The 57,671-nt window shown below is 44.4% G+C and carries 42 protein-coding genes and 1 pseudogene (2 of these 43 cut by a window edge); 39 read left to right on the top strand and 4 right to left on the bottom strand.

The annotated features are described in order from the left end of the window. From PGW42_RS00470 to PGW42_RS00390, 17 genes and pseudogenes are all read left to right on the top strand, one after another. Positions 1-613, top strand: the 3' portion of a protein-coding gene (locus PGW42_RS00470; protein ID WP_270203076.1) for a nitrogenase iron protein NifH. 155 nt of this gene lie to the left of the window's left edge; the window shows 613 of its 768 coding nt (coding positions 156-768); its start codon lies off the left edge, out of view; the stop codon is at positions 611-613. Beyond that, entirely contained in the window at positions 607-1,947 is a 1,341-nt protein-coding gene (locus PGW42_RS00465; RefSeq protein ID WP_270203077.1) for a nitrogenase component 1, read from the top strand. The genes PGW42_RS00470 and PGW42_RS00465 overlap by 7 nt, the downstream gene beginning before the upstream one ends. Then, entirely contained in the window at positions 1,944-3,059 is a 1,116-nt protein-coding gene (locus PGW42_RS00460; RefSeq protein ID WP_270203078.1) for a nitrogenase component 1, read from the top strand. The genes PGW42_RS00465 and PGW42_RS00460 overlap by 4 nt, the downstream gene beginning before the upstream one ends. A gap of 191 nt (positions 3,060-3,250) precedes the next feature. Further along, positions 3,251-3,370: pseudogene (locus tag PGW42_RS00455) on the top strand (transposase); the annotation flags it as partial. Beyond that, on the top strand, positions 3,367-4,470 hold the full coding sequence (locus tag PGW42_RS00450) for an RNA-guided endonuclease TnpB family protein (protein ID WP_270203079.1): 1,104 nt from the start codon (positions 3,367-3,369) through the stop codon (positions 4,468-4,470). The pseudogene PGW42_RS00455 and the gene PGW42_RS00450, both read left to right, overlap by 4 nt. Positions 4,471-4,944: 474 nt before the next feature. Beyond that, positions 4,945-14,751, top strand: a complete 9,807-nt coding sequence (locus PGW42_RS00445) for a type II secretion system protein (protein WP_270203081.1) — start codon at positions 4,945-4,947, stop codon at positions 14,749-14,751. Positions 14,752-14,765: 14 nt separating this feature from the next. After that, positions 14,766-15,605, top strand: coding sequence for a hypothetical protein (locus tag PGW42_RS00440; protein WP_270203082.1), 840 nt, complete (start codon positions 14,766-14,768; stop codon positions 15,603-15,605). Continuing rightward, entirely contained in the window at positions 15,592-16,005 is a 414-nt protein-coding gene (locus PGW42_RS00435; protein ID WP_270203084.1) for a type IV pilus modification PilV family protein, read from the top strand. Before PGW42_RS00440 ends, PGW42_RS00435 begins: the two co-directional genes overlap by 14 nt. A 2-nt stretch (positions 16,006-16,007) precedes the next feature. Next, positions 16,008-16,763 (top strand): hypothetical protein, encoded by a 756-nt coding sequence (locus PGW42_RS00430; RefSeq protein WP_270203086.1) that lies wholly within the window; start codon positions 16,008-16,010, stop codon positions 16,761-16,763. Positions 16,764-16,847: 84 nt separating this feature from the next. Next, on the top strand, positions 16,848-17,309 hold the full coding sequence (locus PGW42_RS00425) for a prepilin-type N-terminal cleavage/methylation domain-containing protein (RefSeq protein WP_270203087.1): 462 nt from the start codon (positions 16,848-16,850) through the stop codon (positions 17,307-17,309). Positions 17,310-17,380: 71 nt separating this feature from the next. Then, positions 17,381-17,827 carry a hypothetical protein gene (locus PGW42_RS00420; protein ID WP_270203089.1) on the top strand — a complete coding sequence of 149 codons (447 nt, stop codon included), beginning with the start codon at positions 17,381-17,383 and terminating at the stop codon, positions 17,825-17,827. Between the two features lies 1 nt (position 17,828). Beyond that, positions 17,829-18,611: a prepilin peptidase gene (locus tag PGW42_RS00415; RefSeq protein WP_270203090.1), complete on the top strand. Its 783-nt coding sequence runs from the start codon at positions 17,829-17,831 to the stop codon at positions 18,609-18,611. Between the two features lie 85 nt (positions 18,612-18,696). Then, positions 18,697-19,890 carry a type II secretion system F family protein gene (locus tag PGW42_RS00410; protein WP_270203091.1) on the top strand — a complete coding sequence of 398 codons (1,194 nt, stop codon included), beginning with the start codon at positions 18,697-18,699 and terminating at the stop codon, positions 19,888-19,890. A gap of 45 nt (positions 19,891-19,935) precedes the next feature. Beyond that, positions 19,936-21,363 (top strand): hypothetical protein, encoded by a 1,428-nt coding sequence (locus tag PGW42_RS00405; protein ID WP_270203092.1) that lies wholly within the window; start codon positions 19,936-19,938, stop codon positions 21,361-21,363. Continuing rightward, positions 21,360-22,037 carry a hypothetical protein gene (locus PGW42_RS00400; protein WP_270203094.1) on the top strand — a complete coding sequence of 226 codons (678 nt, stop codon included), beginning with the start codon at positions 21,360-21,362 and terminating at the stop codon, positions 22,035-22,037. Before PGW42_RS00405 ends, PGW42_RS00400 begins: the two co-directional genes overlap by 4 nt. Before the next feature lie 6 nt (positions 22,038-22,043). Further along, positions 22,044-23,714 carry a GspE/PulE family protein gene (locus PGW42_RS00395; RefSeq protein WP_270203095.1) on the top strand — a complete coding sequence of 557 codons (1,671 nt, stop codon included), beginning with the start codon at positions 22,044-22,046 and terminating at the stop codon, positions 23,712-23,714. A gap of 47 nt (positions 23,715-23,761) precedes the next feature. Further along, positions 23,762-24,832 carry a type IV pilus twitching motility protein PilT gene (locus tag PGW42_RS00390; RefSeq protein ID WP_270203096.1) on the top strand — a complete coding sequence of 357 codons (1,071 nt, stop codon included), beginning with the start codon at positions 23,762-23,764 and terminating at the stop codon, positions 24,830-24,832. 88 nt (positions 24,833-24,920) lie between these two features. On the opposite strand, the gene PGW42_RS00385 is transcribed toward PGW42_RS00390, so the two are convergent. Beyond that, entirely contained in the window at positions 24,921-25,730 is an 810-nt protein-coding gene (locus tag PGW42_RS00385; protein WP_270203098.1) for an ABC transporter permease, read from the bottom strand. Continuing rightward, a complete protein-coding gene (locus PGW42_RS00380) occupies positions 25,723-26,490 on the bottom strand; it encodes an ABC transporter ATP-binding protein (protein WP_055156588.1) in 768 nt (255 codons plus the stop codon). The genes PGW42_RS00385 and PGW42_RS00380 overlap by 8 nt, the downstream gene beginning before the upstream one ends. A gap of 188 nt (positions 26,491-26,678) precedes the next feature. Here PGW42_RS00380 and PGW42_RS00375 point away from each other — a divergent pair, with 188 nt between their 5' ends. From PGW42_RS00375 to PGW42_RS00320, 12 genes are all read left to right on the top strand, one after another. After that, positions 26,679-27,341, top strand: a complete 663-nt coding sequence (locus PGW42_RS00375; protein WP_243273116.1) for an epoxyqueuosine reductase QueH — start codon at positions 26,679-26,681, stop codon at positions 27,339-27,341. 76 nt (positions 27,342-27,417) lie between these two features. Beyond that, a complete protein-coding gene (argH, locus tag PGW42_RS00370; protein WP_117823909.1) occupies positions 27,418-28,797 on the top strand; it encodes an argininosuccinate lyase in 1,380 nt (459 codons plus the stop codon). Positions 28,798-28,980: 183 nt separating this feature from the next. Next, positions 28,981-30,066 (top strand): aspartate-semialdehyde dehydrogenase, encoded by a 1,086-nt coding sequence (gene asd, locus PGW42_RS00365; protein WP_008372310.1) that lies wholly within the window; start codon positions 28,981-28,983, stop codon positions 30,064-30,066. 99 nt (positions 30,067-30,165) lie between these two features. Continuing rightward, positions 30,166-32,271, top strand: a complete 2,106-nt coding sequence (ppk1, locus tag PGW42_RS00360; RefSeq protein WP_118199531.1) for a polyphosphate kinase 1 — start codon at positions 30,166-30,168, stop codon at positions 32,269-32,271. Positions 32,272-32,386: 115 nt separating this feature from the next. Next, positions 32,387-34,438 carry a DNA topoisomerase gene (locus tag PGW42_RS00355; protein WP_270203099.1) on the top strand — a complete coding sequence of 684 codons (2,052 nt, stop codon included), beginning with the start codon at positions 32,387-32,389 and terminating at the stop codon, positions 34,436-34,438. Then, positions 34,435-35,106: an acyltransferase gene (locus PGW42_RS00350; protein ID WP_270203101.1), complete on the top strand. Its 672-nt coding sequence runs from the start codon at positions 34,435-34,437 to the stop codon at positions 35,104-35,106. The genes PGW42_RS00355 and PGW42_RS00350 overlap by 4 nt, the downstream gene beginning before the upstream one ends. 6 nt (positions 35,107-35,112) lie before the next feature. Further along, complete coding sequence (locus tag PGW42_RS00345; RefSeq protein WP_117823905.1) at positions 35,113-35,916, top strand: MBL fold metallo-hydrolase; 804 nt, start codon at positions 35,113-35,115, stop codon at positions 35,914-35,916. A 393-nt stretch (positions 35,917-36,309) separates the two neighbouring features. After that, a complete protein-coding gene (gene recA / locus PGW42_RS00340; protein ID WP_044999002.1) occupies positions 36,310-37,380 on the top strand; it encodes a recombinase RecA in 1,071 nt (356 codons plus the stop codon). Between the two features lie 8 nt (positions 37,381-37,388). Beyond that, positions 37,389-38,000 (top strand): regulatory protein RecX, encoded by a 612-nt coding sequence (locus PGW42_RS00335; RefSeq protein WP_055156726.1) that lies wholly within the window; start codon positions 37,389-37,391, stop codon positions 37,998-38,000. A 72-nt stretch (positions 38,001-38,072) separates the two neighbouring features. Beyond that, a complete protein-coding gene (gene rny, locus PGW42_RS00330) occupies positions 38,073-39,623 on the top strand; it encodes a ribonuclease Y (RefSeq protein WP_008372294.1) in 1,551 nt (516 codons plus the stop codon). A 180-nt stretch (positions 39,624-39,803) separates the two neighbouring features. After that, on the top strand, positions 39,804-40,343 hold the full coding sequence (locus PGW42_RS00325; RefSeq protein WP_008372292.1) for an NUDIX hydrolase: 540 nt from the start codon (positions 39,804-39,806) through the stop codon (positions 40,341-40,343). A 65-nt stretch (positions 40,344-40,408) separates the two neighbouring features. Next, positions 40,409-40,951 (top strand): stage II sporulation protein M, encoded by a 543-nt coding sequence (locus PGW42_RS00320; protein WP_243002775.1) that lies wholly within the window; start codon positions 40,409-40,411, stop codon positions 40,949-40,951. A gap of 97 nt (positions 40,952-41,048) precedes the next feature. On the opposite strand, the gene PGW42_RS00315 is transcribed toward PGW42_RS00320, so the two are convergent. Next, complete coding sequence (locus PGW42_RS00315; RefSeq protein WP_270203103.1) at positions 41,049-42,356, bottom strand: oligosaccharide flippase family protein; 1,308 nt, start codon at positions 42,354-42,356, stop codon at positions 41,049-41,051. A 136-nt stretch (positions 42,357-42,492) separates the two neighbouring features. Between PGW42_RS00315 and PGW42_RS00310 the strand changes: the two genes are divergently transcribed. From PGW42_RS00310 to PGW42_RS00265, 10 genes are all read left to right on the top strand, one after another. Continuing rightward, complete coding sequence (locus PGW42_RS00310; protein WP_055260503.1) at positions 42,493-42,936, top strand: RrF2 family transcriptional regulator; 444 nt, start codon at positions 42,493-42,495, stop codon at positions 42,934-42,936. Beyond that, on the top strand, positions 42,929-44,113 hold the full coding sequence (gene nifS / locus PGW42_RS00305) for a cysteine desulfurase NifS (RefSeq protein WP_270203104.1): 1,185 nt from the start codon (positions 42,929-42,931) through the stop codon (positions 44,111-44,113). Before PGW42_RS00310 ends, nifS begins: the two co-directional genes overlap by 8 nt. Before the next feature lie 35 nt (positions 44,114-44,148). Then, positions 44,149-44,592 carry a Fe-S cluster assembly scaffold protein NifU gene (gene nifU, locus PGW42_RS00300; protein WP_008372281.1) on the top strand — a complete coding sequence of 148 codons (444 nt, stop codon included), beginning with the start codon at positions 44,149-44,151 and terminating at the stop codon, positions 44,590-44,592. Between the two features lie 23 nt (positions 44,593-44,615). After that, positions 44,616-45,695: a tRNA 2-thiouridine(34) synthase MnmA gene (mnmA, locus tag PGW42_RS00295; RefSeq protein ID WP_270203105.1), complete on the top strand. Its 1,080-nt coding sequence runs from the start codon at positions 44,616-44,618 to the stop codon at positions 45,693-45,695. A gap of 109 nt (positions 45,696-45,804) precedes the next feature. Further along, positions 45,805-46,608, top strand: coding sequence for a histidinol-phosphatase HisJ family protein (locus tag PGW42_RS00290; protein ID WP_055248292.1), 804 nt, complete (start codon positions 45,805-45,807; stop codon positions 46,606-46,608). Between the two features lie 137 nt (positions 46,609-46,745). Beyond that, the gene (gene gap, locus PGW42_RS00285; protein WP_008372277.1) at positions 46,746-47,759 is read left to right on the top strand and encodes a type I glyceraldehyde-3-phosphate dehydrogenase; all 1,014 of its coding nucleotides are present in this window, start codon (positions 46,746-46,748) and stop codon (positions 47,757-47,759) included. Between the two features lie 262 nt (positions 47,760-48,021). After that, positions 48,022-49,215 (top strand): phosphoglycerate kinase, encoded by a 1,194-nt coding sequence (locus PGW42_RS00280; RefSeq protein ID WP_022220114.1) that lies wholly within the window; start codon positions 48,022-48,024, stop codon positions 49,213-49,215. A gap of 41 nt (positions 49,216-49,256) precedes the next feature. After that, positions 49,257-50,006, top strand: a complete 750-nt coding sequence (tpiA, locus tag PGW42_RS00275; protein WP_008372272.1) for a triose-phosphate isomerase — start codon at positions 49,257-49,259, stop codon at positions 50,004-50,006. Between the two features lie 149 nt (positions 50,007-50,155). Then, positions 50,156-51,694, top strand: a complete 1,539-nt coding sequence (gene gpmI / locus PGW42_RS00270; RefSeq protein ID WP_117556684.1) for a 2,3-bisphosphoglycerate-independent phosphoglycerate mutase — start codon at positions 50,156-50,158, stop codon at positions 51,692-51,694. 507 nt (positions 51,695-52,201) lie between these two features. After that, on the top strand, positions 52,202-53,506 hold the full coding sequence (locus PGW42_RS00265; protein ID WP_055248298.1) for an aminotransferase: 1,305 nt from the start codon (positions 52,202-52,204) through the stop codon (positions 53,504-53,506). A 585-nt stretch (positions 53,507-54,091) separates the two neighbouring features. Here PGW42_RS00265 and PGW42_RS00260 read toward each other — a convergent pair. Next, on the bottom strand, positions 54,092-57,671 hold the 3' portion of the coding sequence (locus PGW42_RS00260) for a 2-hydroxyacyl-CoA dehydratase (RefSeq protein ID WP_270203106.1). Its footprint extends 662 nt past the window's final position; the window shows 3,580 of its 4,242 coding nt (coding positions 663-4,242); its start codon lies off the right edge, out of view — the gene reads right to left on this strand; it ends in the stop codon at positions 54,092-54,094.

The following is a 57,671-nucleotide window of genomic DNA, read 5'->3' as shown; positions in this document are numbered from 1 at the left end:
GATTCCAACCGTACTGGAAATGTTCCAACAGAAGCAACAGAATCTAAAACTGGAAGATATGGTTACGGTTGGCTATGCAGGTGTGGTCTGTGTAGAAGCAGGTGGACCGACACCGGGACTTGGATGTGCAGGACGCGGGATTATCACCGCCCTTGAGAAGCTGGAAGAAACCGGTGCTTATGAGACCTACCAGCCGGATATCGTGTTATATGATGTACTTGGTGATGTAGTCTGCGGTGGCTTTTCCATGCCCATGCGAAAAGGCTATGCGGATCAGGTATTCATCATCACATCCGGTGAAAATATGGCGATCCATGCCGGGGCCAATATTGCAATGGCAGTAGAGAATTTCAGGAACCGGGGATATGCTTCCCTTGGCGGTATTATTTTAAATAAAAGAGAGGTTCCGAGAGAGGAAGAAAAGGTGCGGGAGCTTGCAGGGGATTTTCACACGCAGATCATTGGACAGCTTGACCGGAGCGAACTTGTGATGGAAGCAGAAGAAGCCGGCAAGGTTCTGCTGGAATATGCACCGGATTCTCAGATGGCAGAGGAATACCGGAAGCTGGCAGATCAGATCCTTGCAGTGTGCGGAGAGGAGAGACCATGTTAAAACGGGTAGGACATCCGGTGGATGAAAAAGGCGCGGCAGTAGCCATCAAGGATGCCACATTTCCGGTTCCATTTGCACAGGGACTTGAATTTAACTCGCCGGTTCACGGCAACTGGAACATCGTACATACCGGAATGCTGATGCCGGAGGCAAGACAGATCTATGTCTGTGCAGATAACTGCATGCGAGGTGTGGTGCTGACAGCGGCGGAAATGAATGCGGCTGACCGGTTTTCCTTTGTGATCGTAAAAGAAGAGAATCTGTTAAATGGAAATCTGGAGGACATCACCATCGAAGGCGTGACGGATGTGCTGAATAAGTTGGAAGAAAAACCGAAAGCAGTTCTTTTATTTACCGTCTGTCTGCATCATTTTCTGGGATGCGATCTGGAACGGGTGTATCAGGAACTGGAAGAGAGGTTCCCAAAGATTACATTTATCCGCTGTTATATGGATCCGATCATGCAGAAGCATGGACCGACACCGGATCAGAAGCTGAGAAAAGCGATTTATGAACCACTTCCAAAGCGAAAAGCAGATGAAAAAGCCGTGAGTTTTCTCGGCAGTGATTTCGTACTGGAAAAAAATGCAGATCTGAAACGAATCGTCCGGGCACATCAGGGAATCTTCCGGGAACTGCCGGGATGTAAAAGCTGGGAAGACTATCTGGCACTTTCCGAAGGAAAACTTTTTATATCTTCTTATCCACCATCTAAGTATGGTGCGGAAGTGATTTCGGAGCGTCTGAAACGGCCATACCTGTATCTGCCGGGCAGCTTTGATTATAAAGAGATCACAGCACAGCTGGAAAATTTCTGCCAGGCAATGGGCTATGGAAAGCTGGAGAAAACGATTTCAGTAGAAGAGGAAATTGCTGCCTGTGAAAAGGCACTGGAAAAGGCGCATGAGGTGATCAGAGACACTGCGGTTGTCATTGATTATCTGTACCATCCGCGTCCGCTGGGACTTGCAAAGCTTCTGCTTACTCATGGTTTCCGGGTAATACGGATCTATCTGGATTCCATCAGTCCGGAAGAAAAAGCGGAATTTGAGTGGCTGAAGGAGCATGCACCGGATCTGCAGTTGATTGCAACGATCCAGGTGAAAATGCGTGTGCTTCCGAGAACATCGGATGAAAAAATACTGGCGATCGGACAGAAGGCAGCGTGGTTTACAGGAAGTCCGTATTTTGTCAATATGGTACAGGGCGGCGGTCTTTACGGATTTGACGGGATCCGCAGGACGGCAGAGCTTATGGCCGAAGCATTTACCGAAGAAAAAGACACGGAAGATCTGGTTGTGCGAAAAGGATGGGGGTGTGAAAGCTGTATATGAGACAATCTTATCGAATCATACCAATTTATACAGCGGATGTATCCGGTGTGTGTTCTGCACTTTATGAGCTTGGCGGCATGACAGTCATGCACGACCCGTCCGGATGCAATTCGACCTACAACACTCACGATGAGATCCGCTGGTGCGATCAGGACAGTCTGATCTATATTTCCGGTCTGACAGAAATTGATGCGATCATGGGAAATGATGAAAAATTTCTGGATGATATCAAAGAGGCAGCAAGGGAGCTGCATCCGAAATTTATTGCCCTTGCAGGATCCCCAATTCCGTATATGAATGGAACCGATTTTCCGGCACTGGCACAGGTACTAGAAGAAGAAACCGGGATTCCTGCATTTGCAGTACCGACGAACGGAATGCATGATTATGTGTATGGGGCAGGAATTGCATTAGAGGAGATCGCGAAAAGATTTACCGGGGAAAAGACAGGACGGATTCAGGCACGCACCGTCAATCTGCTTGGTGTGACACCACTGGACTTTGGACCGGTATCTCATGTAGAGGTGCTGAAAGAGAACCTGAAAGCCTGTGGATGGAAGGTGCTGTCTACTTGGGCAATGGGAGATGAACTGGATGCATTTTTGCAGGCAGGAGAAGCAGAGGTGAATCTGGTGGTATCTTCGGTCGGGCTTCGTGCGGCGAAAGTACTGGAAGAAAAGTTCGGAACCCCATATGTGGTTGGAACGCCGATTGGCTCTTATACAGAGCGGATTGCGAAAGCACTGGAAGAAAAAGAGCAGATGCCATATCGAAAGGATCGGATGCAGGGAAGAAAAGATCGGAAGGTGACTTTGGTCGGGGAACCTGTGATCATGGAATCCCTGGCGGCGGGAATCGAAGAAAAGTATGACTGTCGTGTGGAAGTGCTTTGTCCACTGGAAGAAACAGATGGCTTACTGGCAGATGGGGACAGATGGGCTTGCGGAGAAGAAGAGATGGAAGAGGCATTAAAAGATGCAGAGATCATTGTGGCAGATCCGTTATATAAACCGATCTGTCCGAAGAACTGTGAATTTTGTGAGCTGCCGCATATTGCATTTTCCGGAAGAATTTATCTGAAAAAGCTTCCGGTGCTGGGAAAACTGGTTTAACATAATATAGCAAGAATTCTCCTTCCTCTGCAGGTGGGAGATGAATTGCACAAAAATAAAAAAAGAACACTTGTTCGATAACGAATTCCGTGGTACAATAGAGTCAGTCGAAAACATAGATTATTAGAGAGAGGACTGATTTGCATGAAAAAAATAGATCATAATGCACATTCAGTGTATCTGATGTATTCAGAGAGAAACTTTGGAAAGAAGCCTTTTGGAGTCAGAGCTTTTGTCTGTTGACAGCTGGAGGCGCCCCAGTAGAAGTAATCCGTCAATACATTGAAACCCAGGGAGAGAAGAAGTATTGAACATAGCATATCGTTTCCGAATTTATCCGACAGAAGAACAGAAGATAGTTCTTGGCAAAACATTTGGCTGTTGTCGTTTTCTGTATAATCAGATGCTTAATGATAAGATCCAGGAGTATGAAAAGACGAAGAAAATGTTAAAACATACACCGGCCATGTATAAAAAAGAATATCCATTTCTGAAAGAAGTAGATTCGCTGGCACTGGCAAATGTCCAGCTTCATCTGGAAAAGGCATATAAGAATTTTTTTCGGGATCCCAAGATTGGATTTCCAAGGTTCAAGTCAAAACATCATTCCAGAAACAGCTATACAACGAATGTGGTCAATGGAAATATCCTGGTGGAAAGTAAGCGGATCCGGCTTCCCAAATTAAAATGGATTGCCATGAAAAAACACAGGAAGCCAGCAGAAGGCTTTTGCCTAAAATCAGTGACAGTCAGTATGGAACCATCCGGCAAATACTTTGCAAGCCTGCTGTATGAAGGGTACAGTTGTGAAAACCAAGCAACTGAACCAGATTATAGTACCGCAAGGATACTTGGAATAGATTACGCAATGCAGGGTATGGCAGTATTTTCAGAAAAGATTGAGACAGAAGAAGCAGGATTTTTTAGAAAAAACGAAAAAAGACTGGCGAGGGAGCAACGAAAGTTGTCAAGATGCGTACGAGGAAGTCATAATTATGAGCTGCAGAAAAAGAAAGTTGCCAGATGTCATGAAAAGATACGAAATCAGAGAAGAGATTATCTGCACAAACTAAGCCGAAAGATTGCAGACGGTTATGATGCAGTTGCAGTGGAAGACATCGATATGAAAGCAATGGGGCAATGTCTGCATTTCGGAAAAAGCGTACATGATAATGGATACGGAATGTTCAGGGAAATGATAGACTATAAACTGGCGTGGAGAGGAAAGAAAATGGTAAAGGTAGACCGTTTCTTTCCTTCCAGTAAAAAATGCTGTCAATGTGGAAGGATAAAGAAAGAGCTGAAATTATCCGAAAGAGTTTATCACTGTGCGTGCGGAAATGAGATGGACAGAGACCGTAATGCAGCAATCAACATCCGTGAAGAGGCAAGAAGGATGTTGACAGCATAAACTGTCCGTATCCGGACAATTGGATCATAAGAAAACATGCCCGTGTCCGGGCAAAAGAATCGCGGGGCACGCGAGGATAGCTTGTAGATACTTGGCTCAGTAGAGCCATTGAGCAAGAAGCCCCCACTTCAAAATCAGTGATTTAAGTGGTGCGAGCATGTCACGGACCGGATATGCGTGCCGAAGCAGCGGTTATGAAAAAAGAATATCTGTAAAAAGAGAAAATGCTTTTTGGAGAAAGATCTGAGAAGGATTTTCTTTTTTTATTCCATAGGAAATTGGCGGACCGTTTTTTTGAAGGTTAAAATAGCAGAAGAACGTGACAAATGGCGGAGAAATGCAGAGTAACGAGGAAAAAGGTGAGAAAAATTACAAATAACATTAAAAATGATGCTGTTTTTTTGTAAAAGAACTGCTATAATTTACTATGTATAATTAGAGTTTGATGAATGAATATATAGCAGGTGTACGAATATGAGAAAAAACAGAAAAAAAGGATTTACAATGGTAGAACTGATGGTAGTACTCATCATCCTTTCGATCATTGCAGCAGTCGCAGTTCCGTTTTTTATCAATTACTGGCGGAAAGCGGAATTTAGAAAGAATGAGGAGAATGCCAAGACAGTCTATCTGGCGGCAGAGTCGAAGCTTACTTATTACCGGTCATCCGGTCAATGGGACAGTTTTAAAAAGCAGATTGAGAAAAAAGGGATCCAATATACGGGATCAGATTTGAACCTGAATGGAAAAATTTACGCGATCACGCTGAATGCAGATTCTTATGACAGCAAGAACTCAAAGAAGAATCCGGTGCTTACGCTGATCGATGATTATACCTATGATAAAGATATATACAAAGGTGCGATCGCAATTGAAATTGATATCGAATCCGGTGAAGTGTATTCTGCATTTTATGCAACAAAATGCGACAGTCTGAATTATGCCGAGAAAGATGAAAAACATTCGCTTACCATGCTTGACAGAGAATACGAAAGCAGAAGCAAGCGTCTGCTTGGTTATTATTCCGCAGATGATACGGTAAATGCAGTCAATCTTGGTACAACGAAGCTTCGTATTGCAACGATCAGTCTTCAGAACAGTGAACGGTTGTCGTTGAACTGGTCAAGTAATGTGGGCAGCAGTCTGGATGTAAGCTATGAGATTACTTTCTATTTAAAAGGAAGTGACAAAAAGCTTTTCAGTATGGTTGTATCGCCATATGATCTTCGGAAAAACGGATGGTCCATTGATCAGAATAAGTCGGACAGTGGACAGATGGCATCGGTTACTTTGAAGGATGGAAAGAATAAAGAAAGTGAAGGATGGGAGTTCCCGCTGACTTACAGCGATAATAAGTACTCTCTGGTTCTTGATGCCATGATGTCTGCGAAGACACAGGCAACGTTGGCATCGGATTCATCTGCTTATGAGAAAACGTTGAGCACAAGTATCTGTCGCCTTGCGTCTATGACAAAAGATCTTGCAAAGGCACAGAATATTTATGCAACAGTAAAAGCGACTTCTTATGCCGGAAAAGATTCAGCCAACTTGATCCAGAAGGAATATAAAGACAGCGAGTCGGTATCATCTAATACAGCGAATACCATGTATGCGGACAACACATCCCCAAATGATGTAAAGATTGCTGCGTACCGTCATCTTTCAAATATCAGGTATTACGAGGGAGAAAAGAATCCGGCTTTCATACTTACCAATAAAAATATGGACTGGACTTCAGCCGGTACCGGTGTGTATCAGCTGACACAGCAGACTTCGGGTAATGTTTCCGGACAGAAGAATGTCCTGAAGCTGGCCTGGAAAGAGAACAGCAAAACTTCGGTCATTGATTTTCCGGCAATTGCGGAGCTTCCTGCAGACTATACGTTAAAAGGAAAGGGTGGAAGTACGCTGCTCTCGAATCTGAAGCTGGGTGAGGACTCGATTATTGATGATACAACAGCAAACGAACTTCAGACTGCTGCAGCAGTACAGAAAACCGGAAGAACCGAAACGAAGACAGCAGGTCAGGTGAGCAGACCAGAGTATCTGGGACTGTTCTGTGAAGTAAAGGGAACGATCGAACAGGTGACGCTCCAGAATCCGAAACTGACCTTTGGAACGGAAAAGGCAGATACCAGAAAGTATTCGTCACTGAAAGGAATCGGAATCCTTGCCGGACGAAGCGAGGGAAACATATCAGATACGGCAGTGACCGGAAAAGATACAGCAGTCAATGTATCGCTTGAACAGACTGGTGCAGGGGAATCTGATGGATTTGCTATGGCAGCGGTCGGTGGAGTGATCGGAAGTATGGCAAATGCAGACGGCACCAGGGTAGCAGCAGGGCAGGCAACAAAGCTTTCTATGTCGGGGTCTATGAATGTCAAGATCCCGGATACTAATTCCCAAAGTACAGCAAGAGGAATCGGTGGTATCGTGGGATATGCAAGCCTGCCAACCGAAAAGAATGGTGCCAAAATTGCGGAATGCGAAAACCATGCGAACATCAACGGTAATTACTGTACAGGTGGAATTGCAGGAAAGGTAACTGGTACATTAGAGGATACGAACTATCGGGATGATGTGCTAAAAGAAATGTCGGACCTGACAGACTGTAGCAATGACGGACTTGTACTTTGCAATATTTCTTCCGTTGCAGACGATTATGAAGAAGGAAAATATTTCGGCGGAGTTGTCGGATATGGTGAGAATACGCTTCTTTATGGAGCTTCAAGTGCTGCTGGACAGACCGGGTATGTGTATGATCAGACGAAAAAGGATGAATTACTCCGTGGAGAATATGTTGGTGGTATCATCGGATATGGAAATGTTTCCCTGCTTGCCAACTGTTCAACAAAGAGCGGTGGATATGTGCTTGGATCAAAATATGTCGGTGGTATTGCCGGTGGTCTTGGCGGTATTAGTCAGGCAATCCGGGCACATGGAGGAGTTTCTGTCACGACAAATGGAAACTATGTGATTGGTAACAGTTATGTTGGTGGAATCGTTGGTGAAAATGCAGGTTCAGTCGAACTTACAGATTGTATCAATAATGGTGTGACGGCTGGTTATGAAAAATACATTGGTGGAATTGTCGGATATAATGCCAACGGAGCTACGATCTCAAACTGCGCAAGCTACTTATCCGATTATGATAATTCTATTTACAATACGATTGTAAATAACTGGGAAGCAAAAGCGGATTATGCAGGTGGAATTGCAGGATATAATGATGGTAATATTCTGTTTTCCGAAGAAAGCCAGAATATTACGGTCAAATCTGTTTCCAGTATCGTGGTTGGAGAAGATTATGTCGGTGGCGTAGTTGGATTCAATGATGTGAATGCCAGGATCAGTGTCAACTACACCCTGATCGGTGGACGTATCTATGCATTTGGAAAATGTGCAGGTGGTGCGTTTGGATTAAATGCATCTGCGTCTGTGACGGAATCAGACTTAAAGATCCGTCCACGAAGCGTGGAAGGTCAGCTTTTTGTCGGAGGATGTATTGGAGCGAATCTGATAAATACAAATAACGATCTTGTGATGGATGGAATCCATACAGATAACATCCTTGGTACGATCAAAGGAAAGGCATTCTGTGGTGGTGTGGTTGGATATATCAGCACCTATTCTACAACAGAAGGAGAGTTGCGGGAAAATGCAGATAAACTGCTGCCGGAACTGAGTGCGGATAATATCCCGGTATATGCGAGTGGATATACCAATACCAATATGACAAGGATCACGGTCACAACGACGAATAATCTTCCGATCACTGCCAGTCTGTATACAGGAGGGATTCTTGGATACAGTGAAAAGAACAGCAGGATTGTAGTGAAAGAATGTACCAATTCGGGAAATATTTCTCTGACATCTGCTGCGTTTGGTGAAGCGGTCGGAACGGTGAAATTGGGGACATTTGCAAAAAATGAGATTGGCTCGGGAATCAATCTGCCAGATGAGGCAGAAAAGCTGGAGCTGCACCTGGCAGGTGGAATTGTCGGAGTCAATCTTAAGAATCAGATCATCGACAACTGTACCAACAAGGGAAGTTTATCCGGTTTCACAGGAATCGGCGGAGTGGTCGGACTGAATGCGGGGCTCATTTACCAGTGTACTCTCAGTGAGCATTTTGGAAATGCAGCGCTTAGTTATGTCGGTGGAATTGCCGGACTGAATATCGGAAGCGATACGACATTTACAGATGGAACAAGAAGCTACACAGCAGGAACCATTGAAAAATGCAGTACCATGTCAGGAAAGACAATTTCCGGTAATCAGAATCTGGGTGGAATCGTCGGCTGGAATCTGACCAAAGGTGTGATAAGAGAGAACACCAGCTATGCAAATATTTCTGCTGCCAGTGATAATGTTGGTGGAATCGCAGGTAGAAACAGCGGTACGATCCAGGTTGCTGAAGACGAGAATATCAGCCGCAGCATTATGAGCAGTCACGGAACGAATGTGGGCGGTATTATTGGTATTAATGAAAAAACAGGAACTCTGAGTGTTACCGGAGATGGCGGAACAAACGGAGAAATTGTAGCTGTCGGAAGCGGAGCGAGGATCACCGGTTATGAAAATGTCGGTGGAATTGTTGGAAACTATCTGGGACAGGATTCTCTTGGCCAGTCTGGAACACAGTATCTGGTATGCAAGGCGAGTCAGGTACGGGCAACCCACGGAATGGTTGGAGGAATTGTCGGTACAACCAGTGGAAATGTGACCAATACAATCAACCGGGCAGGAAAAGTAACTGCGGATTCCGGATATGCGGGAGGAATTACGGCAGTTAATGTGGCAAAGATTTCGAACAGTAAAGATTACGGAAGTGTGAGCAGCAGTTCCGGATATGCCGGAGGAATCGCGGCACAAAATGAAGCGGATGGAATTATTGAGAACTGCAACGTTCAGGGAACAAAAACGACAAAGGCAGAGATTTACAGTCTGGGCGTCATGGACGCAGGAGCAATCTGTGCAGTGAATAACGGAACGATACTGGGAAGTGCACCGAAAGAAAACGTGGTCCTTAAGGGAAGTGCGGTCATTATCGGAGGAATTACCGGATTAAATAACGGAACCGTAGGAGATTCCCAGGCGACAGGAAGTGTGACAAAGATTACGACCATGCCGGAAATCAATGTACAGCAGACTGCGCTGGTTGTCGGAGGCGCTGTCGGCATGAACCAGGGGACGGTGGTAAAGGTTGTGGCAGAAGGTGTGAATTTTAATGATTTCAGTGGATATAAGTATCTTGGTGGAATTGTTGGAAGTAATGGTAATGCCACGATTTTGCAGAATGGAATAGATGGTATTTCCGTCATAAGCTGTGCTTATTCCGGAGAAATGACAGAAGCAAGCAGTGAAGCCGGAAACTGTTATGGCGGAATTGCCGGAATCAATTATGTGCTGCTGAAAGACGATAAGGTTCCTTATATCAAAATGAATATTCAGGGAGTCTATAGTGCGACAAGTTCAAGCACAGCAGAACAAAAAGAAGCACTGTCCAGCCATGTCGGCGGAATTGCCGGAAAAAATGAGACAGATGGTTCTATTGATGGCTGTATGCTTGAGGATAATGCATCCAGCAGTCTGTCAGCAGAAGCAGGTATGCTTGGTGGTGTGACCGGATTTAATAAGGGTGCAATCGAAATGTCCGGAAGTGGTGAAACCTCGGATATCATATTAGATGATATACAGGAAGATACGCTTGATAAAATGAACCAGAGAGCACGTAAATCCGGACTGCGCGAAGATGGAAACAAATATGTCAATTATAGCAGCTGGTCTGGTGGCAAAAAGTATTCAGACAATACAAATATTACATCTGGAAAGATGTTGATGTATATGAATGCAAACGGAAATCTGGGAGGTATTACTGCCTTTAACGGGACAACCGGTTCGGTTAATAAGTGTGTGTCAGGTAACTGGTTTATACTGAATAAATCACAGGCACTCAGTGTAGGTACCGGTGGAATTATCGGAATGAATGAGTCTGAAAATGATTCGACTTACTTGATCAATGGAGCGTTTGTCGGACGTGAGCTGTCGACCGGAATTACCAACCGATTTGCCGGTGGAATTATCGGAAATCAGAACAATTCAACTTCAAGTGACTGGAATATCAAAAACTGTATCAATTACGGAACGATTTATTGCTATAATACTCATTATTCCGGCGGAATTATGGGACAGTGGACAGGAACTGGCGGAACCATTGAAAAATGCAGAAATTATGGTAACTTGCAGACTACATACAGTGCCGGATGGATTGGTGCGTCCAGTGGTATTGTTGCACAGCTCTATCATCCATATGAAAAAGATACTTATAATATTGTAAGCTGTAACAATTATGGAAGTATTTACAGACAGAATGGTACATCTGGAAGCGGAGCAAATGACAGTGCCGGAATCCTTGGAAATATTACAACCTATCGAACTGGAAATATCAGTCGGGGACAGAGTTTTACTGTACAGATATTAGATTGTGTGAATGAGGCAGGAGTACAGATTTACTCTTCATCCATGGCATCTGGAATTTTTGGTTTCCTGTCGTGTGATGAAGCAGATGGATATGCAATACAGACATCAACACAGAATGTTGTTATCCGGATTGAGAGATGCCGGAATTTTGGTAATAAGTTAAATGGTGATAATTTTGCGAGTGGCATTTTTGGAGACCGGTATGGTGAAAGCGATAAAGCAGGTGCTTCATGGTCGGAAAACACGATTGTAAAAGAATGTTATTCATTGAATTTAGGTGACAGCAATTATAATAAAACAAATTATCCGGTTTATTCGGCAGCAAGTGATTATACAAAAAATGGAAGACCGGAAATGATGTCGGCAGAAAATCGGAAAAATAATTTTTATTTGGATGGATCAAAGGAGAGTACTCCATGGGCATTTACCAATGTCCGGATTTCCAGAAGCAAAACAGGAAGTGGAAAAGCAAAAAACGGTTTGGATGCAGGCGGGTTGAAGTCATATGGAAGAGGGGATAATAAAAAATTTAGTACCTATACCTGTGATTATTTCTTCCTGTATGATATGGATAATGAGCAGTATTTTGCAGCGTATATTTATGCACAGCAAACGGTGGACGGAGCATCGTGTAGATTGGATGGACGTTATATAAAATATAACAATAACGTAATAGGAGAAGTGTTGTTCTATTTGGAAAAAGGTGAGGTACCAGCATGGGATAAGTTATATGGATCCTATATTACCAATCCAGATAATGTACTGATAGAAGATACTCGAACCAGTTATCGCCGTATCGAAGGAATTGTTTCAGATTCCGGAAGTGAAAAGATTCTGGCGCCAGCTGCAGCAAAAGCAACAGTTGCGGATGGACAGATTACGATGGTTGTTATACCAAAAGATCTTGAAGATTCTTTAACACAGGAAAAATGTGATCCATTTGCTTATGTTGTATCAATTGCAGATGATCAGGGCGTGACAGAAGAACATGTGATGTATACAGAGAAAGAGAGTTTTGATATTCCGGCAGGAATGTCCGGAGTATTAAAGATCACAGTTCGCTCAAAGAGTATGTATGACGATATAGAAGAGTCAGAAGCAATAAATGCAGAAGTAACACAGGGAGAAGGAATATTGCCTGAGCCAGATGTGAAAGTAGAACTGATCGAAACAGGAACGGAATCGGGTCAGTATACCTATCGTTATAGTTTAAATAATCTGGATGTTTATAACAAGAAGTATCCGGGATGGCAGGTGAAAATCAGTCTGTTTGGACGATATGAATCATTGACTCTGAATGCGAAAAATCCGACAGGAAGGCTTTACATTGCTTATGATGAAAAATGGTATCAGATTAATGCACAGGCAACAGGAGATGGTTATCAGTCATCAATACTTACTTCTGTGCCGGTATATCTTCCGAATTATCAGCCACAAATTAAAGTGGGAACTTATAACAGCAATGACCGGGTGAAGGCAACGACATCGATCAGCGGAAGCAGTCTGGATGATCTGAAGATTAACGTCACACTTGAGGGAGCAAATACAAACATTGTAGAAACACCTACCATTTATCGTGCAGAACTGATTGGAACATGGAAGAGCGGAACTTCAGAAAAACAGAATGTTGTGTTTGCAAAAACCGATATGATGTCAGTATCCAAAGGAAATGCAGTAGCGACATTTGCAAATCTTCCAGATTATCTGCGGGATGCATCGAACCTGAAGATTCGTCTCTGGTATTCACAGTCTGGTCTTGGACCAGTCTACACATATTATGATGTAGATACAGAAAATGCTGCAAATATAATTGAGCTGGCTGATGTTGAGGAGCAGACCGACGGAACAGAAAAATGTGAATGGAAGTATAGTTTCAGTACGGTTTTGAAGAATAACAGAGGATATTTTAATGATTATAACTATACTTCGGGCAGACTGTTCACCTGGCTGGCAGCCCCGGTACTTGATCAGAAAGACGGATCCAACCTGGAACCGACCTATGATGATGAGAACCGGATGCAGTACACCTTCTCGTGGGACAAGAATCTGGCTGCGACATCCGATCCGAAGTATAAGATCGAGATGACCGGTATTGATGCAGACGGCAAGGAAGTTACGATTGATACAAGCGCATATAAAGAGAGCGGGCGAAGCTTTACCGCAGACGGAGATGACTGGAATTACACCCAGATCCGTCTGAAAGTAACCCGTATCGGAGATGCATCAAAAAGTCAGATCGGACTTTCTTCCACAGCGATCTACAATGTATCACAGCGTCTGGAAAAGCCGGGACAGCCATCGGTAGTGAATGTGGATGAAAATGAACTGAATTACAATGTCAGCTGGGCAAAAATCTCAGATGAGACTTATTGTATGGGATACCAGATCTATGTTCGCGAGTACAGCAATTCTGGCGAGCTCGGAAAAGAAACAGCCATGGGAGATGTGATCTCGAAGCGTGAAGCAAAAGATGGCAGCTATTCAAAGACGATCAATCTGGAAGCTTATGCGGGCAAACGAATCATTGTCTATCTGGTAGCCAAAACGAGTGATAAGAATGTCTATGTAGACAGTGCTCCGGGTGTGACCTATGAACTGGAAATTCCGAGCAGACTTGCAGCTCCGGTACTGGATGGATGGAAAGTCAGCTGGACACATGATAAGGAGAAGCCGGTAGATGCGGAAGATTTTAAAAACGGAACGGCAGAAGGTCTGAGAATCAACATTGCCGCATCGAAAGAAAGCATTCCACCTGGAGGAAGCGCATACCTTCTGAAAGCCTATGTTTATAATTCCAAGGAGGATGCAGAAGCTTCTACCGTAGAGAATCCGGGGAATCGTATGATAAAGATTTATCCGCAGACTTATGAGGATAATTTTGTTCCGGTTCAGATGAACATGGAAAATGCACAGGATTATTACCACTTTATGAATAATTTCTCAATTCGCTATGCCGGTAAATGGATCGCGTACTACACCAGAATTTCTTCCGGTAACAGCAGTGTCAGCTCACGGTGGGTGAAAGTCGGAACGGTACAGCTTCCGTATGCAAAACTGACAGCACCGGAAGTAGAAGCAGATACCGTGGAAGAAGAAGAGAAGGTAAAAGTAACCGATACGCCGGAAGTGCCTTCCCATGAAGAACAGTGGAATGCAGAGCGTACGGTGCTGAAATGGAGCAGTATCGACTGTGCAGAAGTCTATTCGATCAATCTGAAAGGAAAACTGACAGAGACAGAAGCCGGACAGGATAATAAGCTGGAAGGAAAACTCCGGGTTATCGAAACGACAGAAACGGTGGATGGAGAAGAACAGAAGAAAGTAGAACTTCAGCAGTATGTATACCGCAAGATAAAAGAGAAGACAGAGACTTCTGAGGAAGAATGGAAATGGATCTGGGAGAATGTGAAGGAAAAAGAGGATGATTCACAGGAAGGTTTACCAGATGAGGAAAAAATCCATACTTTTGAACCGGAAGTATACAATGTGACGATTGAGTCAAATTATGTTTCAGACAGTGGAGCTTATAATTATTACACGATTACGCTGAAACCGGTGATTATCGCCGAGCCAGACGGAAAAGGCGGCTTCCGTTACGCTTTGAAACTTCCGGATCTGGAATCTGTGAAAGATACGAATGAAGTTTCTGTGGAACATGGTAATTTTATCGTGACAGAAACGGCAATGTTTAAAGCAGATGTACTTGCAAATGTAAAAGCAGAAGACGCTGGAAGTGGCAACGGAAGTGATGCTTATGTGGCATCAAAGGAAACTGAGATCAAATGGAGTCGGTAAATATGGAGGAAGCTATGAAACATACAGGCTGGCAGCAGCTGAAAGCAAATGAAAAAAAAGGTGTATCCATGACAGTGGTGCTTTGTGTATCCGCGTTCTTTATCGCTTTTGCGGCTGCCATCCTGTATACGGCGGGACTCATGACGGCGCAGTCGAATATGCGCCTGAAGGAGGAGCGCTGTTACCAGCTGGCAAAAAGCTACGCAAAAGTACTGAACAAAGAACTAAAAGCCGGAAATACCTCATCGGGTACGAATTTCTATACCTTTGCAAACAGCTTTTTGGAAAATTCCCAGTACGCGATTTATAACGATGAAACAGCGTCCAGTGCAGAGGCGACGAAATACAAATTTGTTACAGATGGAACGAGTACGGATGATCTGTCAGCAGGACAGATTGGTGAAGGATATGGAAATCTCTGCATTTCCCTTGCGAAAGAGAAAGTTGGAAGTTCATCAGGGGATCTGAAAAATGGAGAACTTGATGTCAGTACGGCAACCGATTATACGGCACAGATCGAGGCATTGCAGAATACAGTCGTCAGACAGTATGTGCTGATGGTCGGAGTGACAGCTTATTATGAAGATGCATCTTATACTTATACCGCAGAATATACAAGAGAAGAGACTTATGATGTGAAGTTTACCTATAAGGGACAGAATATCATATGGGTACCAGTTGAGACCGGAGGGGGCGTCTGGAGGGTCGGAAGTACGGTCGGAAATAAGTGTGATTTTTCAGATGGTGGCAAAATCGAATATACATACCAGACCGATGAACCGCTTTCACGGAAATTTGTGGAAGACACGGGAGAGATTACGATAACAGGAGGCGATGGCGATGCACAGAATTAAAAGAATAAAAGCGAAAGCCGGAGAAACCCTGGTAGAAGTCATGGCGAGTATGTTCATTTTCCTGATCATGTTCGGAGTGCTGGAGGGAGCCATTTCCTACAGCAATTCGGTATTAAAAAAGAATAAAGAAATCCGTGCAGACAATGCGGCTGTCCTTGAGGAACTGCAGTCTTCGAAAGAAACGGTAACGGGAAGCCAGAAGACGATCTGGTTCCGTGCGGCGGATTCTGGCCTGACACAGATTGGAAATGTAGTATTTTCCGTAGATGCAACTCTGGATAGCAAACAGATCACCTATACAGATGCCGAGAAGCGGCAGCAGAATACAACCTTTTATCTTTATGGACCGGTGGCAGCTTCATCAGAGTCCGGACAGACAGATACCGAAGGAGGAGACTGATCATGAAACGACTGAGAAGCCTGCTTCAAAAAAAAGAAGGAACGACGCTGGTTGAGACTATGGTATGTCTGCTTCTGATCAGTATTATGCTGGCGATGGCAGCATCCGCTTTAAGTGCGGCATCCCGCATTTTTGTCCGGGTGCAGAGGACGCAGTATGCACAGTCTATACTGGATACCGCAATGACGGAGTTGAGAACAATTACCCAAAATGCGAGTGGGTATGTGAAAATCTATGATATTCCGGCAGTTTCAGCAGAAAAAAGCGAAAACATTACAGAAAACATTACGGAAAGTACTGGAAATTTGCGCGGAAATACGGTAGAATTTATAAATGAAGAGGGTTATGTCGTCCTTGTTTCTACAAACGGATGCGAGGATACTGACCTGTATATTCAAAACAATCGAACCGGTCAGGCGTCGGCTGTGGACAGTGGGCAGTTACTGACCAGATATTATTTCCGCAATAGCTCAGAGAACAGTTATATCTATCTGAAAGATGGAGTTCCGGTGGCACGTGCAGTTGCCACGGTATTTGGAAAAGGGTTTTATATGAACAATTATCTGGAAGTGATTTATTCTTTTCCAGAAGGAACCCAAAGTGGTGATCAGGTAGACTGGATCAGCGCGACGGTAAATCTGTACAGTGACAAAGAGTTGACGAATCTGGTTGCTACGGATTCAGAGATCCTGGAGTTTAAGCACAGTGTGCTTTGCTGCGAGGAGATTACGGCGAAGGCGGAGACGGGTTTAGATTGAGAAAGTTTATATTTATATGATATGAGCGCATGCACCGAAGCGTTTATATAGAAACAAAAGATACTTTAAGAGGAGTGACGAAACATGTTTAAAAAATTGAAAGAGAACAAGAAAAAAGGTTTCACACTGGTAGAACTTATTGTTGTACTGGTAATTCTTGCAATCCTGGCAGCTCTGCTGATCCCGGCACTGACTGGATATATTGATAAGGCAAAGAATAAATCAGTTGTTGCTGAAACACGTCAGGCTGTAATGGCTGCTCAGACATTGTATGATGAAGAATATGCTAAAATTAAAACTGGTGAAACAGTTACACTTGATACTACTGGAAAATTTACAAAAAAAGAAATTGCATCATTGGCGGAATTAGGTGAAAAGACAATTATTGATGTAACGGTAGAAAATAATAAAATTAAAACATTGGTTTATGATAATGGTCAGAAGAGATGTACATATAATCCTGCTAATAGCAAGAATAATTCAGATGGCGATTATAATGTTGAAAAATCTGGTGGAGATACAACAACTGGTGGGAAGACAAATTAAATTGTAATTTAACGAGAACATTGATTTTTATCGTACATAAAAAGTGAAAGATTAGAAAAGGAAACGAAAGCGTGGCTGTTAACAAAAGTGTGCAAAATGCAATTAAATACCGTTGGATAAGGTCGGCACTTAACGTTTTACTTATTCTTCTGCTTACGATCGTCCTCATTATACCTGGGGTGCTCCGGTTGATTTACCGGGCAGACTCCCAGGTGGCTTTGGGAAATGCAAAATCGGTGCGGGTAGCATTCCAGGTAATCGGGACTAAGGCGTACGGCAGTAATGGACCATTCGGTGACGTTTCCCATAAGGGAGGCGTCGCCGACGGTTTATATGATGAAATCATTAAACTCAGTAAAGCACCCGGAGAATTCTGGGTATTACAGACCGATGAGACTGGTTATCAGGTCCTTCGGTTTCTTTATCAAGAAGGGGAATATACTGTCTGGTATCAGGCAGACGATCCTTCACCATATAAGGTGTATCATGAGGAAACCATGATCGATACCGGAGATTGAGATGTTAGTAGTTTTAGAAGGAATTTTATGGACGATACGGTTCTTTTTTGGAGCCTGTATCTTTAGCTTTTTAACGGTCGTGATCGACCGGTTACCCCGTGGGGAAAATGTAGTACGCGGGAGAAGCCACTGTACAAGCTGTGGCAGAGAACTGACTGTATGGGAACTGATCCCGTGTGTGAGCTTTCTGTGTCTGGGCGGAAAGTGCAGAGGATGTGGGGAGCGGATCCCCTTAAGGTGTTTTTGGACAGAACTTGCAGGTGGAGCAGCTTTTATCGGCTGCGTGACCAGATATGGCTGTGGCAGATCAGGCGTAATATCGCCAAGAGGCGCAGTGATTTTTGCATATTTAGGAATATTACTTGTGGTAGCCCTGATTGACTGGGATACACAGATGATTTATGATAGATTTCATATTATGATTTTGATACTTGCAGTTTTTGATTTCCTGCTTTATCCGGAGCGGGGAATTGTGACAAGATTGATCGGTGCTCTGATCATTTCCGTACCGATGCTGATCCTGGCACTGGTGATCCCGGGAGCATTCGGAGGCGGAGATATCAAACTGATGGCAGCAAGCGGACTGCTTCTTGGTACGGCATCTATCGTGTGTGCGATGTTTATCGGAATTGTAACCGGAGGCGGTTACGCGGCGGTGATGCTTGCCGGAAAGAAGCTTGAGAAGAAAGACCAGTTTGCATTTGGACCATTTCTTGCACTGGCACTTGCAGCAGCCGTTTTCTGGGGCGATCAGATTGCAGCGTGGTATCTGCATTTTCTGTAGAGAAACTGCAAAGAAGTGAAATAGAAGATCCATCATGTGAAAATGACAGGGTTTGATGTTAGATAGAAGAGAGGATTTATGGAGGATGGCGAAATTTCGATATGTCGCAAAAGACATGGGCGGAAAAACCTACAGAGGAACGACAGAGGCGACTTCAGAGGCGGCACTGATCCAACAGCTCCGGGAACAGGAACTGTTTCTGGTAGAATCGAAGAACCTGACAAAAGTAAAAGAATATAAGAAATTAAAGGCAAAACAGCTGGCAGCATTTTGCCGGGAGCTTTCTACGCTTCTGGCATCTGGTGTCAGCCTTGTGCGTGCTATGGATATTCTTTCGGATCAGGAGGGGATTGATCCGAAAGAAAAAGAAATATACAAAGATGTACTTCAGGATCTTAGAAAAGGGGTTCCTCTTTCAGAGGCGATGGAGTCCAAACAATGCTTCCCGGATCTGATGATCGGAATGCTCCGGTCAGGAGAGGGAAGCGGAAATCTTGATCAGGTGACAGACCGTCTTGCCGTGCAGTATGAAAAAGAATATAAGCTGACACAGCAGGTTCGCGCTGCAATGACTTATCCTTGTATTCTTCTGGTGCTGTGTGTGGCGATTGCAATTTTGATCGTTACCTTTATTCTGCCACAGTTCCAGTCTTTGTTTGATCAGATGGACAGCCTTCCGTGGGTGACGACCGTTCTGATCGCAGCTTCGGATTTTCTGACAAAGAAATGGTATCTTGCGATCCTGATCGTAGTGATTGTTTATGCACTGGTCCGGATTATTATGGGAATCCCGGCAGTCCGACACCAGATCGATTACCGGAAGGTTCATCTTCCAATATTTGGAAAACTTTTCAAAGTTGTCTATACGGCACGTTTTGCCCGTACTTTAAGCAGTCTGTATTCCAGTGGTATGCCGATTGCACTTGCGATCAGTGTTGCCGGGAAAACGATCGGCAATGTCTATATCGAGGAACAGTTTGAAGAAGTTGTGACCGAGGTCCGGAGTGGTGTGCCGCTTTCACGGGCACTCAGGCAGGTGGATGGACTGATGAAAAAACTTGCCAGTACGATCTTGGTCGGTGAGGAAAGTGGACGGCTGGATGTGATGCTGGATTCAATTGCCGTGTCCATGGAAGAAGAGGCAGAGCAGGCGACAAAGCAAATGGTTACATTACTGGAACCGATCCTGATCATTTTCATGGCGCTGATCGTCGGATTTATTATGATTGCAGTCATGCTTCCGATCTATCAGTCTTATGCAGCAATTGAGAATGCATAGCAGGTGATTACAGGAAGCGGAGTTTAGATACAAAGGAGGAACAAGATGAGCGATACCGTCATCGTTTTGCAGGATGAATGTATTCTTGCTGCTGAAGGAAAGGCAGGCAAATCACCAAAGATCCAGAAGGTAGAACGGATACCGATCGATGTATTTGGGGATCCTTTTGAACAGTGGAAAGAGGCATTGGATAAATATAAAAAGAAACACAACCCATCCCAGGTGAGACTGGTGCTTCCGGCATCCTACTCATCTGCCAGAGTAACGCAGATCCCTTATGCCAGGGGAAGACAGCTTACCAGGCTGGCGGAGAATGTCATGGCGGAAAATGGCAGTGACTGGGTACAGGATTATGCGGTGATCAAAGCAGACAGAAAGAAAGGAATCTGTCTGTGCTGCGGAGGCGCGGAAGAGGATGTCCTGAAAAAGATCCGTGAGCTGACAAAAGCGGTCGGGATTTCGGCTCAGTGGATTTCTGTTCCGATGGAGTGTTATCTGAATACATTGGGACAGTTGAAATCCTACCAGAATGATACTGAGATCGTTCTCCTGTTTGAAGAAGGAAGTGTGACGAGCATTCTGTTCCGGGAAGGTCAGTATATGTATTCTACGAGAAGCCGTATCTTCAGTGAGAGAGGAACTCTGGATTTTGGTACGGAGATCGTGCGGAATATTTCAGGTATTCTGCAGTTCTATTCCACCACAAAATCTGATGTGCCGCTCACAAAAGTATTTTACGCCGGATGCAGTGCGGATGATTTTGAAGTCAGTGAGGACGGAATCCATGCGATGAATCTGGAAGTAGAGCCGTTGGAGGCAGAATTTGATTTTGACCCTTCAGAAAAAGTGGATGACTGGCTGATCTGCATTGGTGCCATGGTCAGTACCGGGCAAAAAGAGATCAATTTAAACAAAGTCTGGAAAGGAGAGGGCACGGATGGTGTCCTGAAAAAAGAAAGTCTTGCAAAGCATCTGATGTTTCCGGCGATTACGTTTGGTATATGCCTTGTGGCAGTGATCGCAGTGACGATCTGGAATTATGCAGAATCTCACAACATCGAGAAAATTGAAGAATGGATCAACGATCCACAGATTCAGAGCGAATATCAGGAAGCAAATGCGGTCCGGGAAGAGAGCGACCGGCTGGATTTCACACAGAATCAGGTCGAACAGATGAAATCCAATCTGGCAACCTATCCGGATCTGGATGCGGAGATGATCGCGAAGATCGTGGATGTGGGCGGAAGTGCCATGACAGTCCAGATTAAGACGATGGATTCCGAGACGGGAGAGCTTACGTTTAATGCGGTCAGCTCGGCGGTTATTGATATTCCGGCGTATGTAAGAAAACTTTCCGAGACAGGGCTGTTTTCAACGGTAAATTACAGTGGATATTCTTACGATGACGGAGAATATTCGCTGATGCTTTCCTGTGTGTTAAAGGGAGCAGAGACAGGAGGTGAGGATCAGTGAAAATCGATATGGAATTAAAACCAGGTGACGTGGTACTTTTAAAGGTGCTTGCATGTGTATTGATCCTCTTTTTCATGGCACGTTTTCTGATCTTTCCGGGAATGGAAAAACATCAGGATCTGGTGGCAAAAAAAGACGACCTGACGATCGAGAAGCAGGAAATGCAGTATACGATCAGCAGTAAGACGTCGACAGAGAAGAAAATCGTGACGCAGAAAGAAAATCTGAAAAAAGCACAGGAAGGTTTTTATGACCTGATGGAAAACCGGGAGGTCGATTCCCTGATTACAGGGCTTGCATTGAAACATGATCTGTTTCCGGTGTATTTGAATATTGAAGATCCGGTGGCAGGTGTTCCGGCGGCATATCAGCTTTCTGAAGCTTCAGATGATTCTGCAGAAGATTCTTCTGCAGAAGAGTCGCAGAGTACACTTCCGTATGTTCAGTATGTGAATACGACGACGGTTACGATCACCCTGCAGGGACAGGAAGTGCAGATCCGAGAACTTCTGGATGATATTGCGAAGAACTATCCGGGAATCCAGGTGCGTTCTTTTGATATGCAGTCTGGCACTTATGTGGACAGCAGCCTGCAGAAGACAGAGCAGATGAATTGTAATTGTGTACTGGCTGTATACACCTGTGGAGAACTTAGTAATACTAAAGGAGAGTAAGCGAACGTGAAAAAGAATCTGAGAATCGGAGAGATCCTGGAAGAAAAGGGTTATGTGACCGGAGAGCAGATGTCACAGGCACTTGCCTATCAGAAAGAACATAGAGAGATGCGAGTTGGACAGATTCTGATGGAACTGGGATTTGTCACGGAAAATCAGGTACTTGAAGCACTGGCGAACAGACTGAACCTGGAAATTGTAGAAGTATCACAGATCCAGGTCGATCTGCAGGCAGTAGGGATGATTTCGAGAGAGCTTGCGGAAAAAAATCTTTTCCTTCCGGTCAGTCTGAAAGGAAAAGTACTGGGACTTGTCACGAATGATCCACTAAATTATTTCGCACTGGAAGAAGTCAAGCAGCAGACCGGATGTCAGCTGGAGATCTATTTGAGTGAGGAAGTACCGCTGCGCAAGGCGATTTCCTACTATTATGCGGAAGTTAATGCGCGGAATGCGGCAGAGCAGGCGAATGTGGGATTTGCGACAACGGAGGAACTGGAGATCGAAGACCTGGATGATTCCGATGATGAGGCACCGATCATCCGGCTTTTAAACTCGCTGATCGAGCGTGCGATCAAAACCGAGGCGAGTGATATTCATATTGAGCCATTTGAAAAAGAGACAAAAGTCCGTATGCGTATCGATGGTGTGATCATGGAATATGTTACGATCCAGAGAAATATCCATGCACCATTGATCGCCCGTATCAAGATCCTGTCCAATCTGGATATCGCAGAGAAGAGAATCCCACAGGATGGACATTTCCGTGTCAAGATCAATGACAGTTTTGTCAATATCCGTGTTTCCGTTTTGCCGACAGTGTTTGGGGAAAAAGCGGTTCTTCGTATCATGGCAGCAACCGGACATCTGGAGCATGCGGATCATTTTGGAATGGATGATTTCAGTTATAATCAGTTTTTGCCGATGCTGAATTATCCGAATGGAATTATTTATATTACGGGACCGACCGGAAGTGGAAAATCAACGACACTTTATATGGTGCTGGATTATCTGTCCGGAAGACATGTCAATATTTCCACGATTGAGGATCCGGTGGAAAAGAACCTGCCGGATATCAACCAGACGCAGGTTAATCCGGTTGCCGGTCTGACCTTTGATGTGGGACTGCGTGCCCTGATGCGTCAGGATCCAGATATCATCATGGTCGGGGAGACTCGTGACGGTGAGACTGCCGGAACATCGGTCCGGGCTGCGATCACAGGACATATGGTTTTAAGTACCCTTCATACCAATGATGCGGTATCCAGTATTGTCCGTCTGGAAGACATGGGCGTGGAGACATATTTGGTTGCCAATTCTCTTGTCGGACTTGTGGCGCAGAGACTGGTTAGAAAGGTGTGTCCGCACTGTGCAAGACAGATGGAGACAACCGAACAGGAACGTCTTTTCCTTGGAGAGGATGTGCGTGTGGTTACAAGGGGAACCGGATGTACCAAGTGTAATAACACCGGATATAAAGGTCGGATCGCAGTTCATGAAATCCTTGCGATCAACAATGATATCCGGAGGATGATCATCAATCATACAACGATCGAGGAGATCAACCGATATGCAAGAGAAGTGCAGCATATGCGGACGCTGAAGGAAAGTGGACTGATTCTTGTGAAGGAAGGAAAGACAACGCCGGAAGAACTGCTCAAGATCAGTTACGAATAAAGCAATTCTGCTTTTTGGCAGAACGGGGAAGATGGAGGGAAGAAGAAATGTCACAACTTGGAAGCAGTCAGGAAAAAATAGATACGATCATCCGTGAGGCAAGAGAAAAAAAGGCTTCGGACATCCATCTTTCGGAAGGAATGCCGATCTGGTACCGTGTCAACGGACGCCTGATCCAGGCAGAGGCACAGATACCGTCAGAAGAAATGGCAGAGATGCTGACGGACATTTTAAGTGAGCGTCAGAGAAAACTGTTTGATGCGGGCAAGGATGCGGATTTTGCGATCCGTACTTCAGACGGTCATCGTCAGAGGGTCAATGTGTTTCGTCAGCAGAAGAAGGTGGCGGCAACGATCCGTCTTCTGAACGCGCATATTCCGTCGCTGGAAGAACTGAAGATGCCAACACTTCTTTATCAGCTGGCAGAAGAGCCGCGCGGTCTGATCCTGGTGACAGGTCCGACCGGAAGTGGAAAATCAACCACACTTGCGGCAATGATCGAGCATATGAACCAGGTCAGTGATCGCCATATTATTACGATTGAAGATCCGGTTGAGTATGTCTATGAGAATAAAAAGTCTCTGATCCATCAGAGGGAGGTAGGAGAAGATGTGGAAAGCTTTGCAGCGGCACTTCGCAGTGCACTCCGTGAAGATCCGGATGTGATCCTGGTGGGAGAGATGCGTGATTATGAGACGATCCAGGCAGCACTTCTTGCAGCAGAGACGGGACATCTGGTGCTATCAACACTGCATACGACCGGTGCGACGCAGACGGTGGAACGTATTATTGATGCCTGCCCGACCAGTGGACAAAATCAGGTGCGTATCCAGCTTGCCGGGACCTTAAAGGGGATTATCAGCCAGTGCCTGATCCCGTGCGAGGACGGTATGACGCGTGTGGCAGCGACGGAGCTTCTGATCGGTACGGATGCGATCCTGAATCTGGTCAGAGAGGGAAAGACACATCAGATTGGAAGCATCATGCAGACGAGTGGAAATGCAGCGATGCATACCCTGAATATGGATCTGTCAAGACTGGTAAAGCAGGGCTATATTTCCAGAGAAAATGCGCTTGCTTATACGAATAATAAGGCGGAGATCCAGCAGTATCTGTAAGGATGGAGCCGGAAAATCATAACAGAAAAGTGGAGCAGTACCACGGAGGAAATCCGGTGGGTACTGCTCCGTTATGATTTGGGTAAGATCATCCGGAAATCTTACACCGGCCCAGATACCATTTTTCAACCAGTCCGATCAGTGCGTATAGCAGCATGGCGATCACGCAGAGGATGCAGATGCTCATCAGCAGCCAGTCGAGCTTGAAGACCTGACTGCCGTAGATGATCATATAGCCAAGTCCTTCCCTGCCGCCGATAAATTCTCCGATGATCACGCCCACCAGACAGAGCCCGATATTGACCTTCATGGTGCTGATGATCGCCGGAATGCAGCTTGGGATCACGACTTTGGAGAGGGCGTGGAGCCGGTTCCCGTGGAGGGTGTAGATCAGCATGATCTTATCCGGGTCGACTTCGGAAAATTCGGAATAGAGGTTCAGTATGCTCCCGAAGATCGCAACGGACATTCCGGCAATGATAATTGTTGTGCGGTTTGCGCCGAGCCAGACAATGAGAAGCGGAGCAAGCGCAGATTTTGGCAGACTGTTCAGGACGACCAGATAAGGCTCCAGGATTTCCGAAAGCTTCCGACAGAGCCAGAGAAGGACGGTGACAAAAAGGCTGAAGAAGATTACCAGGATAAAACTGACCAGGGTTTCGTAAAGAGTCACTCCGATATGACGGAAAATACTGCCGTCACCGGTCATTTCCAGAAAACACAGGGCAATCCGGGAAGGACTGCTGAAAATGAAAGAGTCGATCAATCCTGTATTTGCCGAAAATTCCCAGAGGAAGAGAAAGGCAAGCAGGATGGAGACTCTGGAAACAGCAATGATCCGTTTATGTCTGCGGTGCATATTCAGGTAATGCAGCTGGTTTTTTGAAAGTTCATTCATCCGGGTTCAGCTCCTTCCAGATCAGATTAAAATAAGTCTTAAATTCCGGGGCATTGCGGCGGGCAAGCGGGGAAAGTCCCGGATCAGAAAAGGAAACATTGACCGTCTGCCCAATGGTTGCCGGACGGCTTGTGAGAACAAGGATCCGGTCAGCAAGACTGACCGCTTCGGCAAGGTCATGGGTGACAAGGATCGCTGTTTTTTTCTCTTTTTTGATAATCTGCCCGATATCATCACTGACATTTAACCGGGTCTGATAATCCAAGGCAGAAAAGGGTTCATCCAAAAGCATGATATCCGGCTTCAGGACCAGCGTGCGGATCAGCGCGGCTCTCTGGCGCATTCCTCCGGAAAGTTCGGATGGTTTTGCATTTGCAAAGGCATTCAGGCCGTATTGTGTAAGAAGGGCTCTTGCCAGTGCGCGGGAACGGGCAGTCAGTGCATGCTGGATCTCGAGACCGAGAAGAACGTTCTGATAGATGGTACGCCACTCAAGAAGTTCATCCTTTTGCAGCATATATCCGATGCCAGAAGTATTGTCCGGATGATAGCTGCCGTTTATTTTGATGAGACCTTTTTCCGGGGTGAGAAGACCCGCAATCAGGTGGAGCAGTGTAGATTTTCCGCACCCGGAGGGACCGACCAGAGCAATAAATTCCCCTTCGCGGACCGAAAAGGTGATGTCTTTCAGGGCGTAGGTTTCTCCTTCCAGTGTATGGTAAGCATAATGAACGTTTTTCAGTTCCAGTGCATATTGCATGATAATCCTCCAGATACAGAAACGATCATAAGTCTTTTACTTACAGTTTATGAGAAATAAAAAAAAGCGTGTGTGCATCTGGCTGGAATGGAGCAGAAAAAGAAAAACAGAGCAGAAAAGATATTGTGCGAAGAGAACAGCTGCACTATAATAAGAAACAAATCTGCAATATGAGGAGAGACGAACAGATGCAGAAAAAGAATTACCAGAAAGAACTGGATAAAAAGATAGAACTGATCGTATCGGAAAAGAAGGTTCCACGTCTGTTCCTTCACAGCTGTTGTGCACCATGCAGCAGTTATGTGCTGGAATATCTGTCAGAATATTTTGAGATTACGGTTTTTTATTACAATCCGAATATTTTTCCGGAATCCGAATTTGAAAAACGGATCCACGAACAGGAGAAGCTGATCCGTGAGCTTCCGGCGAAACATACGATCCATTTTCAGGCGGGAAATTATGACAGTGAAAAATTTTACGAGATGGCAAAGGGACTGGAGATGATTCCGGAAGGTGGAGAGCGGTGCTTCAGGTGTTATGAGCTCAGACTCCGGGAAGCTGCGAGATTTGCAAAAGAAGGCAGATATGATTATTTCACCACAACCCTTTCCATCAGTCCGCTGAAAAATGCACAGAAGCTGAATGAGATTGGTGAGCGGCTTGCCGGGGAATATGGAGTGGCTTATCTGGTTTCAGATTTTAAAAAGAGAAATGGATATAAGCGTTCAACCGAGCTGTCAAAGATTTACGGACTTTACCGCCAGGACTATTGTGGCTGTATTTATTCCAAAAATCAGAGAGAACGGGAAAAGAAACTTCGGGAGGAAGAGGAAAGTTCTGTGAAAAGTTAAGAGGGGAACTTTACAGAATCCGACATTCTATGGTACACTAAAGCACAGAATTACGTTGAAGAAAAGAGGGAAAGCTATGGCACAGTTATGGGGAGGACGTTTTACGAAAGAAACAGACAAACTGGTTTATAATTTCAATGCGTCCATTTCATTTGATAAACGATTTTATGAGCAGGATATCCAGGGCAGCAAGGCGCATGTTATGATGCTTGCAAAGCAGGGGATCCTGACAGACGATGAGAAGCAGCAGATTCTGGACGGACTGGAAAGTATCCGCAAGGATGTGGAAAATGGAAAGCTTGAGATCACAGAAGAATATGAGGATATCCACAGCTTTGTGGAGGCGAATCTGATCGACCGGATCGGGGATGCAGGAAAGAAGCTGCACACCGGAAGAAGCCGTAATGATCAGGTTGCACTGGATATGAAGCTTTATACAAGAAGTGAGATCACCGCACTGCAGGGACTGGTTGTGGATATGCTCCGCGAACTTCTTGCGATCATGAAGGACAACACCGAGACGATCATGCCTGGATTTACTCATCTGCAGAAAGCGCAGCCGATCACACTGGCACACCATATGGGTGCTTATTTTGAAATGTTCAAAAGAGACCATATGCGTCTGAAAGATATTTACAAAAGAATGAATACCTGTCCGCTTGGATCCGGAGCACTTGCAGGAACTACTTATGATCTGGACAGAGCATACACCGCAGAGCTTCTCGGATTTGACGGACCGACACTGAACAGTATGGATTCGGTATCGGACCGTGATTATCTGATCGAGCTGATGAGTGCTCTATCTACGATTATGATGCATTTAAGCCGCTTCTCAGAAGAAGTGATCATCTGGAATTCCAATGAATACCAGTTTGTTGATATCGATGACAGCTACAGCACCGGAAGCAGTATCATGCCACAGAAGAAGAATCCGGATATTGCGGAACTTGTTCGTGGAAAGACAGGACGTGTATACGGTGCACTGACTTCGATCCTGACTACAATGAAAGGAATTCCACTTGCTTACAATAAAGATATGCAGGAGGACAAAGAGCTGGTATTTGATGCCATCGATACCGTGAAAGGATGCCTGGCTTTATTTACCGGAATGCTCGCAACCATGAAGTTCAACAAAGAACGTATGCTGGAAAGCTGCAGACACGGATTTACCAATGCAACAGATGCAGCTGACTATCTGGTAAATCACGGGGTACCGTTCCGTGATGCACATGGAATCGTAGGAAAGCTGGTACTTTATTGCATCGATAAGAAGATTGCGTTAGATGATATGTCACTGGAAGAATATAAGGAGATCTCTCCGGTATTTGAAGAAGATATTTATGATGCGATCAGCATGGAGACCTGTGTCAATAAGAGAAATACGATCGGTGCACCTGGACCGGAAGCTATGAAAAAGGTGATCGCGCTTCACGAAGCGTATCTGGAAGAGTGCTAATCGTTATAAGGAAAATGAGCATTGCTGGTCACAGGTACTGGGAACAGTAACATGAGCGTTAATAAGTGGACATAGTTTTTCAATTGTCAGGGTTGAAAAATGTCGGAAAATGCGCTATGATATACAAATCACGCGTACAAATGTACGCATCAAAAAGACAAAACAGGAAATGAGGACATAAAAATGGATCAGAAATTAAGAGTAGGTATTCTTGGTGCAACAGGAATGGTAGGACAGAGATTTATCTCTCTGCTGGAAAATCATCCGTGGTTTGAGGTAGTAACACTGGCTGCAAGCCCGCGTTCCGCAGGAAAGACATATGAAGAAGCAGTCGGAGACCGCTGGAAAATGGACACTCCGATGCCGGAAGCAGTTAAGAAGATCGTTGTACATAATGTCAACGAAGTAGAAGAAGTTGCAAAGACAGTTGACTTTGTATTCAGTGCAGTTGATATGTCAAAAGATGAGATCCGTGCGATCGAGGAAGCATACGCAAAGACAGAGACACCGGTTGTATCTAATAACAGTGCCCACAGATGGACACCGGATGTACCGATGGTAATCCCGGAAGTAAACCCGGAACATTTTGCAGTCATCGAAGACCAGAAAAAGCGTCTTGGAACTACAAGAGGATTTATCGCAGTAAAACCAAACTGTTCGATCCAGAGCTATGCGCCTTGCCTTGCAGCATGGAAAGAATTCGGACCAAAAGAACTGGTTGTTACAACCTACCAGGCAATTTCAGGTGCAGGAAAGACCTTTAAAGACTGGCCGGAAATGGTAGAAAATATCATTCCATTCATTGGTGGAGAAGAAGAAAAGAGCGAGCAGGAACCGCTTCGTGTTCTCGGCAGAGTTGAAAATGGACAGATCGTAAAAGCAGATTCTCCGAAGATCACATGCCAGTGTGTACGTGTACCGGTTCTTAACGGACATACCGCTGCCGTATTTATCAATTTTGAAAAGAAACCAACCAAAGAGCAGCTGATCGAAAAACTGGAAAGTTTCAAAGGCTTCCCGCAGGAAGCAGAGCTTCCGAGTGCACCGAAGCAGTTCATCCGTTATATGACAGAAGACAACCGTCCGCAGGTGAAACTGGATGTAGATTATGAGAACGGAATGGGAATTTCTATCGGACGACTCAGAGAAGATTCCCTTTACGATTATAAATTTATCGGACTTTCCCACAATACAGTCCGCGGTGCGGCAGGAGGAGCTGTTCTCTGTGCTGAGACTCTGACAGCAAAAGGATTTATCACAAAGAAATAGCTTTTGCAGGGAAGTTTAAAAGAAGTTAACTTTTCTTTCTTCTGATTCAGTGGTAGAATGAAATTATACCAGTGTAAAGGAAGATTGAAGGTGGTTAATATGAAAAAAGAAATGCAGAACTATACACAGAACAGAGAACTGTCCTGGCTGAAGTTCAATCAGAGGGTACTGGAGGAAGCAAAAGATTCTTCAGTACCCCTTCTTGAAAGAATGAAGTTTGTATCCATTTTTACAAGCAACCTGGACGAATTTTTTATGATCCGCGTAGGAAGCCTGTATGATATGTCGCTTACGGATAACAGCACGATCGACAGCCGTTCGGGGATGAATCCGAAAGAGCAGCTGGATGCAATCTTTGCGGCTGTAGCACCATTGTATAAAGAGAGGGACAAGACCTACTCAGAGATCAAGAAGCTGCTGAATCCATACGGTGTCTGTGGACTATCGATAAAAGAACTGGAGCAGCAGGAAAAGAAGTATGTGAAAAAGTACTTCAAAGACCAGATTCTTCCGATCCTGTCTCCACAGATCGTGGATGCCAATCATCCGTTTCCACATCTGCTCAATAAGGAACTGTATGTGATCGCAAGTCTGAAGCAGAATGGAACTTCCATGATCGGAATCGTACCGGTTCCACAGTTTGTGTCAGATATCTTATATCTTCCGGGCCATGACATCCGTTATATCCGTATGGAAAAGGTGATCATGGAATATCTGGATGTAGTGTTCGACAAATACGAGGTATCGAACAAGAATTATATCTGTGTGACAAGGAATGCAGATGTGTCGCCGGACGATGAGGCATTGGAGATCAATGATGATTTCCGCCTGCTGATGCAGGAAACCCTTCACAAGCGCCGCAGAATGGCAGTGGTCCGTATGGAGACAGCGGAGCCGCTGGATAAGGAACTGGAAAAGTATTTCTGTGACAAATTTAAGATCACACCGGCACAGATCTACCGGACCAAGATGCCGATGAAGCTGGATTATATTTTCTCGATTATGGATAAGGTTCCGGCATCGCTGAAACGTTCTCTGGTCGACGAACCGTTTACTCCGCAGCCGTCCCGCTATCTGACGGATGGAAAAGTGATTCCGCAGGTAAAGAAAAAAGATATTCTTCTTTCTTATCCGTATGAGAGTATGGATCCGTTTCTGCGTATGATCAAGGAAGCAGCTTATGATCCGACCGTTCTTACAATCAGGATCACAATCTATCGTCTGGCAAAGAAAGCCCGTCTGGTAGAGTACTTATGTGCAGCGGCCGAGAACGGCAAAGAGGTTACGGTTTTGATCGAGCTGAGAGCCAGATTCGATGAGCAGAACAATATTGACTGGTCCGAGCGGCTGGAAGAAGCAGGATGCCGTGTGATTTATGGATTTGAAGGTTATAAGGTGCATTCCAAGATCTGCCTGATCACTTACCGGAACCGCAACAATATCGAATACATTACGCAGGTGGGAACCGGAAATTACAATGAAAAGACGGCAACCATGTACACCGATGTATCGCTGATCACAGCGGATAAGGGAATCGGAGAGGATGCAGCTGTCTTCTTCAAGAATATGTCCATTGGCAACCTCAATGGAAGCTATCAGCACATTATTGTTTCACCGACCAGTCTGAAACCAAAGGTGCTTTCGCTGATGGATGAGGAGATCAAAAAGGGAACGAACGGACGGATCATCATGAAGATGAATTCTGTGACGGATGTAGATTTTATCCAGAAGGTTTCCGAGGCATCAAATGCAGGGGTGAAGGTGGATCTGATCGTCCGTGGGATCTGCTGTATCCTGCCGGGAGTCAAAGGGTACACAGAGAATCTCCGTGTGACCAGTATTGTCGGACGTTATCTTGAGCATCCGCGTATTTTCCTTTTTGGAACAGGAGCGGATCAGAAAATCTATATCGGTTCCGCAGATATGATGACGCGTAATACGGAAAAACGCGTGGAAGTGGCATGTCCGGTTTACGATGAAACTATCAGGAAACAGCTGACACATATGCTGAAGATCATGCTTGCGGACAATGTAAAAGCGCGGGAATTAAAGAGTGACGGCAAATACTACATGAAAGAAAAAGGAACTTCAAAAGTCAATTCCCAGGAATATTTTATGCGTGAAGCAATCACCGTCAGACATCCGGAAGGACGGACAAAACAAAGCTTCGTTGATAAAATCCGGAAGATTTTTCGAAGAAAATAATTTGTTTTATGTTCTGAATATGATATGATAAAAAAGTGGAGCTGGTATCAGCTTCACTTTTTAAACGCTGTGTGAGTTGCTATAGCGTGAAAATACAGGAGTACAAAATTATTATATGGGTAAATCGGTATATATTGCAGAAAAGCCGAGTGTGGCACAGGAATTTGCCAAGGCACTGCATTTGAATTTGAAAAGAAAAGACGGATATCTGGAATCAGATGAGTCGATCGTAACCTGGTGTGTTGGTCATCTTGTCACGATGAGTTATCCGGAAGTATATGATGAAAAGTATAAGAGATGGTCTTTGCAGACACTGCCATTCATTCCGCAGGAATTTCTCTATGAGGTGATACCGGGAGTAAAGAAGCAGTTTGAGATCGTAAAAGGAATACTGACCAGGAAGGACGTAGACCGGATTTATGTCTGTACCGACTCGGGAAGAGAAGGAGAATACATTTACCGTCTGGTGGAACAGATGGCAGGCGTAAAAGGGAAAGAACGCCGGCGTGTGTGGATCGATTCCCAGACGGAGGAAGAGATCCTCAGAGGAATCCGTGAGGCGAAGGATCTGTCAGAATACGATAATCTGTCAGCTTCGGCTTATCTCCGTGCGAAGGAAGATTATCTGATGGGAATCAACTTTTCCAGACTTCTGACACTCAAATATGGAAACAGCATTTCAAATTATCTTGGGAATAAATACACGGTTGTATCTGTCGGACGTGTGATGACCTGTGTCCTTGGAATGGTCGTAAGGCGGGAACGGGAGATCCGTGAATTTGTTAAAACGCCGTTCTATCGTGTGATCGAATCGGTAAATGTAGACGGACATACTTTTACCGGTGAGTGGCGTGCAGTGAAAGGTTCGGCTTATTTTGAGTCTCCAAAGCTCTACAAAGAGAATGGATTTAAAGAGAAAGAGGAAGCCAAAAAGCTGATAGCTGTTTTGGAAGAGGGAACATCCCCTCTTACCTGCCGGATTGTATCCATCGAAAAGAAAAAAGAGAAAAAGAATCCGCCACTTCTGTTTAACCTTGCAGAACTTCAGAACGAATGCTCCAAACGGTTCAAGATCAGTCCGGATGAAACGCTCCGCATTGTGCAGGAACTTTACGAGAAGAAGCTTGTCACCTATCCGAGAACAGACGCCAGAGTGCTTTCGACGGCAGTATCAAAGGAGATCACAAAGAACCTGAACGGACTGAGTAGATACCAGATGGCTGCACCATATATGCAGGATATTCTGCATTACGGAGCATATAAAAATCTGGCAAAGACGCGTTATGTCAATGACAAGCAGATCACGGATCATTATGCGATCATTCCGACAGGACAGGGACTTTCCGCATTGAATTCGGTATCTGCAACGGCTCATCATGTGTATGATGTGATCGTCCGGAGGTTTCTGAGTATCTTCTATCCTCCGGCAGTTTATCAGAAAGTGGCGTTGGTAACACAGATCGGAAAAGAACAGTTTTTCTCCAACTTCCGTGTACTTGCGGAAGAAGGATATCTGAAGGTGGCAGGGGTCCCTGCCCCAAAGAAAAATGCAAATGGAAATGACGTGGAAGGAGATGGAAGTGATAACAATGTGGATCTGGATGCCGCATTTTTTGCATCCATCCAGAAGTTAAAAAAAGGTGATATCCTGGATGTGAAATCACTGGATATCAAAGAGGGAGAAACTTCACCGCCGAAGAGATACAATTCCGGTTCCATGATCCTTGCGATGGAAAATGCAGGTCAGCTGATCGAGGATGAGGAACTTCGTGCGCAGATCAAAGGAAGCGGGATCGGAACCAGTGCGACCAGGGCGGAGATCCTGAAAAAGCTCTTCAATATCAAATATCTGGCACTGAATAAAAAGACGCAGGTGATCACACCGACGCTTCTTGGAGAAATGATCTATGATGTGGTGTTGAATTCTATCCGTTCACTTCTGAATCCGGAGCTGACGGCAAGCTGGGAAAAGGGGCTTAACTATGTGGCAGAGGGAGAAATTACATCGGATGAATATATGACAAAACTGGATCATTTTATTGTCAGCAGAACCAACGGGGTACTGGGACTGAATAACCAGTATCAGTTAAGAAGCTGCTATGACAGAGCAGCAGTATTTTATAAAAAAGAAACCAAAGGCAGAGCATCGAAAGGAAAGAAAGAATGAAAGAAATGACGGTTAAAGAAATGTATACGCTGAAAGAGACAATCGCAAAGGATTTGTTTGAAGGAGTGACCTACCCGTGGGAAGTACTTCCGAAAATCAGCAGTTTTATCCTGGAACTGGGTGCGTCTCTTCCGGAAGAAGAGTATGAAAAACGTGGAGAAAATGTGTGGGTTGCCAGATCCGCAAAGGTTGCACCGACTGCATTTATCGGCGGTCCGGCGATCATCGGAAAGGACGCAGAGGTAAGACACTGTGCGTTTATCCGTGGAAATGCGATCGTAGGAGAAGGTGCAGTTGTCGGAAATTCTACCGAGCTGAAAAATGTGGTCCTCTTCAATAAAGTACAGGTTCCACATTATAATTATGTGGGGGATTCAATTCTTGGATACAAGTCACATATGGGAGCAGGTTCTATCACATCTAATGTGAAATCCGATAAAAAACTGGTGGTTGTAAAGACGCCGGAAGGAAATATCGAGACCGGTATGAAAAAGTTCGGCGCGATGCTGGGTGACCATGTAGAAGTTGGATGTGGAACCATTCTGAACCCGGGAAGTGTAGTAGGACCGCATACCAATATTTATCCACTTTCTTCGGTGAGAGGATTTGTGCCGGGAGGAAGTATTTACAAATGTGCAGGTGAAGTGGTTGAAATGAGACAGGAGTAATGACGGATGAAGCTTACAATACTTGGAACGGGAAATGCAACAGTAACGGAATGCTATAATACATGTTTTGCCCTCTCGGATGGAAACAGGCATTTTCTGGTGGATACCGGCGGCGGAAACCGTATTTTAAAGGTGTTAAAAGACACCGGGATCCAGCTGGAAGACATTCACGATATTTTTATTACCCATGAACATATCGATCATCTTCTGGGCGTGATCTGGCTGATACGGATGATCGGGCAGAAGAAGATCGGCCAGGGAAAATATGAGGGGAATCTGCGGATCTACTGCCATGAAGAGCTGGCAAGATCAATCCGCATGATCGCAGAACTTACGATCCAGAAAAAGGTGACGAAATATTTTGATGACCGGATTCTTTTTGTGCCGGTGCATCACGGAGAGACAAAGGAAATCCTTGGCTGTCCGGTCACCTTTTTCGATATTTTTTCCACGAAGGCAAAGCAGTTCGGATTTACGATGCTGCTTCCGAACGGAGTGAAGTTTACCTGCTGCGGTGACGAACCGTACAATGAGAAAGATTATGAATTTGTGAAAGGCAGCGATTGGCTGACCCATGAGGCGTTCTGCCTGTATGGAGAAGCAGATAAGTTCAAGCCTTATGAAAAGCACCACAGTACTGTGAAAGAAGCATGTCAGCTTGCCGAGGAACTTCAGATTCCGCATCTGATCCTGTATCATACGGAAGAGATGCATCTTAAGGAGAGGAAAGAGCTTTATACGCAGGAAGGACGGGAGTACTATCACGGGAAGTTGTTTGTGCCGGATGATCTTGAGGTGTTTGAGCTTTAGATTGCAGGACGGGCGGTCTGCGGGAAAATAGAAGACGGACGCGCTTTTAATAAAATAAACCGGACAGATTTAGTTGTGCAGGGCATTCCGATGAGCCTCCGAATGCGAAAATTATGTCAGCAATAGCTTCCGAGAAGAAGTGTTCTGGTTGTGGGGGAAGGGGGAGATGTGGTATGATGGGGGAGTCAGAAGCTTTGGGGATCTGGGCGAGAAAGGTTTTCGGGAGGGGTTCGGTTTCTTCTCCGGGGAAGGTGAGACGTGTGGATCTGATTTAAAAATGTAGTTGACAAACCAGAACATACGTACTAATATAGAACCAGAACAAACATTCGTTCGATGGAGAGCGTGGGCGAAGAATCTGGGATAAGGAGATTAATGATGGCAAATAATACAATGAATGATGAGAATAAAAAGAAAGCATTAGACGCAGCAATTGCAAAGCTTGAGAAAGATTTTGGCAAGGGAGCAGTTATGAAGCTGGGTGATCCGGCGGCACAGGTGCATGTTGAGACGGTTCCGACCGGTTCTCTGAGTCTGGATCTGGCACTTGGTGTTGGCGGCGTTCCGAAAGGACGTATTATTGAAATTTATGGACCTGAATCAAGTGGTAAGACGACAGTTGCATTACATATGATCGCAGAAGTACAGAAAAGAGGCGGCATTGCGGGATTTATCGATGCAGAGCATGCACTGGATCCGGTATATGCGAAGAATATCGGTGTAGATATTGATGAACTTTACATTTCACAGCCAGACAGCGGAGATCAGGCATTGGAGATCACTGAGACAATGGTACGTTCCGGTGCGATTGACATTATCGTAGTCGATTCTGTTGCAGCACTTGTCCCGAAGCAGGAGATTGAGGGTGATATGGGTGATACACATGTAGGTCTGCAGGCAAGACTGATGTCACAGGCACTCAGAAAGCTGACACCGGTTATCAGTAAATCAAACTGTGTTGTAATCTTTATCAACCAGCTGCGTGAGAAGGTTGGCGTTATGTTTGGTAATCCGGAGACAACAACGGGTGGACGGGCACTGAAGTTCTATTCATCTGTCCGTATGGATGTCCGCAGAACTGAGACTCTGAAGCAGGGCGGAGAGATGGTTGGTAACCATGTCCGCGTGAAGATCGTGAAGAATAAAATTGCACCTCCGTTCAAGGAAGCAGAATTTGATATCATGTTCGGAAAAGGAATTTCCAGAGAAGGAGATATCCTGGATCTTGCGACGAAGATTGATCTGGTCAATAAGAGTGGTGCATGGTATGCATACAACGGAGAAAAAATCGGTCAGGGACGTGAGAATGCAAAGTCTTATCTGACAGCACATCCGGAGATTATGGAAGAGATTGAAGAAAAAGTCCGTGCGCATTACGGAATCGGTGCAGAAGGGCAGGAAGCAGAAGAACCGGCACAGGCTGCTCCGGCAGATGCTGAAGAAGTGATGGATGAGGAAGAATAAAACATATGATGAGAATTACCCGAATCGAGCCAGTTACAAAGACAAAGTATCGGGTATCTGTTGATGAGCAGTTCGCCTTTGTGGTTTACAAAGGCGAACTGTCCCGTTTTCACCTGAAAGAAGAGTGTGAATTGACAGAGGATACTTATGCAAAGATCAAAGAAGTCCTTTTGAAGCGGGCAAAGCTTCGTGCGATGCACCTGCTGAATGACATGGCAAGAACTGAATCCCAGCTCAGAGATAAATTAAAGCTGGGCGGCTATCCATCGGAGATCACCGAAGCGGCGATTGCCTATGTGAAATCATTTGGATATATCAATGATGACGCCTACATTCGGAACTTTATAGACAGCAGGAAAGATAAAAAGAGCAGACGGGAGATTTATGCCCTTCTGAGACAGAAGGGCGTGGATATGAACCGGGCAGAAGAGATCATGGAAGAGATGTATGAAGAGCATTCCGATCAGGAAGCAATCCGGGAGCTTCTTCGCAAAAAACACTGGGACTTTGCCTGTACAGATCCGAAAGAAAAGCAGAAAATATATGGATATTTGGTGCGAAAAGGATTTCGTTACGAAGATATCCGTCAAGTAATACAAGTTTGCGATTGGAATGCTTGACATATTTGTGAAAACAGTATAGAATTTAAGTGTTGTATTTGTACAATGAAAACTAAATAAGGAGGTGCTCCTGTGCTGATACCTATAATTATTGCTGTAGTTGTTACGCTTATAGTAGTAATGCCGGTTACTTATTTTGTTACTGTTTCCAAGTTGAAGAACGATGCAAATTCTAAGATTGGGAACGCTGATGTAAAAGCAAGAGAAATTATTGATGATGCTTTGAAGACAGCAGAGACAAAGAAGAAGGAAGCACTTTTGGAAGTAAAGGAAGAGTCCATCAAGACAAAGAATGAACTTGAAAAAGAGACTAAGGAACGCAGAGCTGAACTTCAGCGTTATGAAAAGCGTGTACTTTCAAAAGAAGAATCTCTGGATAAGAGATCTGCGGCAATTGAGCAGAGAGAGACTGCATTTACTGCAAAAGAGACAGCGATGAAGCAGCGGGAGGCTGAAGTTGAAGAACTCAGCCAGAAAAGAGTACAGGAACTAGAAAGAATCTCAGGACTTACCTCCGAACAGGCAAAGGATTATCTATTAAAAACTGTTGAAGAAGATGTGAAACATGACACTGCCAAGATGGTGAAAGAGCTTGAAACACGTGCAAAGGAAGAGGCTGACAAGAAGGCGAAAGAGTATGTTGTCACCGCAATCCAGAGATGTGCGGCAGATCATGTGGCTGAAACTACGATCTCGGTAGTTCAGCTTCCAAGTGACGAGATGAAGGGTAGAATTATCGGACGAGAGGGACGGAATATCCGTACTCTTGAGACACTGACAGGAGTAGAGCTTATTATTGATGATACTCCGGAGGCAGTTGTTCTTTCCGGATTTGATCCAATCCGAAGAGAAGTGGCAAGAATTGCACTGGAGCGTTTGATCGTAGATGGACGAATCCATCCTGCAAGAATCGAAGAGATGGTTGAAAAAGCGCAGAAAGAAGTAGAGACTATGATGCGCGAAGAAGGAGAGGCAGCAGCACTTGAAGTTGGTGTACACGGCATCCATCCAGAACTGATTCGTCTTCTTGGACGTATGAAGTTCAGAACGAGCTACGGTCAGAATGCACTGAAGCATTCAATCGAGGTTGCTCAGCTATCCGGATTGCTTGCGGGCGAGATCGGGCTGGATGTCCGTATCGCAAAGCGTGCAGGTCTTTTACATGACATCGGTAAATCGATCGATCACGATGTAGAAGGTTCACATGTTCAGATTGGTGTAGACCTTTGTAGAAAATACAAAGAGTCGCCGCTTATTATCAACGCGGTAGAAGCACATCATGGTGATGTAGAACCACAGTCTCTGATTGCAGGCGTTGTTCAGGCAGCAGATGCGATTTCGGCTGCAAGACCAGGTGCAAGAAGAGAAACCTTGGAGACATACACAAACAGATTAAAACAGTTAGAAGATATTACCAACCAGTTTAAAGGGGTTGAGAAGTCATTTGCTATTCAGGCGGGTAGAGAGATTCGCGTAATGGTAGTTCCAGAACAAGTATCTGATGATGATATGGTATTGCTGGCAAGAGATATTTCAAAACAGATTGAATATGAATTGGAATATCCAGGTCAGATTAAAGTAAATGTAATCCGGGAATCCCGTGTTACAGATTATGCTAAATAACACGATAATCAGAAAACGACAGCCGTCCAAAAGATTCGGTCTTTTGGATGGCTGTATTTAATTTACGCGAGCAACGAGCCAAAGTCCGCGCTTGCACGAGACCTTGGCGACTGCCGCGATAACTTGAGAAACTCGCGGAGCGTGTTTCTCGTAGTTGTGTGAAAAGGAAGTGGAAAACGGATGAAAAAAGAAATCAAACGTGTAAAAAGAGAAAGAGTATATCAGGGAACAATTGTTGATGTATACAAAGATTATATGGAGTTTTCCAATGGAAATCATGAGGTGTGGGACTATATTCACCACAAAGGGGCTGCTGCTGTGATCCCTGTGATGGATGACGGCAGACTCCTGATGGTAAGACAGTACCGGAATGCACTGGATCGCTTTACACTGGAGCTTCCGGCAGGAGGGCTGGACCAAGCGGATGAACCGGGACGAGACTGTTCGGCAAGAGAATTGGAAGAAGAGACCGGATATCACAGTGATGATCTGGAATGGCTGATCACGCTTCGAACAACTGTAGCACTTTGCAACGAAAAAATCGAAGTTTATGTGGCACGAAACCTGATCCGTACCCATCAGCATCTGGATGAGAATGAATTTGTGAATGTAGAGGCACATACGGTTGAAGAATTGAAGCAGATGATCTTTGAAGGAAAGATTGAAGATTCCAAGACTGTAGCTGCTATCCTTGCCTATGATGCAAAGTATAACAGATAAAGTGAACGCATAATTGACAACTCCGGTCATATAATGAACTATGTGAAATTATTGGAGGCCGGAATGTGGAATTTTATCGGAAGAAATATCAGCTGCCCATGCTATATCTGATCGGTTTTGGAATGGGTATCTTATATGCTAATTTTATTGCGAAAAATTATGTTACGATGACTGGGATTTTCCATGAATATTTTCTAAATCAGTATACACAGGTGAAAATCATAAATGAAGATTACCTGTGGTACCTGCTCAGATGGAGAGTGATGCCTCTGGCGTTAGCGGTCTGTGTGGCAAATCTGGGGTTTCGCAGACTGACAGCAGCCGGAATTCTCCTTTGGACAGGCTTTGCAGCAGGGATACTGTCTGTGGCGGCAGTTTTAAGGATGGGTCTTTGCGGAATGCTGTTGTGTATTGCCGGTATTTTCCCGCAATATATTTTTTATGTACCGGCATATCTTCTATTGATCCGGTATTATTATCGTTATCCGCAAAGTGAATGGAATGGAACAAAAACAGGATTTACTGTTATGATGATCGTGGCGGGAATTTTGTCTGAGGTATATTTAAACCCTGGGATTGTCCGCTGGTTTGTGAAGGTTCTTACATAGCAGGAATGTGTTCAGCCACATTTTAGCGTTAGGTGATAGAAAATGACAGAAAGTCCTCTTACTGAACAATTCGGTAAAGAGGACTTTCTGCCGTTTTTTATCGCCCTTGTTTTATCAGGAGAAACATGCAGCAGCCAAATGTAAGAAGCTGGCTTGCAAGCAGTGCCCACAGATAGCCAAGAATCCCGAACTGCGGAATCAGAAACAGAACACCACAGATTCGTACTGTCAGGTTGAACAGATTGATCAGAAAAGTTTTTCCGGCAAGATCCAGACCATTTAACACACTGATCAATGCGGTGTTACTATAGAGAAAAGGACAGATAAATGCTAGTGTTAAGATATAATTTCCGGCTTCTGGTGTATGAAAGATCCGTCTGCTGATAAAGCCGGATGCGGTAAAGAAAAATAGCAGGCAGGCAAAACCAAGAAACAGGCAGAAAAAAATAACTTTCCGTAAAAGCTGCGGAAGAGCATGCTTTTTCTGAGCATCCGGCATACTGGCAACTTCGGGGAGGAGCATTGTGGAGATGGAATTGGTGAGGGCAGATGGAAATAAAATGCAGGGAAGGGCAATTCCGGTCAGAATTCCGTAGGTGCTAAGAGAAGCGGAGATACTCATTCCATACTTTTGCAGGGCAAGTGGAATAGAAATTGCTTCCAGACTCTGAAAAAGATTCAGAAGGACTCTGCTTGCGGTCAGTGGAAGGGCAGAAAAAAGCAGGGGAGGAACAGCAGAAAGAGCCGGCTCCCGGTGTGGGGATAAAGGTTGCCCGGCAATTCTGAGCTTATGGATGCAAAGAAAAGCGGCTGCAATTTCACCACCGACAATTCCGAGGACAGCAATTGCGACAGATGGTGTAAAAGCGGTATGAGCATCGGCTGTATAGAGGAAGATAACAAAAAAGATCCGGACCAGCTGTTCAAATAATTGGGAGAGGGCAGGAAGCCGGATCTGCTTGAGCCCCAGAAAGTAACCACAGCTGCAACTGTGCAGAGCTGCAAATGGAAGTGCATATGCTATCAGGAAGATGAGAGAGGCGCATCGGGAATCACCAAGTATGACTGTGGTGAGGAAAACAGCATTTTTCTGCAACAGAAAAAGACAGCAGATGGAAAGAAAAAGAGAACAAAGCAGTGCTGCTTTCAGGTAAGAATAAGCTTTTGCAGACTGCTTTTTTGCAGAAGAGGCGGCAACCAGGCGCGCCAGAGCCGTCTCGATCCCTGCTGAAGTTGCAGCATAAGCAAGTGTGTAGACAGGGAAAATCAGCTGATACAGACCGATTTCTTCTGCAGGGAAAGATCTGCTGAGAAAAATACGGTAAAAAAATCCCATTACACGGGTGAGAATGCCGACTACAGTAAGGATAAAAGTTCCTTTCAGGAGAAAATGTTTTTGTGACATAGCAGCTCCAAAGGCATTTTTGTTTTAAAATATATGCAAGAAAGAGCCTTGACAGAACATAACAGAGGTGATATTCTCAATTTGCAAGAAATCCTAGTAAAACAGTGGGATATAAAAATAAAGAGAAGGTGATGGATTGAAGATCTCAACGAAGGGTCGTTATGGTTTGCGCGCCTTTATCGATCTTGCGTGTTATGGCGCAGAAGAACCGGTTTCCATCAGCAGTATATCAGCCAGGCAGGAGATATCGGAACGATATCTGGAACAGCTCATGGCGAAGCTGAAAAAGGCAGGTCTTGTCAAGAGTATCCGTGGAGCGGGAGGAGGATATCGGCTGGCAAAGGATGCGGCGGAAGTTTCTGTTGGTGATGTACTCAGAGCACTTGAAGGAGACCTGGAACCTGCGACTTGTGCAGCACTTCATTCGGAAGACAGCTGCGAGATCCAGGGCAGCTGTATCACGAAATATGTCTGGAAGAAAGTCAATGAAAGCATGGCACAGACGGTAGACAGTATTATGATAAATACCCTTGTGGAAATGAATAAAGAAATAAAGAAAGAAGGACAAAAAGATGAGTAAATTAATTTATTTGGATAACGCAGCAACAACAAAAACTGCACCAGAAGTTCTGGAAGCGATGCTGCCATATTTTACAGAGCAGTATGGCAATCCTTCTGCGATCTACAGCTTCGCATCCCATAACAAAGATGTCGTGGCAGAACAGAGAGAAAGAATCGCAACCGCACTCGGTGCAAAGAGCAACGAAATTTATTTTACAGCCGGCGGATCAGAGTCTGACAACTGGGCACTCAAAGCAACCGCTGAGGCTTATCAGAATAAAGGAAAACATATTATCACAACCAAGATCGAACATCATGCGATCCTGCATACAGCAGCTTATTTGGAAGAACGTGGGCTTGAAGTGACTTATCTTGATGTGGATGAATACGGAAAAGTAAATCCGGCAGATGTGGAAGCAGCAATCCGCCCGGATACCATCCTGATCTCTGTAATGTATGCAAACAACGAGATCGGAACAATTGAACCGATCAAAGAGATCGGTGAGATCGCTCACAAACATGGTATCCTGTTCCACACAGACGCCGTACAGGCTTTCGGACAGGTCCCGATCAATGTAGATGAATGTCATATTGATATGTTAAGTGCCAGCGGACACAAGCTGAACGGACCAAAAGGAATCGGATTCCTCTATATCAGAAAAGGCGTGAAGATCCGTTCCTTCGTTCATGGTGGGGCACAGGAAAGAAAACGTCGTGCAGGTACAGAAAATGTTCCGGGTATTGTTGGAATCGGTACAGCAACAAAACGTGCTATCGCTACGATGGAAGAACGTACAGCAAAAGAGCGCGAGATGAGAGATTATCTGATCAAACGTGTGATGGAAGAAATCCCGTACACTAAGCTGAACGGACATCCGACAGACCGTCTGCCAAATAACGCAAACTTCTGCTTCCGTTTCATTGAGGGCGAATCTATGCTGATCCGTCTTGATATGGCAGGAATTTGTGGATCCAGTGGATCTGCATGTACATCCGGATCTCTTGATCCATCTCATGTACTTCTTGCAATCGGACTGCCGCACGAGATTGCGCATGGATCTCTGCGCCTGACTCTGAATGAAGAGATCACAAAAGAAGACATTGATTATGTAGTAGATCAGCTTAAGACAATCGTAAGCGATTTACGCGGAATGTCACCGCTTTATGAAGATTTTGCAAAAAAACAGAATAAATAATTCAATAGAAAATACAGCTTTAGGAGGAATTTACAATGTATACAGAGAAAGTAATGGATCATTTTCAGCATCCACGTAATATGGGAGAAATCGAGAACGCAAGCGGAGTGGGTACTGTTGGTAACGCCAAATGTGGTGATATCATGAGAATCTACCTTGATATTGATGATAACGGAATTATTAATGATGTAAAATTTAAGACATTCGGATGTGGCGCGGCTGTTGCAACAAGCAGTATGGCGACAGAACTTGTAAAGGGAAAACATATTTCAGAAGCAATGCAGGTAACAAACAAAGCCGTTATGGAAGCACTTGACGGACTGCCGCCGGTTAAGGTACACTGTTCTTTACTGGCAGAGGAGGCAATCCATGCAGCGCTGTGGGATTATGCAGAGAAGCACGGGATCAAGATCGAAGGACTCCAGAAGCCGAAGAACGATATCAGTGAAGGTGAAGAAGCAGAAGAGGAAGAGTATTAGAATTTTCTGCAGGAGAAAAGAGAATGGCAAAAAAGAAAGTGGTAGTCGGAATGTCAGGTGGTGTCGACTCATCGGTAGCGGCATATCTTCTAAAAGAACAGGGATATGATGTGATCGGTGTGACGATGCAGATCTGGCAGGACGAAGAATCGAAAATACAGGAAGAAAACGGCGGATGCTGTGGACTCAGCGCGGTAGATGATGCCAGAAAAGTTGCGGCACAGATCGGCATTCCGTATTATGTGATGAATTTCAAGAAGGATTTTCAGGAGAAGGTAATCGATTATTTTGTGGATGAATATTTGCATGGCCGGACACCAAATCCGTGCATTGCGTGTAACCGTTATGTAAAATGGGAATCTCTTCTTACACGGAGCATGGAGATCGGAGCAGACTATATTGCAACAGGTCACTATGCGAGAGTAGAACAGTTGCCGAACGGACGCTATGCGATCCGGCATTCGGCAACCTGGTCAAAAGACCAGACCTATGCGCTTTATAATCTTACCCAAGATCAGCTGAGAAGAACGCTGATGCCTGTCGGTGAATACGAAAAAGACCAGATACGCGAGATCGCAAAAGAGATCGGATTGCAGATTGCGAACAAACCGGACAGTCAGGATATCTGTTTTGTATCCGATGACGATTATGCATCTTTTATTGAAGAAGAAAGTAACCAGAAAATCCCGGAAGGTAATTTTGTAACACCGGACGGAAAGATCCTGGGACGGCATAAAGGAATCATCCACTATACGATCGGACAGAGAAAAGGACTTGGACTTTCTCTTGGGTATCAGGCATTCGTGCTTGAGATTCGTCCGGATACGAATGAAGTTGTGATAGGGACGAATGAAGATCTGATGACGACGCGGGTCCGTGCAAATAAGCCGAACTTTATGACAGTAGAGGATCTGGAAGGTGAGATGCGCGTATTTGCCAAAATCAGATACAACCATAAAGGGGACTGGTGCACAGTCCGCAAAACGGGAGAAGATGAGATAGAGTGCATCTTTGAGACACCGCAGAGAGCGGTTACACCGGGGCAGGCACTGGTACTGTATGATGGAGATTATGTACTTGGAGGCGGAACAATTCTGGGATAGCTCAGAATTGTTCTGTTTTTTGGTATATTGGGACCGTACTGCAATCCAACAAATGATTTGCGGGAAAGCCGGGTGGATTTACACATGAAGAATGACAAGGGGGCAAAATATGAGAGCGGACTGCCATATGCACACTTATTTTTCCGGAGATTCAGAGGCAAAACCGGAAGATATGGTTCTTGCAGCAATCGATAAAGGACTGGAAGCAATCTGTTTTACGGATCATGAAGATATTGATTATTTTTGTGATGATATTGAATTTGTGTTTGATCCGGAAACCTATTTTAAAGAGCTTGGAGCACTGAAGGAAAAGTATAAAGAGAAGCTGGATATCCGGATCGGTGTGGAGTTTGGACTTCAGCCACACCTTGCGAAGAAAGCAAAAGCATTTACCGCGGCAAATCCGTATGATTTTGTGATCGGATCCATGCATGTGGTTGGTGGGAAGGATCCTTATTATCCCGAGTTCTTTGAGGGAATTTCGGATGAAGAGGCCTACCGGATGGCACTTCGGGAGACAATAGCCGATATCAGGGCTGTAGCGGATTTTGATGTGCTCGGACATCTGGATTATGTGGTACGCTATGGAAAACATCGGGAACAGGAATATTCTTACGGCAGATTTGCGGATGAAATAGATGAAATCCTGCGGTATCTTATTGAACACGGAAAAGGGCTGGAAGTCAATACGGCAGGACTGAAGTATGGCCTTCCTTTTGCACACCCGCATCCGGATGTGTTAAAAAGATACAAAAAGCTGGGGGGAGAGATCATCACCGTCGGCGCAGATGCACATAAACCAGAGCATGTAGGGTATGATTTTAACATAGTTGACAATATTCTCGAAGCATGTGGTTTTAAATATTATGCAGAATTCATAAAAAGGGCCCCGGTTTTCAGAAAAATAAAGTGAAAAAAGGGGATTGAATTTTTGTTCTGAATTTAGTACAATAAATTACAGTTGATAAATCTTAAACAATGATAAGATTTATCAAGAAAAATGTAACTGTTATATACAGTAATACAATTTATCTTTAGGAGGACTAAATCATGGCAGTAAAAGTAGCAATCAATGGATTTGGACGTATTGGACGTCTTGCATTCAGACAGATGTTTGGAGCAGAGGGATTTGAGATCGTAGCAATCAACGACCTTACATCTCCTAAGATGCTGGCTCACTTATTAAAATATGATTCAACACAGGGAAAATATGAATTAGCTGATAAAGTATCTGCTGGAGAAGACTCCATCACAGTAGACGGAAAAGAAATCAAAATCTACGCTAAAGCTAATGCAGCTGAACTTCCATGGGGAGAAATCGGAGTAGATGTAGTTCTTGAATGTACAGGATTCTACACATCTAAAGCAAAAGCTCAGGCACATATCGATGCAGGTGCTAAACACGTTATCATTTCTGCACCGGCAGGAAATGACCTTCCTACAATCGTTTACAATGTAAACCATACACAGCTTACAAAAGATGACGCAATCATTTCTGCAGCTTCTTGTACAACAAACTGTCTTGCACCAATGGCTAAGGCTCTTAATGATCTTGTACCGATCAAATCTGGTATCATGTGCACAATCCATGCTTACACAGGTGATCAGATGACTCTTGACGGACCACAGAGAAAAGGTGATCTGAGAAGATCTCGTGCAGCAGCAGTTAACATCGTTCCTAACAGCACAGGAGCAGCTAAAGCAATCGGACTTGTTATTCCGGAACTTAACGGAAAACTTATCGGATCTGCACAGCGTGTACCAACCCCTACAGGATCTACAACAATCCTTACAGCAGTAGTTGAAGGTGAAGTTACTGTAGAACAGATCAACGCAGCTATGAAAGCAGCTTCTAACGAATCATTCGGATACAACGAAGATCAGATCGTTTCTAGCGATATCGTAGGAATGAGATTTGGTTCTCTTTTCGATTCTACTCAGACAATGGTACTTCCGCTTGATAACGGAACAACAGAAGTACAGGTTGTTTCTTGGTATGACAACGAAAACTCTTACACAAGCCAGATGGTAAGAACAATCAAACACTTCGGAACATTACTTTAATCCGTAACGTTTGTTTGGACAGGCTGAATTGATTCTTACTGGAATATTCCAGAGATAGGCTCAAGCAAGGGTCCGGTCTACATGGACCGGACCCTTTTATTTAACAGGAAATTCTGATGGAGCTTCCTGTTAAATAAAGGGCACTATGTGCTCAAAATGCGTATTCGTGCGAAAACGCAGATTGTCGCAAGCGACTGCGCTCAGCACGGGGATATGCCCGGGCACATCCCATTTAAACGAAATGTAAACAGGAGGCAGGATTATGCTTAACAAAAAATCTGTAGATGATATCAATGTAAAAGGGAAAAAAGTCCTTGTAAGATGCGATTTTAACGTACCTCTGATCGATGGAAAGATCACAGACGAGAACCGTCTTGTTGCAGCACTTCCTACAATCAAGAAACTGATCGCTGACGGAGGAAAAGTAATCCTCTGCTCACATCTTGGTAAACCGAAGGGAGAACCGAAACCGGAGCTTTCTCTTGCACCGGTCGCAGTAAGACTTTCAGAACTTCTCGGACAGGAAGTAAAATTCGCAGCAGATCCTGAAGTAGTAGGACCAAATGCAAAAGCAGCAGTTGAAGCTATGAAAGATGGAGAGGTAATCCTTCTTGAAAATACACGTTACAGAGCAGAAGAAACAAAGAACGGAGATGAATTCTCTAAGGAACTCGCTTCTCTTTGTGATGTATTCGTAAACGATGCATTCGGAACAGCTCATCGTGCACACTGCTCTAACGTTGGTGTTACCAAATATGTTGATACAGCAGTTGTAGGATATCTTATGCAGAAAGAAATCGATTTCCTTGGAAATGCAGTAAACAATCCGGAAAGACCGTTCGTTGCAATCCTTGGTGGAGCTAAAGTTTCAAGCAAGATTTCTGTAATCGAAAACCTGATCGATAAAGTAGACACTCTGATCATTGGTGGAGGTATGTCTTATACATTCAGCAAAGCACAGGGCGGAACCGTTGGAAAATCTCTTCTTGAAGAAGATTACTGTGAATATGCACTGAACATGATTCAGAAAGCTAAAGACAAAGGCGTAAAACTCCTTCTTCCGGTAGACAACGTAATTGCAGATGATTTTTCAAATGATGCAAATATCAAAGTTGTTAAAGCTGGCGAAATTCCGGAAGGATGGGAAGGACTTGACATCGGACCAGAGACAATCAAGATCTATGCTGACGCTGTAAAAGATGCAAAGACAGTTGTATGGAACGGACCTATGGGTGCATTCGAGATGCCGAACTTTGCAAAAGGAACAGAAGAAGTCGCAAAAGCACTTGCTGAGACAGATGCAGTAACAATCATCGGTGGTGGTGATTCGGCAGCAGCAGTTAACCAGCTCGGATACGGCGACAAGATGACTCACATCTCTACAGGTGGCGGAGCTTCCCTTGAATTCCTTGAAGGTAAGGAACTGCCAGGTGTAGCAGCTGCTAACGATAAATAAGCAGCGTCTGTAATTAAGATAAAATAAGGGAGATTATTGCAATGGCAAGAAAGAAAATTATTGCAGGTAACTGGAAAATGAATATGACACCTTCAGAGGCAGTAGAGCTTGTGAATACACTCAAATCTCTGGTTGTGACAGAAGAGGCTGACGTGGTATTCTGCGTACCGGCAATCGATATCATTCCGGTTGTAGAAGCTGCAAAAGGAAGCAACATCCAGGTTGGAGCAGAGAATATGTACTTTGAAGAAAAAGGTGCATACACAGGAGAAATCTCTCCGAACATGCTTACAGATGCTGGTGTTAAATATGTTGTTCTCGGACACTCTGAAAGAAGAGAATACTTCGCAGAGACAAACGAGACTGTGAACAAAAAGATGCTGAAAGCATTTGAACACGGACTTACACCGATCATGTGCTGTGGAGAAACTCTTGAACAGCGTGAACAGGGTGTGACAATGGACTTCATCCGTCAGCAGGTTAAAGTTGGATTCCAGAATGTAACAGCAGATCAGGCTAAGACAGCAGTTATCGCTTATGAGCCAATCTGGGCAATCGGAACCGGTAAGACAGCTACAACAGAGCAGGCTCAGGAGGTTTGCAAAGCTATCCGTGAATGTATCGCTGAAGTTTATGATGAAGCTACAGCAGAAGCAATCCGTATTCAGTACGGCGGATCTGTAAATGCAGCTACAGCACCGGAATTATTCGCTCAGCCGGATATCGATGGTGGACTTGTAGGTGGTGCTTCTTTAAAACCAGATTTTGGTAAGATTGTAAACTGGAAATAGTCAATTATACCAAGGCGCAGGCAGAAATGCCTGCGTTTTTCAGCTGTCAAAGTTTTAACAAGTGCTTGCAAGCATATATAAAATCATGTACAATATTTAACTGAAAGAGAAATCAAACGCTTTAAGACAAAATGAAGGAGTGTAAGACGATGAGTAAAAAACCAACAGTTTTGATGATCTTAGACGGTTACGGTCTGAGAGATGAAAAGAAAGGCAACGGTATTGCAGAGGCAAACACACCGGTTATGGATAAATTAATGGCTGAATATCCGTTTGTAAAAGGAAATGCAAGCGGACTTGCTGTAGGACTTCCGGACGGTCAGATGGGTAACTCGGAAGTAGGTCATATGAATATGGGTGCAGGACGTATTATTTACCAGGAGCTCACCAAGATCACAAAAGCAATCGCTGATGGCGATTTCTTTGAAAATAAGGCACTTCTTGCAGCCTGTGAAAATGCGAAGAAGAACGGTACAGCTCTTCATCTGATGGGACTGGTATCTGATGGTGGTGTACACAGTCATATTACACATATTTATGGAATTTTGGAACTTGCAAAGAGACAGGGGCTGGACAAAGTATATGTTCACTGCTTCCTTGACGGACGTGATACACCTCCGGCATCTGGAAAAGAATATGTTGAACAGTTAGAAGCAAAGATGAAAGAAATCGGTGTAGGTGAAGTTGCAAGTGTTTCCGGACGTTACTATGCAATGGACCGTGACAACCGTTGGGACCGTGTAGAAAAAGCATACGCAGCACTTACACGCGGCGAAGGTGACACAGCAGCATCAGCAACAGAAGGAATCCAGGCTTCTTACGACAAAGAAGTAACTGACGAATTCGTAGTACCATTTGTAGTGACAAAAAACGGTACACCGGTTGCAACTGTAAAAGACGGAGATTCTGTGATCTTCTTTAATTTCCGCCCGGATCGAGCAAGAGAAATCACCAGAACATTCTGTGCGGATGATTTTGACGGATTTGACAGAGGAGAACGTATCAAGACAACTTATGTATGTTTTACAGAGTATGATGAGACAATTCCAAATAAAATGGTTGCATTTGTAAAAGAAGGCATCACGAATACATTTGGCGAATTTCTTGCAGCAAACAACATGACACAGGCAAGAATCGCCGAGACAGAGAAATATGCACATGTTACCTTCTTCTTTAATGGTGGAGTAGAAGAACCGAACAAGGGAGAGGACAGAATCCTTGTCAAATCGCCTAAGGTTGCAACTTACGATCTGAAGCCGGAGATGAGTGCATATGAAGTATGTGACAAGCTTGTAGATGCAATCAAAGCGGACAAGTACGACGTAATCGTAATTAATTTTGCAAACCCGGATATGGTTGGCCATACCGGTGTAGAAGCAGCAGTGATCAAAGCAATTGAAGCTGTTGATGAATGTGTAGGAAAAGCAGTTGATGCAGTGCAAGAAGTTGGTGGACAGATGTTTATCTGCGCTGACCACGGAAATGCAGAACAGCTGATCGATGAAGAGACAGGAGAACCATTTACCGCTCATACAACGAACCCGGTTCCGTTCATTCTTGTAAATGCAGATCCTGCATATAAGCTTCGTGAAGGCGGATGCCTTGCAGACATCGCTCCGACGCTGATCGAGCTGATGGGAATGCAGCAGCCAGCAGATATGACTGGAAAATCATTATTAGTAAAATAGTAAATATATTTGCCCGGAATCATGAAAATGGTTCCGGGTGTTTTGTGTATACGATGAGCCAAGTACAGATTTGTGCTTGCACAAGAATCTGTACTTGGCGAATGTACATCACCTGGCTGTTAAGCGAGATAGTGTACAAAGTATACGAATCGAGTAGGAGTCAGCCTACTCGATTATCAGAAGAGCAAAACATACTGCAGGAGAAAAGAAAATATGCTGCATATAAATCTGATCTACTCTTTTTGAAAAGCATTGAAATGGAAAAATGCATGAAATGAAAAACAAAAATTCAAAAAATCACATTTAAATCAACAAAAATCACGATATATCATATTTATATGCAAGAATTGGTTGACGAAAAATCATTTTTCCTATATACTTACTACTTGTAGTGAGTTTTGATGTTGTCAAAACAGCTGAAAGAAACTGCAGATGGCAGATTTCGGAAGTATAAAGTACGGCAGGAAACACACAATGATTAGTTGATGATTATGGGAGGTTTTCAAGATGACTGCATATAGAGATATGAGTAGAGAAGAACTGCTTGAATTAAAGAGCAGACTGGAAAAAGAATTTGAAGATGTTAAAGGAAAAGGTCTGAAACTGGATATGTCCAGAGGTAAACCGTCCAAAGCACAGCTTGATCTTTCTATGGGGATGATGGATGTACTTAAGAGCACATCAGATCTTGTCTGCGAAGAAGGAGTAGATTGCCGTAACTATGGAGTGATCGATGGAATCAAAGAAGCAAAACAGCTTCTTTCTGATATGATGGAAGTACCGAAGGACAATATTATTATCTTTGGTAACTCCAGCCTGAACGTAATGTATGATACTGTTGCAAGAGCGATGACACATGGTATCATGGGAAGCACCCCTTGGGCAAAGCTTGACAAGATAAAATTCCTGTGCCCGGTACCTGGATATGACAGACATTTTGCAATCACCGAACATTTTGGAATTGAGATGATCAATATTCCAATGACGTCGGATGGACCGGATATGGATCTGGTAGAGCAGTATGTGGAGAATGATCCGGCTGTAAAAGGTATCTGGTGTGTACCGAAATATTCTAACCCACAGGGAATCACTTATTCTGATGAAACTGTACACCGTTTTGCAAAATTAAATCCAGCGGCAGAAGATTTCCGTATTTTCTGGGATAATGCATATGGAATCCATCATTTGTATGAGGATAAACAGGATTATCTGATTGAGATTTTGATGGAATGTAAAAAAGAAGGACATCCGAACATGGTTTACAAATTCGGTTCTACTTCCAAGATCAGCTTCCCGGGTTCTGGTATTGCAGCAATTGCAGCATCCGATGAAAACCTTGCGGAAATCCGCAAGATGATGTCCGTACAGACCATCGGTCATGATAAATTAAACCAGCTCAGACATGCGCGTTTCTTCGGTGATATCCATGGAATGGTTCAGCATATGAAGAAACATGCAGATATCTTAAGACCGAAATTTGACACCGTATTAAGTGTACTGGAAAGTGAGCTTGGCGGACTTGAGATTGGTTCCTGGATAGCACCGCGAGGAGGATACTTCATTTCCTTTGATGCGTTGGATGGATGTGCCAAAGCAATCGTAGCAAAAGCAAAAGAAGCCGGACTGATCATGACAAAAGCGGGAGCAACCTTCCCATACGGAAAGGATCCAAAAGACAGCAATATCCGAATTGCACCGTCCTTCCCGACACCAGAAGAACTGGAAGTTGCAGCACAGGTATTCGTACTCAGCGTAAAACTGGTAAGTATTGATAAAATTCTTGGCGAAAAAGTAGAAGTCGAAGAAGCTTAATATATGTGAGAAACAGTGGATTTTCCCGAAAAGGAGTCCGCTGTTTTTTTAAATAAAGGTTGTGTGGTCGATTTTACAAAAGAAAGTCCTCCAATTCCATTGTGCAAACCATTCCGATGAGCCTCTTAGAGCGGAAATCATGTTCAGCAAAGGCTTCCATGATTTCTGAGTCTCATCTCCATTGCACAAAAGTGAATTGCAGGACTTTCTTTTGTAAAATCGACCGTTTAACTGTACTGGTAAAAATGACGGTGCTGAATTCGGAGAGAAAAAACTGTAAAGAAAGATATTACACTAATCTTCCCTTCCTACTGCAATTCCCTAAATCCTAGTCCTCACCACCCAAAAAACTTTCGCATATGTAAAACAAAGTTACCAATATACAGACCAGAGGAAACAAAGTACTCCCTCACATGAATTTGCACTACGGAGTTCAAGACTCAGGAATCGTGGAAGCCTTTGCTGAACACGATTCCTGCCTTAAGAGGCTTGAACGAAGTGGTTAGTGCAACTGAATGTGAGGGAGTACTTTGTTTCCTCTGGTCGTCTTATTGCAACCAAATATATTTTACATATCCTAAAATTCTACATCTTCTTCTGTGCAGTCGAAAGCATCAGTTTGATGCGGTTCAGCTGGTTTACTTCGCTTGCTCCCGGATCATAATCGATTGCAACGATGTTGGATTCCGGATGACGGCGGCGCAGTTCTTTAATAACACCTTTTCCGACTACGTGGTTTGGCAGACAGGCGAAAGGCTGTGTGCAGACAATGTTTGGTGCACCGCTGTGGATCAGCTCCAGCATTTCTCCGGTAAGGAACCATCCTTCACCGGTCTGGTTTCCAAGAGAAACAATTTCTTTTGCCATCGAAGCCAGGTGTTCAATATGTGATGGTGGATCGAAGCGTTTACTTGCTTTTAATGCATCAACGGCAGGCTTGCGGAACCATTCCAGAGCCTTGATTCCGAGATTACCCATGCGGGCGGTTGATTTCTTCATGCCGAGATGTTCTGCTTTAAAGTTTGTATTGTAGAAGCAGTAGAGCAGGAAGTCGGTCAGATCCGGAACCACGGCTTCGGCACCTTCCTGTTCAAGAAGATCTACCAGGTAGTTATTGGCAGCTGGAAGGAATTTAACAAGGATTTCTCCGACAACTCCGACACGTGGCTTTTTGACATCTTTTAATGGAAGAGAATCAAAATCTTCTACGATCTGGCGGCAGAGACGCTTAAACTCGTGTCTGCTTGGATAACCTTTCTTGATAAATTTGATAACTGTCTTTTCCCATTTCTTATGCATGGTATTGGCAGAGCCTGGAACAGCTTCATATGGGCGGACACGGTACAGGCAGCGCATGAAGAGATCACCAAATATCAGACCATACACACCTTTCAGTACAAGCGGAAGGGTGATCTTGAATCCAGGATTGCTTTCAAGCCCGCTTAAGTTGATTGAAATAACAGGGATATGTCCGTAACCGGCTTTTTTAAGAGCACGGCGGATAAATCCGATATAGTTGGAAGCACGGCATCCGCCACCGGTCTGTGAAATAATGACAGCCAGGTGGTCGGTGTCATATTTGCCGGAAAGGATAGCCTCCATGATCTGTCCAACTACCATCAGAGATGGGTAGCAGGCGTCATTGTTTACATATTTAAGACCCATGTCAACTGCATGCTTGTTATCATTTTTCAGTACTTCCAGTTTGTAGCCTGCTTCCTGGAAGGCTGGCTCAATCAGTGAAAAATGGATCGGTGACATCTGCGGACACAAAATGGTATAGGTTTCCTTCATTTCCTTTGTAAAAGGAATTTTTTCGATATTTGCCGGACGAATGGTGCGCTCCATATGCTTCTGCTCGCGGACGCGGATGGCGGCGAGAAGAGAACGGATACGGATACGTGCAGCACCCAGGTTATTAACCTCATCAATCTTAAGAGAGGTATAAATCTTGTCGGAACCGGTCAGAATATCTGCAACAGCATCGGTTGTTACGGCATCAAGACCGCATCCGAAAGAGTTCAGCTGGATCAGATCCAGATCATCTCTTGTCTTTACAAAATTGGCTGCTGCGTACAGTCGGGAATGATACATCCACTGATCCATAACAATCAGCGGACGTTCTACCGGATTCAGATGGGAGATAGAATCTTCCGTCAGAACGGCAAGTCCGTAGGAGGTGATCATCTCCGGGATACCGTGGTTGACCTCCGGATCGTAATGGTATGGACGACCGGCAAGTACAATGCCGCGGGTTCCTGTCTTTTCCATGTAAGCGAGTGTTTCTTCACCCTTTTTGCGGATGTCCTGACGGCATGCAGCAAGTTCTTCCCATGCAGCATGAGCGGCATTTTTGATTTCTTCTGCCGGAAGATTCTTTGCAGAAGTAAATTCACGGACCAGTCCGTCTGTGATTGTCTTTTCGCTTGTGAGGGCGAGGAATGGATTCATGAAATCTACTTCACCGTGTACGATCGGATCCATATTGTTCTTGATGTTCTCCGCGTATGAGGTGACGATCGGGCAGTTATAATGATTGTCGGCATCGGCAAATTCACCACGTTCGTATGGTATACAAGGGTAGAAGATAAAGTCTGCACCCTGGTTGATCAGCCACTGTACATGTCCGTGCGCCAGCTTTGCCGGATAACACTCGGATTCGCTCGGAATAGATTCAATACCAAGTTCATAAATCTTATGTGTAGAAGCAGGAGAGAGTAACACATGATATCCCAGTTTTGTGAAGAAAGTAAACCAGAACGGATAGTTCTCATACATGTTGAGAACTCTTGGAATACCAACCGTTCCACGTTTTGCTTCGGATGGATCTAATGGCGTGTAACCAAAATAACGTTCATTTTTATAAGCGAAAAGGTTTGGCACATCACTCTTTGCTTTCTCTTTTCCAAGACCGCGCTCGCAACGGTTTCCGGAAATAAAACGACGTCCTCCACTGAATCTGTTGATGGTCAGACGACAGTTGTTGGTACAGCCGTTACATTTTGCCATTGAGGTTGTATAGGTAAGTTCATTGATTTCATCAATGGAAAGCATAGTTGTATTTTTGCATTCTTTGAAACCATAGCGTTCTCTTGCAATCAGTGCAGCCCCAAAAGCACCCATAATTCCTGCAATATCCGGACGGATTGCCTGACATCCGGCGATGGTCTCAAAGCTTCTGAGTACGGCATCATTGTAGAATGTACCACCCTGTACAACAATTTTTTTACCAAGCTCAGATGCATCGGATACCTTGATAACCTTGAAAAGAGCATTTTTGATAACCGAATAAGCAAGTCCGGCTGAAATATCGGATACTTCAGCACCTTCTTTTTGCGCCTGTTTTACCTTTGAGTTCATAAATACGGTACAACGGGTACCGAGGTCAATCGGATGTTTCGCAAAAAGTGCTTCATGTGCAAAATCCTCTACGGTGTAGTTCAGGGATTTGGCAAAAGTCTCGATAAAGGAACCGCATCCGGAAGAACATGCTTCGTTGAGCTGTACGCTGTCTACAGTCTGATTCTTGATCTTGATACACTTCATATCCTGACCACCGATATCGAGGATACAGTCTACATCCGGTTCGAAGAAAGAAGCGGCGTAATAGTGAGATACGGTTTCAACTTCGCCTTCATCCAGAAGAAGTGCGGCTTTAATGAGCGCTTCTCCGTAACCGGTTGAGCAGGAGTGAACGATCTGTACGCCTTCCGGAAGCTGGCTGTAAATATCCTTGATCGCACCGATGGTCGTACCAAGAGGATCACCGTCATTGCCATGGTAGAAGGAGTACAAAAGAGTACCGTCTTCTCCGACCAGAGCGGCTTTCGTGGTGGTAGAACCGGCATCGATTCCAAGGTAGGCATTACCGCGGTAGCTGGCAAGATCACCAACCGGCACCTGATGCTTTGCATGGCGGTTCTTAAATTCATTGTAATCTGCTTCACTGGAAAAGAGTGGCTGCATACGCTCAACTTCAAAGTCCATTTCAATATGGGCATCCAGCTTTTTCTGCATCTCACCAAGAGAGGTGACTACATCCTTTTTAGAGTTCAGCGCAGAGCCGACGGCTGCAAAAAGATGGGAATACTTTGGTGCGATAATGTGTTCGTCATCCAGCTTGAGAGTACGGATAAACGCTTCTCTCAGTTCAGAGAGGAAATGA

Source organism: Coprococcus sp. TM115-187 (assembly GCF_027679115.1).
Taxonomy (GTDB): Bacteria; Bacillota; Clostridia; order Lachnospirales; family Lachnospiraceae; genus Allocoprococcus; species Allocoprococcus comes.
This window is presented reverse-complemented; position numbering and strand designations above follow the sequence as displayed.

Bases quoted from the DNA above. Each gene is read 5' to 3' on its own strand.
- PGW42_RS00345 (WP_117823905.1), top strand. From the start codon at position 35,113: ATGAAGCTTACAATACTTGGAACGGGAAATGCAACAGTAACGGAATGC.
- PGW42_RS00380 (WP_055156588.1), bottom strand. From the start codon at position 26,490: ATGCAATATGCACTGGAACTGAAAAACGTTCATTATGCTTACCATACA.
- tpiA (WP_008372272.1), top strand. From the start codon at position 49,257: ATGGCAAGAAAGAAAATTATTGCAGGTAACTGGAAAATGAATATGACA.
- PGW42_RS00350 (WP_270203101.1), top strand. From the start codon at position 34,435: ATGAAAGAAATGACGGTTAAAGAAATGTATACGCTGAAAGAGACAATC.
- PGW42_RS00355 (WP_270203099.1), top strand. From the start codon at position 32,387: ATGGGTAAATCGGTATATATTGCAGAAAAGCCGAGTGTGGCACAGGAA.
- PGW42_RS00415 (WP_270203090.1), top strand. From the start codon at position 17,829: ATGTTAGTAGTTTTAGAAGGAATTTTATGGACGATACGGTTCTTTTTT.
- PGW42_RS00265 (WP_055248298.1), top strand. From the start codon at position 52,202: ATGACTGCATATAGAGATATGAGTAGAGAAGAACTGCTTGAATTAAAG.
- PGW42_RS00430 (WP_270203086.1), top strand. From the start codon at position 16,008: ATGAAACGACTGAGAAGCCTGCTTCAAAAAAAAGAAGGAACGACGCTG.
- PGW42_RS00325 (WP_008372292.1), top strand. From the start codon at position 39,804: ATGAAAAAAGAAATCAAACGTGTAAAAAGAGAAAGAGTATATCAGGGA.
- PGW42_RS00280 (WP_022220114.1), top strand. From the start codon at position 48,022: ATGCTTAACAAAAAATCTGTAGATGATATCAATGTAAAAGGGAAAAAA.
- argH (WP_117823909.1), top strand. From the start codon at position 27,418: ATGGCACAGTTATGGGGAGGACGTTTTACGAAAGAAACAGACAAACTG.
- PGW42_RS00290 (WP_055248292.1), top strand. From the start codon at position 45,805: ATGAGAGCGGACTGCCATATGCACACTTATTTTTCCGGAGATTCAGAG.
- nifU (WP_008372281.1), top strand. From the start codon at position 44,149: ATGTATACAGAGAAAGTAATGGATCATTTTCAGCATCCACGTAATATG.
- PGW42_RS00445 (WP_270203081.1), top strand. From the start codon at position 4,945: ATGAGAAAAAACAGAAAAAAAGGATTTACAATGGTAGAACTGATGGTA.
- PGW42_RS00460 (WP_270203078.1), top strand. From the start codon at position 1,944: ATGAGACAATCTTATCGAATCATACCAATTTATACAGCGGATGTATCC.
- PGW42_RS00385 (WP_270203098.1), bottom strand. From the start codon at position 25,730: ATGAATGAACTTTCAAAAAACCAGCTGCATTACCTGAATATGCACCGC.
- ppk1 (WP_118199531.1), top strand. From the start codon at position 30,166: ATGAAAAAAGAAATGCAGAACTATACACAGAACAGAGAACTGTCCTGG.
- PGW42_RS00405 (WP_270203092.1), top strand. From the start codon at position 19,936: ATGAGCGATACCGTCATCGTTTTGCAGGATGAATGTATTCTTGCTGCT.
- PGW42_RS00410 (WP_270203091.1), top strand. From the start codon at position 18,697: ATGGCGAAATTTCGATATGTCGCAAAAGACATGGGCGGAAAAACCTAC.
- PGW42_RS00315 (WP_270203103.1), bottom strand. From the start codon at position 42,356: ATGTCACAAAAACATTTTCTCCTGAAAGGAACTTTTATCCTTACTGTA.
- PGW42_RS00435 (WP_270203084.1), top strand. From the start codon at position 15,592: ATGCACAGAATTAAAAGAATAAAAGCGAAAGCCGGAGAAACCCTGGTA.
- PGW42_RS00440 (WP_270203082.1), top strand. From the start codon at position 14,766: ATGAAACATACAGGCTGGCAGCAGCTGAAAGCAAATGAAAAAAAAGGT.
- PGW42_RS00375 (WP_243273116.1), top strand. From the start codon at position 26,679: ATGCAGAAAAAGAATTACCAGAAAGAACTGGATAAAAAGATAGAACTG.
- gap (WP_008372277.1), top strand. From the start codon at position 46,746: ATGGCAGTAAAAGTAGCAATCAATGGATTTGGACGTATTGGACGTCTT.
- gpmI (WP_117556684.1), top strand. From the start codon at position 50,156: ATGAGTAAAAAACCAACAGTTTTGATGATCTTAGACGGTTACGGTCTG.
- PGW42_RS00465 (WP_270203077.1), top strand. From the start codon at position 607: ATGTTAAAACGGGTAGGACATCCGGTGGATGAAAAAGGCGCGGCAGTA.
- mnmA (WP_270203105.1), top strand. From the start codon at position 44,616: ATGGCAAAAAAGAAAGTGGTAGTCGGAATGTCAGGTGGTGTCGACTCA.
- PGW42_RS00425 (WP_270203087.1), top strand. From the start codon at position 16,848: ATGTTTAAAAAATTGAAAGAGAACAAGAAAAAAGGTTTCACACTGGTA.
- nifS (WP_270203104.1), top strand. From the start codon at position 42,929: ATGAGTAAATTAATTTATTTGGATAACGCAGCAACAACAAAAACTGCA.
- asd (WP_008372310.1), top strand. From the start codon at position 28,981: ATGGATCAGAAATTAAGAGTAGGTATTCTTGGTGCAACAGGAATGGTA.
- recA (WP_044999002.1), top strand. From the start codon at position 36,310: ATGAATGATGAGAATAAAAAGAAAGCATTAGACGCAGCAATTGCAAAG.
- PGW42_RS00335 (WP_055156726.1), top strand. From the start codon at position 37,389: ATGAGAATTACCCGAATCGAGCCAGTTACAAAGACAAAGTATCGGGTA.
- PGW42_RS00390 (WP_270203096.1), top strand. From the start codon at position 23,762: ATGTCACAACTTGGAAGCAGTCAGGAAAAAATAGATACGATCATCCGT.